Source organism: Ruegeria sp. CDSA020 (assembly GCF_059612345.1).
In genome coordinates this window covers 336,394-392,567 of sequence record NZ_JBXWQK010000003.1, presented here as the reverse complement: position 1 = coordinate 392,567, position 56,174 = coordinate 336,394, and the positions used below count along the sequence as shown (strand labels likewise).

Annotated in this window: 58 protein-coding genes (2 of these 58 only partly in view); 28 read left to right on the top strand and 30 right to left on the bottom strand. The window is 57.5% G+C overall.

Annotation, left to right across the window (positions count from 1 at the left end):
• Positions 1-1,338: the 5' portion of a Trk system potassium transporter TrkA gene (trkA, locus tag AC2FJW_RS07415; protein ID WP_496695617.1), read on the bottom strand. The gene continues 39 nt to the left of window position 1, outside the view; only the first 1,338 of its 1,377 coding nucleotides appear in the window; its start codon is at positions 1,336-1,338; its stop codon lies beyond the left edge, outside the window.
• A 96-nt stretch (positions 1,339-1,434) separates the two neighbouring features.
• On the opposite strand from trkA, the gene AC2FJW_RS07410 reads away from it, so the two are divergent.
• A complete protein-coding gene (locus tag AC2FJW_RS07410) occupies positions 1,435-1,914 on the top strand; it encodes a hypothetical protein (protein WP_496749666.1) in 480 nt (159 codons plus the stop codon).
• A gap of 11 nt (positions 1,915-1,925) precedes the next feature.
• Here AC2FJW_RS07410 and ntrX read toward each other — a convergent pair whose 3' ends face one another.
• From ntrX to dusB, 5 genes are all read right to left on the bottom strand, one after another.
• A complete protein-coding gene (gene ntrX, locus AC2FJW_RS07405) occupies positions 1,926-3,335 on the bottom strand; it encodes a nitrogen assimilation response regulator NtrX (RefSeq protein WP_496749665.1) in 1,410 nt (469 codons plus the stop codon).
• A complete protein-coding gene (locus tag AC2FJW_RS07400; protein WP_281972011.1) occupies positions 3,332-5,620 on the bottom strand; it encodes a sensor histidine kinase NtrY-like in 2,289 nt (762 codons plus the stop codon). Before AC2FJW_RS07400 ends, ntrX begins: the two co-directional genes overlap by 4 nt.
• A gap of 99 nt (positions 5,621-5,719) precedes the next feature.
• Positions 5,720-7,087, bottom strand: a complete 1,368-nt coding sequence (locus AC2FJW_RS07395) for a response regulator (protein WP_496749663.1) — start codon at positions 7,085-7,087, stop codon at positions 5,720-5,722.
• 42 nt (positions 7,088-7,129) lie between these two features.
• Positions 7,130-8,197: a two-component system sensor histidine kinase NtrB gene (locus tag AC2FJW_RS07390; protein WP_496749662.1), complete on the bottom strand. Its 1,068-nt coding sequence runs from the start codon at positions 8,195-8,197 to the stop codon at positions 7,130-7,132.
• A complete protein-coding gene (gene dusB / locus AC2FJW_RS07385) occupies positions 8,194-9,177 on the bottom strand; it encodes a tRNA dihydrouridine synthase DusB (RefSeq protein ID WP_496749660.1) in 984 nt (327 codons plus the stop codon). Before dusB ends, AC2FJW_RS07390 begins: the two co-directional genes overlap by 4 nt.
• 184 nt (positions 9,178-9,361) lie before the next feature.
• On the opposite strand from dusB, the gene AC2FJW_RS07380 reads away from it, so the two are divergent.
• From AC2FJW_RS07380 to AC2FJW_RS07355, 6 genes are all read left to right on the top strand, one after another.
• A complete protein-coding gene (locus AC2FJW_RS07380; protein WP_496695624.1) occupies positions 9,362-10,492 on the top strand; it encodes a bifunctional 2-C-methyl-D-erythritol 4-phosphate cytidylyltransferase/2-C-methyl-D-erythritol 2,4-cyclodiphosphate synthase in 1,131 nt (376 codons plus the stop codon).
• Entirely contained in the window at positions 10,489-10,986 is a 498-nt protein-coding gene (locus AC2FJW_RS07375) for a phosphatidylglycerophosphatase A family protein (RefSeq protein WP_496700462.1), read from the top strand. The genes AC2FJW_RS07380 and AC2FJW_RS07375 overlap by 4 nt, the downstream gene beginning before the upstream one ends.
• Positions 10,983-11,462 carry a CinA family protein gene (locus AC2FJW_RS07370; RefSeq protein ID WP_282021914.1) on the top strand — a complete coding sequence of 160 codons (480 nt, stop codon included), beginning with the start codon at positions 10,983-10,985 and terminating at the stop codon, positions 11,460-11,462. The genes AC2FJW_RS07375 and AC2FJW_RS07370 overlap by 4 nt, the downstream gene beginning before the upstream one ends.
• 148 nt (positions 11,463-11,610) lie before the next feature.
• Positions 11,611-12,792, top strand: coding sequence for an ammonium transporter (locus AC2FJW_RS07365; RefSeq protein ID WP_496693457.1), 1,182 nt, complete (start codon positions 11,611-11,613; stop codon positions 12,790-12,792).
• Between the two features lie 127 nt (positions 12,793-12,919).
• Positions 12,920-13,600 carry an orotate phosphoribosyltransferase gene (locus AC2FJW_RS07360; RefSeq protein WP_496695630.1) on the top strand — a complete coding sequence of 227 codons (681 nt, stop codon included), beginning with the start codon at positions 12,920-12,922 and terminating at the stop codon, positions 13,598-13,600.
• Positions 13,601-13,825: 225 nt separating this feature from the next.
• Positions 13,826-15,316: a replicative DNA helicase gene (locus tag AC2FJW_RS07355; protein ID WP_142633499.1), complete on the top strand. Its 1,491-nt coding sequence runs from the start codon at positions 13,826-13,828 to the stop codon at positions 15,314-15,316.
• Between the two features lie 3 nt (positions 15,317-15,319).
• Here the strand turns inward: AC2FJW_RS07355 and AC2FJW_RS07350 are convergent, their stop codons facing one another.
• On the bottom strand, positions 15,320-15,862 hold the full coding sequence (locus tag AC2FJW_RS07350; RefSeq protein WP_496749658.1) for a GNAT family N-acetyltransferase: 543 nt from the start codon (positions 15,860-15,862) through the stop codon (positions 15,320-15,322).
• A 232-nt stretch (positions 15,863-16,094) separates the two neighbouring features.
• Between AC2FJW_RS07350 and alr the strand changes: the two genes are divergently transcribed.
• Genes alr through AC2FJW_RS07335 form a run of 3 tightly spaced genes read left to right on the top strand, consistent with a single transcriptional unit; the run spans position 16,095 to position 18,651 of the window.
• A complete protein-coding gene (alr, locus tag AC2FJW_RS07345) occupies positions 16,095-17,129 on the top strand; it encodes an alanine racemase (RefSeq protein WP_496701162.1) in 1,035 nt (344 codons plus the stop codon).
• On the top strand, positions 17,126-17,908 hold the full coding sequence (locus AC2FJW_RS07340; protein WP_142633494.1) for an MlaE family ABC transporter permease: 783 nt from the start codon (positions 17,126-17,128) through the stop codon (positions 17,906-17,908). The genes alr and AC2FJW_RS07340 overlap by 4 nt, the downstream gene beginning before the upstream one ends.
• Positions 17,905-18,651 carry an ABC transporter ATP-binding protein gene (locus tag AC2FJW_RS07335; RefSeq protein WP_282021912.1) on the top strand — a complete coding sequence of 249 codons (747 nt, stop codon included), beginning with the start codon at positions 17,905-17,907 and terminating at the stop codon, positions 18,649-18,651. The genes AC2FJW_RS07340 and AC2FJW_RS07335 overlap by 4 nt, the downstream gene beginning before the upstream one ends.
• Here the strand turns inward: AC2FJW_RS07335 and AC2FJW_RS07330 are convergent.
• The gene (locus AC2FJW_RS07330) at positions 18,648-19,058 is read right to left on the bottom strand and encodes a hypothetical protein (RefSeq protein WP_281994537.1); all 411 of its coding nucleotides are present in this window, start codon (positions 19,056-19,058) and stop codon (positions 18,648-18,650) included. The genes AC2FJW_RS07335 and AC2FJW_RS07330 overlap by 4 nt on opposite strands.
• A gap of 119 nt (positions 19,059-19,177) precedes the next feature.
• On the opposite strand from AC2FJW_RS07330, the gene AC2FJW_RS07325 reads away from it, so the two are divergent.
• From AC2FJW_RS07325 to AC2FJW_RS07295, 7 genes are all read left to right on the top strand, one after another.
• A complete protein-coding gene (locus AC2FJW_RS07325) occupies positions 19,178-19,630 on the top strand; it encodes a paraquat-inducible protein A (protein WP_142633488.1) in 453 nt (150 codons plus the stop codon).
• A gap of 148 nt (positions 19,631-19,778) precedes the next feature.
• Positions 19,779-20,558, top strand: a complete 780-nt coding sequence (locus AC2FJW_RS07320) for a DNA repair protein (protein WP_496749656.1) — start codon at positions 19,779-19,781, stop codon at positions 20,556-20,558.
• Positions 20,559-20,679: 121 nt separating this feature from the next.
• Positions 20,680-22,041: a DNA repair protein RadA gene (gene radA, locus AC2FJW_RS07315; protein ID WP_142633484.1), complete on the top strand. Its 1,362-nt coding sequence runs from the start codon at positions 20,680-20,682 to the stop codon at positions 22,039-22,041.
• Positions 22,042-22,082: 41 nt separating this feature from the next.
• Positions 22,083-22,688, top strand: coding sequence for a CvpA family protein (locus AC2FJW_RS07310; RefSeq protein ID WP_142633482.1), 606 nt, complete (start codon positions 22,083-22,085; stop codon positions 22,686-22,688).
• Between the two features lie 616 nt (positions 22,689-23,304).
• Complete coding sequence (gene purF, locus AC2FJW_RS07305) at positions 23,305-24,828, top strand: amidophosphoribosyltransferase (RefSeq protein WP_281994533.1); 1,524 nt, start codon at positions 23,305-23,307, stop codon at positions 24,826-24,828.
• 252 nt (positions 24,829-25,080) lie between these two features.
• Entirely contained in the window at positions 25,081-25,329 is a 249-nt protein-coding gene (locus AC2FJW_RS07300) for a hypothetical protein (protein WP_496691143.1), read from the top strand.
• A 42-nt stretch (positions 25,330-25,371) separates the two neighbouring features.
• On the top strand, positions 25,372-26,016 hold the full coding sequence (locus AC2FJW_RS07295; RefSeq protein ID WP_496749654.1) for an SDR family NAD(P)-dependent oxidoreductase: 645 nt from the start codon (positions 25,372-25,374) through the stop codon (positions 26,014-26,016).
• 60 nt (positions 26,017-26,076) lie between these two features.
• Here the strand turns inward: AC2FJW_RS07295 and AC2FJW_RS07290 are convergent, their stop codons facing one another.
• The 4 genes from AC2FJW_RS07290 to AC2FJW_RS07275 all read right to left on the bottom strand — a co-directional run bounded on the left by AC2FJW_RS07290 (position 26,077) and on the right by AC2FJW_RS07275 (position 28,630).
• Complete coding sequence (locus AC2FJW_RS07290) at positions 26,077-26,919, bottom strand: ATP-binding protein (RefSeq protein ID WP_496731754.1); 843 nt, start codon at positions 26,917-26,919, stop codon at positions 26,077-26,079.
• A 116-nt stretch (positions 26,920-27,035) separates the two neighbouring features.
• Positions 27,036-27,953: a twin-arginine translocase subunit TatC gene (tatC, locus tag AC2FJW_RS07285; protein ID WP_142633471.1), complete on the bottom strand. Its 918-nt coding sequence runs from the start codon at positions 27,951-27,953 to the stop codon at positions 27,036-27,038.
• Positions 27,950-28,408 (bottom strand): Sec-independent protein translocase protein TatB, encoded by a 459-nt coding sequence (gene tatB, locus AC2FJW_RS07280; RefSeq protein ID WP_496749652.1) that lies wholly within the window; start codon positions 28,406-28,408, stop codon positions 27,950-27,952. The genes tatC and tatB overlap by 4 nt, the downstream gene beginning before the upstream one ends.
• A 6-nt stretch (positions 28,409-28,414) precedes the next feature.
• On the bottom strand, positions 28,415-28,630 hold the full coding sequence (locus AC2FJW_RS07275) for a twin-arginine translocase TatA/TatE family subunit (protein WP_142633467.1): 216 nt from the start codon (positions 28,628-28,630) through the stop codon (positions 28,415-28,417).
• Positions 28,631-28,849: 219 nt separating this feature from the next.
• Here AC2FJW_RS07275 and AC2FJW_RS07270 point away from each other — a divergent pair, with 219 nt between their 5' ends.
• Both AC2FJW_RS07270 and AC2FJW_RS07265 read left to right on the top strand, forming a co-directional pair.
• On the top strand, positions 28,850-29,155 hold the full coding sequence (locus AC2FJW_RS07270; protein ID WP_142633465.1) for a hypothetical protein: 306 nt from the start codon (positions 28,850-28,852) through the stop codon (positions 29,153-29,155).
• A gap of 21 nt (positions 29,156-29,176) precedes the next feature.
• The gene (locus AC2FJW_RS07265; RefSeq protein ID WP_496749650.1) at positions 29,177-29,848 is read left to right on the top strand and encodes a helix-turn-helix transcriptional regulator; all 672 of its coding nucleotides are present in this window, start codon (positions 29,177-29,179) and stop codon (positions 29,846-29,848) included.
• Positions 29,849-29,895: 47 nt separating this feature from the next.
• On the opposite strand, the gene AC2FJW_RS07260 is transcribed toward AC2FJW_RS07265, so the two are convergent.
• The 8 genes from AC2FJW_RS07260 to AC2FJW_RS07225 form a co-directional block, all read right to left on the bottom strand.
• Positions 29,896-31,047 carry a peptidoglycan DD-metalloendopeptidase family protein gene (locus AC2FJW_RS07260; RefSeq protein WP_496712948.1) on the bottom strand — a complete coding sequence of 384 codons (1,152 nt, stop codon included), beginning with the start codon at positions 31,045-31,047 and terminating at the stop codon, positions 29,896-29,898.
• Between the two features lie 63 nt (positions 31,048-31,110).
• Complete coding sequence (locus AC2FJW_RS07255) at positions 31,111-31,761, bottom strand: protein-L-isoaspartate(D-aspartate) O-methyltransferase (protein WP_142633458.1); 651 nt, start codon at positions 31,759-31,761, stop codon at positions 31,111-31,113.
• Positions 31,758-32,540, bottom strand: a complete 783-nt coding sequence (gene surE / locus AC2FJW_RS07250) for a 5'/3'-nucleotidase SurE (protein WP_496688290.1) — start codon at positions 32,538-32,540, stop codon at positions 31,758-31,760. Before surE ends, AC2FJW_RS07255 begins: the two co-directional genes overlap by 4 nt.
• Before the next feature lie 121 nt (positions 32,541-32,661).
• Positions 32,662-33,747, bottom strand: coding sequence for an ABC transporter ATP-binding protein (locus AC2FJW_RS07245; protein WP_496749649.1), 1,086 nt, complete (start codon positions 33,745-33,747; stop codon positions 32,662-32,664).
• 80 nt (positions 33,748-33,827) lie between these two features.
• On the bottom strand, positions 33,828-34,874 hold the full coding sequence (locus tag AC2FJW_RS07240; protein ID WP_496749647.1) for a methyltransferase domain-containing protein: 1,047 nt from the start codon (positions 34,872-34,874) through the stop codon (positions 33,828-33,830).
• Between the two features lie 90 nt (positions 34,875-34,964).
• Complete coding sequence (locus AC2FJW_RS07235; RefSeq protein WP_496749646.1) at positions 34,965-36,077, bottom strand: DNA alkylation repair protein; 1,113 nt, start codon at positions 36,075-36,077, stop codon at positions 34,965-34,967.
• Between the two features lie 2 nt (positions 36,078-36,079).
• Positions 36,080-36,859: an SDR family oxidoreductase gene (locus AC2FJW_RS07230; RefSeq protein ID WP_496688658.1), complete on the bottom strand. Its 780-nt coding sequence runs from the start codon at positions 36,857-36,859 to the stop codon at positions 36,080-36,082.
• Positions 36,860-36,933: 74 nt separating this feature from the next.
• Positions 36,934-37,296, bottom strand: a complete 363-nt coding sequence (locus tag AC2FJW_RS07225; protein WP_142633450.1) for a nuclear transport factor 2 family protein — start codon at positions 37,294-37,296, stop codon at positions 36,934-36,936.
• A 109-nt stretch (positions 37,297-37,405) separates the two neighbouring features.
• On the opposite strand from AC2FJW_RS07225, the gene AC2FJW_RS07220 reads away from it, so the two are divergent.
• From AC2FJW_RS07220 to AC2FJW_RS07210, 3 genes are all read left to right on the top strand, one after another.
• Positions 37,406-39,013 carry a peptide chain release factor 3 gene (locus AC2FJW_RS07220; protein WP_281994525.1) on the top strand — a complete coding sequence of 536 codons (1,608 nt, stop codon included), beginning with the start codon at positions 37,406-37,408 and terminating at the stop codon, positions 39,011-39,013.
• 18 nt (positions 39,014-39,031) lie between these two features.
• Positions 39,032-39,973 carry a glycosyltransferase family 2 protein gene (locus AC2FJW_RS07215; RefSeq protein ID WP_496749645.1) on the top strand — a complete coding sequence of 314 codons (942 nt, stop codon included), beginning with the start codon at positions 39,032-39,034 and terminating at the stop codon, positions 39,971-39,973.
• A gap of 184 nt (positions 39,974-40,157) precedes the next feature.
• The gene (locus AC2FJW_RS07210) at positions 40,158-41,531 is read left to right on the top strand and encodes a DEAD/DEAH box helicase (RefSeq protein ID WP_496749643.1); all 1,374 of its coding nucleotides are present in this window, start codon (positions 40,158-40,160) and stop codon (positions 41,529-41,531) included.
• On the opposite strand, the gene AC2FJW_RS07205 is transcribed toward AC2FJW_RS07210, so the two are convergent.
• Genes AC2FJW_RS07205 through AC2FJW_RS07195 form a run of 3 tightly spaced genes read right to left on the bottom strand, consistent with a single transcriptional unit; the run spans position 41,528 to position 43,532 of the window.
• A complete protein-coding gene (locus AC2FJW_RS07205; protein ID WP_496749641.1) occupies positions 41,528-42,430 on the bottom strand; it encodes an EamA family transporter in 903 nt (300 codons plus the stop codon). The two genes, AC2FJW_RS07210 and AC2FJW_RS07205, sit on opposite strands and share 4 nt — an antisense overlap.
• A 21-nt stretch (positions 42,431-42,451) precedes the next feature.
• Positions 42,452-43,336: a fatty acid desaturase gene (locus AC2FJW_RS07200; protein ID WP_496749640.1), complete on the bottom strand. Its 885-nt coding sequence runs from the start codon at positions 43,334-43,336 to the stop codon at positions 42,452-42,454.
• Positions 43,329-43,532 carry a DUF2061 domain-containing protein gene (locus AC2FJW_RS07195; protein ID WP_142635106.1) on the bottom strand — a complete coding sequence of 68 codons (204 nt, stop codon included), beginning with the start codon at positions 43,530-43,532 and terminating at the stop codon, positions 43,329-43,331. The genes AC2FJW_RS07200 and AC2FJW_RS07195 overlap by 8 nt, the downstream gene beginning before the upstream one ends.
• A 107-nt stretch (positions 43,533-43,639) precedes the next feature.
• Here AC2FJW_RS07195 and AC2FJW_RS07190 point away from each other — a divergent pair, with 107 nt between their 5' ends.
• Both AC2FJW_RS07190 and AC2FJW_RS07185 read left to right on the top strand, forming a co-directional pair.
• Positions 43,640-44,509 carry a helix-turn-helix domain-containing protein gene (locus AC2FJW_RS07190; RefSeq protein WP_496749638.1) on the top strand — a complete coding sequence of 290 codons (870 nt, stop codon included), beginning with the start codon at positions 43,640-43,642 and terminating at the stop codon, positions 44,507-44,509.
• A gap of 79 nt (positions 44,510-44,588) precedes the next feature.
• Positions 44,589-44,771, top strand: coding sequence for a hypothetical protein (locus AC2FJW_RS07185; RefSeq protein ID WP_142633436.1), 183 nt, complete (start codon positions 44,589-44,591; stop codon positions 44,769-44,771).
• 1 nt (position 44,772) lies between these two features.
• Here the strand turns inward: AC2FJW_RS07185 and AC2FJW_RS07180 are convergent, their stop codons facing one another.
• The 4 genes from AC2FJW_RS07180 to bcoG are packed head-to-tail and all read right to left on the bottom strand — an operon-like array spanning position 44,773 to position 48,470.
• Complete coding sequence (locus AC2FJW_RS07180; RefSeq protein ID WP_496749636.1) at positions 44,773-45,531, bottom strand: SDR family oxidoreductase; 759 nt, start codon at positions 45,529-45,531, stop codon at positions 44,773-44,775.
• Positions 45,528-46,994, bottom strand: a complete 1,467-nt coding sequence (locus AC2FJW_RS07175; protein ID WP_496749635.1) for a carnitine 3-dehydrogenase — start codon at positions 46,992-46,994, stop codon at positions 45,528-45,530. Before AC2FJW_RS07175 ends, AC2FJW_RS07180 begins: the two co-directional genes overlap by 4 nt.
• Positions 46,994-47,548, bottom strand: a complete 555-nt coding sequence (locus tag AC2FJW_RS07170) for a lipocalin/fatty acid-binding family protein (RefSeq protein ID WP_496749634.1) — start codon at positions 47,546-47,548, stop codon at positions 46,994-46,996. Before AC2FJW_RS07170 ends, AC2FJW_RS07175 begins: the two co-directional genes overlap by 1 nt.
• A 7-nt stretch (positions 47,549-47,555) precedes the next feature.
• Positions 47,556-48,470 (bottom strand): 3-dehydrocarnitine:acetyl-CoA trimethylamine transferase BcoG, encoded by a 915-nt coding sequence (gene bcoG / locus AC2FJW_RS07165; protein WP_281994518.1) that lies wholly within the window; start codon positions 48,468-48,470, stop codon positions 47,556-47,558.
• Positions 48,471-48,601: 131 nt separating this feature from the next.
• Between bcoG and AC2FJW_RS07160 the strand changes: the two genes are divergently transcribed.
• Entirely contained in the window at positions 48,602-49,588 is a 987-nt protein-coding gene (locus tag AC2FJW_RS07160) for a GlxA family transcriptional regulator (protein ID WP_496749632.1), read from the top strand.
• A 70-nt stretch (positions 49,589-49,658) separates the two neighbouring features.
• On the opposite strand, the gene AC2FJW_RS07155 is transcribed toward AC2FJW_RS07160, so the two are convergent.
• From AC2FJW_RS07155 to AC2FJW_RS07145, 3 genes are read right to left on the bottom strand one after another with little or no spacing between them, the layout of a single operon-like run.
• Positions 49,659-50,705, bottom strand: coding sequence for an aldo/keto reductase (locus tag AC2FJW_RS07155; protein ID WP_496749631.1), 1,047 nt, complete (start codon positions 50,703-50,705; stop codon positions 49,659-49,661).
• Between the two features lie 29 nt (positions 50,706-50,734).
• Positions 50,735-51,193 (bottom strand): DNA polymerase III subunit chi, encoded by a 459-nt coding sequence (locus AC2FJW_RS07150; protein WP_142633423.1) that lies wholly within the window; start codon positions 51,191-51,193, stop codon positions 50,735-50,737.
• A gap of 4 nt (positions 51,194-51,197) precedes the next feature.
• Complete coding sequence (locus AC2FJW_RS07145) at positions 51,198-52,664, bottom strand: leucyl aminopeptidase (RefSeq protein WP_271947431.1); 1,467 nt, start codon at positions 52,662-52,664, stop codon at positions 51,198-51,200.
• A 246-nt stretch (positions 52,665-52,910) separates the two neighbouring features.
• On the opposite strand from AC2FJW_RS07145, the gene lptG reads away from it, so the two are divergent.
• The 3 genes in view from lptG to AC2FJW_RS07130 are tightly spaced (each overlapping or abutting the next) and all read left to right on the top strand, a layout consistent with a single transcriptional unit that may run on beyond the window.
• The gene (gene lptG / locus AC2FJW_RS07140) at positions 52,911-54,011 is read left to right on the top strand and encodes an LPS export ABC transporter permease LptG (protein WP_496749629.1); all 1,101 of its coding nucleotides are present in this window, start codon (positions 52,911-52,913) and stop codon (positions 54,009-54,011) included.
• On the top strand, positions 54,011-56,173 hold the full coding sequence (locus AC2FJW_RS07135; protein WP_496749627.1) for an LPS-assembly protein LptD: 2,163 nt from the start codon (positions 54,011-54,013) through the stop codon (positions 56,171-56,173). Before lptG ends, AC2FJW_RS07135 begins: the two co-directional genes overlap by 1 nt.
• Positions 56,164-56,174, top strand: partial view of a peptidylprolyl isomerase gene (locus AC2FJW_RS07130; protein WP_496749626.1) — the 5' end (the start) only. It continues 1,243 nt past the right edge of the window; the window shows 11 of its 1,254 coding nt (coding positions 1-11); the start codon lies at positions 56,164-56,166; its stop codon lies beyond the right edge, outside the window. Before AC2FJW_RS07135 ends, AC2FJW_RS07130 begins: the two co-directional genes overlap by 10 nt.

Here is a 56,174-nt window from a genome sequence, read left to right as displayed (position 1 = left end):
CTCGGGGACGTCTTTGGCCAAGGCAAAAATCGCCACCACATCCTTTTCTTCAATCCTGAGACTACCGGTGGGGCGCAACATCTCATCGCCTTTGCGTACGGCACCAACCAGAACACCTTCGGGGAAATCAATGTCGCGCAGCTTTTGCCCGGCCATAGGAGAGGTTGAAAGTACTTCGGCCTCGATCACTTCGGCCTCTGCATCTCCGATGGAGTAGACCTGCCGCACGCGTCCGTGCCGAATATGGCGCAGAATCGAACTGACGGTGGTGGCGCGGGGGTTGATATAGGCGTCGATACCCAGCGGCCCCATCAGGGCAACCATGCTGGGATCATTGATCAGTGCAATCGCCAGAGCACAGCCTTCGGCCTTGGCACGCACGGCAACCAACATATTTACACGGTCATCATCCGTGACGGCCAACATTGCATCCGCGCGTTCGATGCCAGCTTCGCGCAGCAGCGCCGCGTCCAGACCATCACCGTGAAGGACAATCGTTCGCTCAAGCGCTTCGGCTGCCACTTCCGCACAGTGGCGGTCTCGTTCAATTATCTTGGCACGCACGCGGCTTTCACGTTCTTCCAATGTCCGAGCAACTTCAAGACCGACATTACCACCGCCGACAATCACCACCCGGTCCTGCCGTTTTTGCGCCTTGCCGAAAACCTCCATCGTGCGGTCCACGTCTTTGACATTGCTAAAGACATAGCATTCGTCACCGACAAACAGCTGGTCCTCGGATTCCGGGGCAAACAGCGTACCCTCGCGCCGGACACCCACCACAATAGAGCTGAGCGTCGAAAACAGATCGGTCAGTTGCCGCAATGGCGTGTTCACGATCGGGCAATCCTCGGCGATGCGAATGCCAAGCAACTGCGCTTTGCCATCCATGAACATCTCGGTGTCAAAGGCGGATGGGGCAGACAACCGGCGCATCGCCGCTGCGGCAACCTCGCGCTCGGGGCTGATCACCACATCAATCGGCAGGTGATCGCGGCGATACAGATCCGAATGAATCGCCTCGAGATAGGATTTCGACCGAAGCCGGGCGATTTTGCGCTGAATGGAGAAAACCGAATGTGCCATCTGACAGGTGACCATGTTCACCTCGTCCGAATGGGTGGCAGCAATAATCATATCCGCATCGCGCGCGCCCGCTCGGTTCAGAACATCCGGATAGCTTGCAAATCCCGCAATCCCCTGAACATCCAAGGTTTCGGTCGCCCGTCGCACCAGATCAGGATTGTTGTCAACCACAGTAACGTCGTTCAACTCGCCCGAAAGATGCCGTGCAATCTGCCAGCCAACCTGACCCGCACCGCAAATGATGACCTTCATGCTATTGGCCCTTCTGCCTGAAATCTTTGAATGACAGATGCCCCCCAGACGGTCAATTAGTTTGTAACACAAGCAAAGCTGAGGCAAGGTAAGCGTATGAAAACAATAGCTCTCACGATTTCTTTGACTCTGTTGCTAACTGCGTGTGGGCCGCTTTCCCTGTATTATCAAGAGGGCGAGACAGTTTCGCAAATGCAGTCGGAAACGACTGGATGTCAGGTTCAGTCCCTCAAAGACGCCCCCGTTGCCAATCAGGTGCGACAAGGGGCACCAACTTATTGGCCAGGTCGCACCTACTGCGATGGTCGGGGAAGGTGTCATCGCACCGGAGGCTGGTGGCAGCCCGGTCAGATCTATACGGTCGATGTTAACAAAGGGCTGCGCAACAAGCTGGAAGCACAATGCATGGCGCAGAAAGGCTATCGCCCGGTCAGCCTTGCGCCTTGCAAGCAGGGCGTAAAGTCGCGTGTTGCTGCGGTCCCAACAACACAGCTGCCACCGCTCAGCACAGATTCATGTTTCGTCAAATTCGACAACGGAACGTTCCAGATCATTACCCCAGGTCAGGCAGGGTAAAGGCCGGCGGATCACTCCGCCGGTTCAGCCTCGTCCAGTTGCGCGATCCGCGCCCCCGATTTGTTCGAGGTCACTACGCCCAGAGATTTCAGCTTACGATGAAGCGCGCTGCGTTCCATGCCGACAAAGCTGGCGGTACGGCTGATATTGCCCCCGAACCGGTTGATCTGGGTCAGCAGATATTCACGCTCGAACGCCTCGCGAGCTTCGCGCAACGGCAAGGTCGCCAATGCCCCGGACAGAACGACGCGTCCCGATTCATCAGCTTTTTCTTCTTCGTTTGGAAGCTCACGCGCTTCGATCGGGCCCGTACCGTCACCCAGAATGAGTACCCGTTCGATCAGGTTCTTAAGCTGACGCACATTGCCCGGCCAGGTCATGGTCTGCAGCAACGCGACAGCTTCGTCTGAAATCTCGCGCACCGGCAGGCCCTGGGATTCATTGCACATTTCAATAAAAAACTCGGCAAGAACCGGAATATCCTCGCGCCGATCTTCTAGCGAAGGCACCGAAATAGGCACAACATTCAGACGATGGTAAAGTTCTTCCCGAAAACGATCAGCGGCGATTTCTGCATCAAGGTCGCGATTGGTCGAAGAGATCACCCGCAGGTCGACCCGAACCTTGTCGGAACCTCCAACCCGTTGAAACTGTTGATCAACCAGAACCCGCAGGATTTTTGACTGGGTTCCCATGGGCATATCTGCCACTTCATCAAAGTAGACGACGCCACCATGGGCCTCTTCCAAAAGGCCTGCCTCAACCCCGCGTTCGGTGGTTTCACGGCCGAACAGTACCTCTTCAACGCGCTCCGGCTCGATCCCGGCGCAGTTCACGGTCACAAAGGGCGCATTTGCCCGGTTCGATTCTGCATGGATATAGCGCGCGGCGATTTCCTTGCCTGAACCGGCAGGGCCTGTCAGCATCACACGCCCGTTGGACTTGGTCACCTTGTCCAGTTGGCTCTGCATTGCCCGGAACGAGGCCGATTTGCCGATCATATCCGAGCTTGTGACCTCTTTCCGCTTTAGCGAGGCGTTTTCGCGGCGCAGGCGCGAGGTTTCCATCGCGCGGCGGATCACAACCATCAGCTGGTCGATGTTAAAGGGCTTTTCAATAAAGTCATACGCCCCCTGCTTGATCGCTGCGACAGCGATTTCGATATTCCCGTGGCCCGAAATGATCACCACCGGAATGTCTGGGTTGTCGCGCTTTACAGTCTTCAGGATATCAATCCCGTCCATCCGGCTGTCTTTCAGCCAGATATCCAGGATCAAAAGCCCCGGGGGTTCGGAATTGATGGCTGCCATACACTCGTCCGAGTTGCCAGCCAGCCGAGTAGAATAGCCTTCGTCCTCGAGAATATCGGACACAAGCTCGCGAATATCACGCTCGTCATCTACAATCAGAATGTCGCTCATCTTTGGCCTGCTTTCAGTTTGTTTGTATCAATTGCCTGCTTTTTCGGCGCTGAATTTGAGGAAATATTGCTCCCGGGCAAACGGATCACGGCCATTGCGCCAAAATGGTCCTGTCCGTCAAATACGGGGGCGTCCTCAAGTGTCAGCACCCCGCCATGTTCTTCGATAATCTTTTTGACGATCGGCAGCCCCAACCCGGTGCCCTCGTCGCGTGTGGTCACGTAAGGCTCAAACAGCCGCGCACGATCTTCGGGCAAGCCGATACCGTTGTCGGCAATGGTGATTACCGTGCCCGCATCGTCGCCGATCACAGTAACCTTGATCTGAGGCTTGAGGTTCTCAGGTGCCCCTTTTTGTTTCAGCGTTTCAATCGCTTCGCCTGCATTCTTGATCAGGTTGGTCAGCGCCTGATTCAGCATTGTTGCGTCTACATCACCTGAAATCGGCTGATCTGGAAGCATCGCTTCGATTTCGACATCCGGCTGACCGGCTTGCTGCAAAAGAACAGCCTCGCGCACCAACCCCACCAGATTCTCTTCGTGCCGATCCGGTTCCGGCATGCGCGCAAACTTTGAAAATTCATCCACGATCCGCCGCAGGTCATTCGTCTGGCGAACGATCACATCAGTCATGGATACAAGGATATCGCAATCATCCTCATCCAGTTTGGACGAAAACTTTCGTTTGATCCGCTCGGCGCTCAGCTGGATCGGGGTCAAGGGGTTCTTGATCTCATGTGCGATGCGGCGCGCCACATCACCCCAGGCTGCCATTCGCTGTGCACTGACCAGATCGGTCACGTCGTCAAAGGCAACCACATATCCTTCAAGCCCGCCATCTTCGCCGCGGCGGATCGCCATGCGGACCAACAGGTTTTCCAAATGGCCTTTTCGCGTGACTTTGATTTCACCCTGCACAGCCTCTTGCCCGCTGTCCTTGAGGCTTTCGAACAAAGGCATGAATTCGGGCACCGCAATGCCAATGGCAAGATGTTCCTCTCCACGGGACCAATCCAACAGGCGTTCAGCGGATCGATTCACAAACGTCACGCAACCATCGGGGTCGACACCAACAACACCGGATGTGACCGAGGTCAAAACCGAATCGAACAGCCGACGCCGGCGTTCGATCTGCCGTGTGTTCTCCAAAAGGGTATCGCGCTGCCCTTTCAACTGTCGGGTCATCTGATTGAAATAACGGCCCAGCATCGCAATTTCGTCATCGGTGGCTTCTTCGATAACCTGAACGCCCAGATCGCCTGCCCCGACACGCTGCGCAGCGGTGGTCAGGCGTCCAACCGGGCGCGAGAGACGCTCGGCGAACCACATTCCCAGCGACACTGCAGCCAGGATCAGGATCACGGCAAAGCCCAGATAAAGCAGGCCGAATTCAAACAATACCCGTCCGCGTTCACTTTCAAGCTGTTGATAGAACTGAACTGTTTCCTTGGTATCGTCCAGCAGCGTCAGCAACTGCCCGTCCACTTCCCGGCTGACATAGAGATACCGATCAAGATAAGCCTTCAAAGGCACAAGCGCCCGAAATTCACTGTTTTGCCAATCGGCAATGATCAGCAATTCATTCTCAGTCGCCTGGGCCATCTGTTCAGAGGTCGGCTTTTCGAAGTTGAACAGATAAGAGCGATCCCCCCGGGATCGGATTTCGCCATTTCCATCAATGACATAGGCCTCACGCAGACCGCGCTGGATTTGCGCCTGCCCTTGCGCCAGAACCTCTCGCAGTTCAGCATCGGAAATATAGAAATCACGCGTCCGGGCATTGTCCAGAAAAAGCGCTAATACGACGGCGTCCTGAGTCAGGCCCTCTCGGTGTTCCTGTTCATAAGCTTCCGCAGCAGTAAGCGAGGATCCGACAACCTGCCTTACGCGGTCGGAAAACCAGCCCTCAAGACCAATATTCACCGTCAGACCGGCAAAGATTGCAACCGTGACAGTCGGCACCAGAGCCAACAGCGTGAAAGCTCCGATCAGTCGCAGGTGCAAACGGGACCCCGCGGATTTGGCCCGGCGCGCTGCAATCAGGTTGCCTACCTGACCCAGCACCAGCGCCGCAACCACGAGAACATAGACCAGATCCGCAAGTAGGATCAGGCGCAATGAGGGCGCGGTTGCCCCCAGATCGAATGGACCAATGACCAGATAGGTGGTCAAAGCCAGCACCGGGCCCAGCAAAACCAGACCCAAAGTTCCAAAATTGCGCAGCCTTCGGGATTTTCGCCACCGATTGACTGATAAAATCAGCCCGCTCTGTGCTCGGGTTGCCACCGTCTGCCCTCATCCTGATGTGCCGCTTGCGCGACTTACCGCCATATGTCGTGGTCGTTGCCCGGTCGAAACCCGGATGCCACGCTTTGTGTGGCGATATTACATCAGTTTGCGCCGCCGTGTCACCTGAATATCGAGCTCTGTTATCTTTTTGCGCAGCGTATTCCGGTTAATCCCTAGAAGATCAGCACATTTTGCCTGATTTCCCCCGGTCGCATCCAGGGCCAGTTCAATCAAAGGCGCCTCAACCTCACGCAAAATACGCTGATACAGACCCGGAGGTGGCAACATATTTCCATGTAGATCGAAATAGCGGCGCAGGTGGCGTTGGACCGAAGCCGAGAGCTTTTCGCGTTCTCCATTGCCTAGCACCGGCTCGGCTTCGGGTTGGCTGCCCAGCACCGACTCGACCTCGGTTTTGGAGATTTCATCGGCGCGGCTGGTCAGGCTCAAACGACGGACCGCATTTTCAAGCTGCCGTACATTTCCGGGCCAGGAATAGCGCCGTACCAGCTCGACCGCATCCGGACTGAACCAGCGTTTCGCGCCATGTTCGCGTTCTTCACGCGCCAGAAAATGATCGGCAAGCAAGGTGATATCATCGACCCTTTCGCGAAGGGCCGGAACATGCACTGTCGCACCGCAAAGGCGATAATACAGGTCTTGCCGGACGCGCCCGTTCTCCATGGCTTCGGTCAGGTCCGATTGGCTCGTAGCCATGAACCGAGGAACATGATCGCCTGGAGTGTCCATCATCCGAACGAGACGCGCCTGTAATTCGTCATCAATATCCGCGATCTCGTCGATAAGCAGCGTACCGCCCCGCACCCGTGCCATGACGCGCGCCGGGCCTTCAAGATCCCGCAGGTCGGCGGCAGTGGCCGTTACAAATGGCAGCGTCCTGCGATCGGAAAAATCATGTATCGCTTTGGCGATCAACGACTTGCCCGTTCCACTCTCGCCCGAAATCATGACCGACAGATCGGTATTCATCACCCGCGCCACCAAGCGATACAGCGCCTGCATCACTGGTGTCCGCCCCACCAGAGGCAGCTCTTCCGGACGCTCTTGGGACGTGTTACCGGCATCTGACGGCGTGCGCTGTTTCTGTTCCAGCGCGCGCGCGGTACGCTTCATCAAATCCGGCAGGTCGAAGGGTTTCGGCAGATAGTCATAAGCTTCCGCCTCGGCTGCCTGGATAGCCGTCATGATCGTGTTTTGCGCCGAAATTACGATTACCGGTAATCCCGGTCGGTCCTGTGCGATTTTTGGCAACATCTCGAGCCCATTGCCATCCGGCATAACTACATCGGATATGACCACGTCACCTTTGCCCTCGGCTACCCAACGCATCAAAGTGGTCAACGACGAGGTTGCATGCACCTTACACCCAGCGCGTGTCAGGGCCTGTGTCAGAACGGTCCGAATTGTGCGGTCGTCATCTGCAACCAGTACTGTTCCATCCATCAGGTGCTTTCCTTATTCTTGCTCTTTCCGGCGATTCATTCACTATTTCGCGTCACGCGGCGCGCGCCTCAGAGAGATGCGAAATTCCGTTCGTCCCGGAACCGACTCAGCCGAAATCCAGCCGTCGTGGTCCGAAATGATCTTGCTGACCAGCGCCAGCCCCAGGCCGGTGCCGTTTTCCTTGCCCGACACAAACGGGTCGAATATCTCGCCCCGAATCTTCTCCGGCAGACCGGGGCCGTCATCGGTCACTTCGATTTGCAGTGGCAGAGAATGACCTGACCCGTCGCTGCGTCGCAGGCGGAAAGAATGTTCAAAATACGTCCTTAAACGTATAGTTCCCCCTTTAGGGTCAGCGGCTTCCGAGGCATTCTTTAACAAATTCAAGATGACCTGCAGAAACTGATCCGGGTCGCCATAAGCAAGTGGCAACGACGGGTCGTAATCCTCGATGATCGTCATATGGGCACCGAAACCCAACAGGGCCGACCGCCGTGCCCGATCCAGCACGTCATGTATGTTGACCGGTTTGAAATCGGGCTCAGAGAGATTTCCGAATTGTTCAACCTGCTCCAACAGTTTTACGATACGGCGACTCTCTTCGACAATAAGATCTGTTAATTCAATGTCTTGCTGCGAGATATTCATGCTGAGAAGCTGCGCCGCGCCGGTAATTCCTGCCAGAGGGTTCTTAATTTCATGCGCAAGCATCTCGGCCATGCCGATCGCCGATTGCGCAGCGGATTTCACCGTGTTTCCACGGGTCATACGCCCAGCAAGTTCACGCGGCGTGATGATCATGATCATTGACCCCGGATGTCCGACAAGCGGCGCGATCTGAAGCGCACATTGCAACGGCGCGCGACTGCCTGATCCCACATCCACATCGTTCACAAATAGTGGCGTACCTTGCTGACGCGCTCTCAGAAACGCTTCTTCTAAGGGAGCGTCCACGGCAATCTGATCCCAGACGGGATGCCCGATAACGGATTTGCGCGAGGCGTTCAGGAACCCTTCACCGGCGGAGTTTATGTCTGCGATCCGGTCACCTGCATCTATGACAAAGGCAGGAACGGGTAGCGAGGTCCAGATGCTGTGATCCGAGGTCATGCCGCCACCTCTGCATCACTGCCAAGTGCAACACTCAGCAGGTGCATCACCTCATCCGTGTTGCGCGATGTCAGCACCGCCCGGCGCAACGGGGCCGGTGTTCCAGCCTCATCCATATACCAGCCGAGATGCTTGCGAGCGACGCGCAGGCCCAGATCCAAACCATAAAACCCCAGCATGGCCTGATAATGGGCACGAACCATGTCGGTCAGATCACTACCAGTGGGAATGATTGGCGCCTCTGCCCCGTATAGCTCATGCCCCATCTGCGCCAGAAGCCACGGTTTACCCTGCGCCCCGCGCCCAACCATAACCCCATCGGCGGCGGACTGATCCAGCGCTATGCGTGCAGCGCCAGAATCAACAATGTCACCATTCGCAATCACCGGAATCGAGACCGCTTCTTTGACCGCCCGGATTGCGCTCCAATTGGCATGCCCTTTGTAGAACTGGCAACGTGTGCGACCGTGGATCGTTACCATTTGTATTCCCGCATCCTGCGCCCGCCTTGCCACATCGGGCGCGTTCAGCAATTTGTCATCCCATCCCAGCCGGGTTTTCAGCGTCACGGGCACGTCCACGGCGCTGACAACGGCGTCGATCAATGTCAGCGCGTGGTCAGGCGTCTTCAGTAGGGCCGAGCCCGAATATCCATTTGTCACCTTCTTAGCCGGGCAGCCCATATTGATATCAATCACGCGCGCACCCCGATCAGCGACCTGGCGGGCCGCCTCGGCCATCCAATACGCCTCGCGTCCGGCAAGCTGGACAGCAGTGTTTTCCACATCCGCAGACAGCTCGGCCCGTTCGCGCACACCGGGTTTGGCCTGCACCATTTCCTGGCTAGCCACCATTTCGCTGACCACCATACCGGCACCAAAGCGCGTCACCAGATCGCGAAACGGACGATCAGTGATTCCGGCCATGGGCGCCAGTAGTACGGGCGGGTTCAAATCTTTGTCGGCAAGTCGCAGAGTCAACGTGCTTAATCCTTGAGCAGTTGCAGCTTTGATATCGAATTGAGTGCATATGAACAACAAAACCGCCATGAACAAGCATGCAAAATCATCGTTTGCCTATTTTTTAAGCAGATGAAACCGAGTGATTGCCTCTGCTTTCACCGCACCCTAAACATTGCCCTTAACTTGTCGGAGAGCACGACACATGACGACTGCAGCTATCATTGTCGCCGCAGGACGCGGTCAACGCGCCGGAGGCGGCACGCCAAAACAGTGGCGCCATCTGGCAGGTCGTCGGGTGGCCGACTGGACCATCGACCGATTCCGCGGGCAAGTCGATCACATCGTCCTTGTGCTTTCGAAAGAGGATGCCCCCGCCTGGGAAGAATTTAAAAGCGCCGATCTGATCCTCGCGGAAGGCGGGTCAGACAGAGCAGGATCAGTGCGCAGCGGGTTGTCGGCGTTGAACGGGATGAATGTGACCCGCGTCTTGATCCACGATGTCGCACGTCCTTGTGTCAGCACCGAGATCATTGATGCCGTTCTGGCCGCTCTGGACAATTTCCCCGGTGCAGCACCTGGCCTTGCGGTGACGGACGCCTTGTGGACAGCAAGCGACACTATGGTCACAGGCACTCAGGATCGATCCGGGTTGCATGCAGCGCAAACCCCGCAAGGCTTTCACTATGACGCAATCGTCGCTGCTCACACCGCGCATCCCGGAGGTTCCGCGGATGACGTGGAAGTCGCGCGCGCCGCCGGGCTGGACGTCTGCATCGTGCCGGGCGATACGGACAACCTGAAAATCACCCGACCCGAGGATTTTGCCAGGGCGGAACGCATATTGGGAACGGATATGGATGTAAGGCTGGGGAACGGCTACGACGTGCATCGTTTTGGTGACGGGGATCACGTAATCCTGTGCGGTATCAAAGTTCCGCATAACCGATCGCTTCAGGGGCATTCTGATGCGGATGTCGGTATGCACGCAGTCACCGATGCGATTTACGGAGCATTGGCACAAGGGGATATCGGACAGCACTTTCCGCCCTCAGATCCCCAATGGAAAGGCGCGGCAAGCGAAATATTCCTGCGCCACGCGGTCGAGTTGGCCGGGCAGATGGGATATCGTATCTCGAATGTCGACTGCACGCTGGTCTGCGAATACCCCAAGGTCGGGCCTCACGCCGCGGCCATGCGGGCAGAGATGGCGAAGATCATGGAATTGCGCCAGGATCAGATTTCGGTCAAGGCCACAACCTCCGAGCGTTTGGGCTTTACCGGGCGTGGTGAAGGAATTGCTTCTATTGCAACAGCTTGTTTGGTGAAATCATGACCGTTGCACAACTGATTGGCACTGTTTGTGGCGTCGGATATCTGCGACCCGCCCCCGGCACCTGGGGGTCTTTGGTTGCCCTGCCCTTGGTATGGGTTCTGCATACTCTGGGCGGTTTCCCCTTACTGGCGGTCGCGACAGTCGCAGTGTTTTTCGGCGGTCTGTGGGCCACGCGGGTGATGACCGCCGGGCAGGAAGACCACGACCCGTCCGAGATCGTGATCGACGAAGTTGCCGGTCAGTTCCTGGCGCTTTGGGCGATATCCTATCCCAGTTGGGCGCACGGGATCGACATTACGGCGCTGTGGCCAGGCTGGGTAACTGGGTTTGTACTGTTCCGCCTGTTCGACATCCTGAAACCTGGCCCTGTGGGTTGGGCCGACCGGCGCGGTGATCCGATGGGCGTTATGCTGGACGATGTGATTGCCGGGGTATTCGCTGCCATAGGCATCGTGTTGGCCGCCGGGTTCAGCCACGGAGTTCTGGGGTTGTGACCGTTTCCGACCTGCTAGAGAGCGCCAAAGCGAAAGGAGTGATGATCACCACCGCCGAAAGCTGCACTGGCGGGATGGTCGCTGCGGCTCTGACCGACATCCCCGGCAGCTCTGCGGTCGTTGAGCGCGGTTTTGTGACCTACACAAATACTGCCAAACAGCAAATGTTGGGTGTCCGCAAGGAATCATTGGATGCCCATGGCGCGGTTTCTGAACAGGTCGCGCGCGAAATGGCCGAGGGTGCCTTGCGGAATTCACAGGCGCAACTGGCAGTGTCGGTTACCGGCATTGCAGGCCCGGGCGGATCCGAGTTTAAACCCGAAGGCCGGGTATGTTTTGGTGTGGCCGGTGACGGCATCCCACCCATGACAGAAACCGTCGAATTCGGCGCATTGGGCCGCGATCGGGTGCGCCGCGCTGCGCGGGATCACGCGCTGGCACTGCTGTCAAAGGCGCTTTTCAGCACTGCCCAATAATCGGGCATGCTCGACAATTTGACGCCCAATTAATCAACTCTTCAAAAAAGGCCCCTGAAATAGGCTGCTCTTTTGGGCTCTGCCTCTTTTTTCCCCAGTCGCAATCCGCTTCAAGCCCCGCCACGCATTCTGAAAAGGAGAGTGGCTGATGAATGGAGCCGATACCGCCTGGATCATAGTAGCAACCGCACTGGTCCTGTTCATGACACTTCCGGGCCTGGCCCTCTTCTATGGCGGCCTTGTACGCGCCCGCAACGTGCTGAGCGTGTTCATGCACTGCTTTAGCATCGCCTGCTTGATGAGCATTCTCTGGCTGGTCGCAGGATATTCCATCGCCTTCGGCCCCGGTGAAAGCGGGATTTGGGGTGGGTTGGGCAAGGCCTTTCTAAATGGTGTTGATGCCGACAGCCTGGCCGGCACCCTGCCCGAAATTCTGTTCTTTGCCTTCCAGATGACCTTTGCCATTATCACCCCCGCCCTGATCGTCGGCGCCTATGTCGAGCGGGTTGGCTTTGGCTTTGTTCTGACCTTCTCTGCCCTGTGGATGCTGCTGTGTTATGCGCCCGTGGTCCATTGGATATGGGGCGGCGGAATGCTGAGCGATGGCGGCATTTTTGGCGAGATTGGTGTGCGAGATTTCGCCGGTGGCATCGTGGTGCATGAAACGGCAGGTCTGGCCGCATTGATCATTGCCGTTGTACTCGGCCCGCGCCGCAATCGCACGACGCCTCCGCATAATCCGGGCTATGTCATGATCGGCGCCGCAATGCTGTGGGTCGGATGGTTTGGGTTCAACGGCGGCTCGCAACTGGCGGCAGATGGTGGTGCGGCGATGGCGATGACCGTGACGCATCTTTCGGCGGCCACTGCATCCCTGACCTGGGCCTTGTGGGAGAAAATTCGCTTTGGCAAAGCCTCGATGGTGGGTCTTGTGACCGGAACCATCGCCGGTCTCGCTTCGATTACCCCAGCATCGGGTTTCGTCGGCCCGGTTCAGGCGCTGATCATCGGCGGCGTCGCAGGTATCCTGTGTCAGGAAGCGGTCTATGTCATGCGCAACATTTTGAAAATCGACGACACGCTGGACGTGTTTGCGGTGCATGGCGTTGGCGGCATCTTTGGCACGATCATGATCGCCTTGTTCGGTCTGGGAACCTGGACCGCGCAGCTTGGCGGGCTGGCAATCGTGGGCGTCTTTACCGCTGTGGTGACCTTTGTGTTGATCAAGCTTGTCTCAGCCGTCACGCCGCTGCGTGTGGATGCCGAGACTGAGACCAATGGCCTTGACTTGTCGGTGCATGGCGAACGTGCCTACGACATGTCAAGCTAATCACCAAGTCATTGTGAAAGCATACAGCGGGCCCCATTCGGGCCCGCTTTTCTTTTGCCTGCCCTCTCGACTCTGACGGCAGCAGCAGGCTATCAGCCCCGAAGGTTTTCAGCTCAGAGGTCCCGCCATGATCCCCAGTTCCTTTCCCGACAGCACCGAAATCGCCCGTCTGACCGCGCGGATGCTACTGGAAATCAAGGCTGTTCACTTCAATTCGCGCGAGCCATTCACATTGGCCAGCGGACTGCCCAGCCCGACCTATATCGACTGCCGAAAGCTGATCTCGTACCCGCGCATCCGGTCTACTCTGATGGATTTCCTGACCGTTACAGTGATGCGGGATGCGGGCTTTGAAGCGTTCGACAATATCGCTGGCGGCGAAACTGCGGGCATTCCCTTTGCCGCGATGGTCGCTGAACGCATGGCCCTGCCGATGACATATGTGCGTAAAAAGCCCAAAGGCTATGGACGAAATGCGCGGATCGAAGGCGCGATGAGCGAGGGAGAACGCGTGTTGCTGGTCGAGGATTTGACCACCGATGGCGGATCCAAGCTGTCCTTCGTCGATGCGATCCGCGAAACCGGCGCGACCTGCGGGCATACCGCGGTGATTTTCTATTATGGGATCTTCCCAGAAACCGAGAAAACTCTGGGTGATCATGGGGTGAAACTGCATTCGCTGTGCACCTGGTGGGATGTTCTGGCCGAGGCCAAAGCGCAGAAAGCCTTTGATACGGAAACACTTGACGGTGTCGAAGCCTTCCTGAACGACCCGCGCGGCTGGCAAGAGACCAACAAACCTTCCTAAACCTGTTGTGGATGGATTGGGGATAAGCGCCAAAGAATCGGCTGAGCATATACGATATCTGGTGACTTTTCCCCGCTTTCCTACATAATAGGCCAAGCACACCACATCGTCCAAACTGTCTGGAAAGTTATCCCTAGGCCTTACCCCCAGTTAGCCACAGGTATTTCCAGATAGCTTGCAGAGGCGTTTCGCGTATAGAACCTCGGGACGGGCAGCGGGGACAAAATGAACGAGATAAGCAGCATCGAGCAGGCAGCGGCACAGATCCAAAACGCCGATACCATGCCGCATTCTATTGAGGCTGAACAACAGCTTCTGGGTGCGATCCTGACCAATAACGACCTGTATGACAGGGTCGCCTCGATCATCGGGGCCGAGCATTTCTATGACCCGGTCCACGCGCGTATTTACGAGGTCGCCGCGACCCGTATCGCCAAGAACGCGCTGGCCTCGCCCGTCACGCTGAAATCTTTCATGGCCGAGGATGAAGGCCTGAAGGAACTGGGCGGTCCGGCCTATCTGGTCAAGCTGGCCGGGGCCTCGATCAGCGCCTTTGCGGTGCATGACTATGCCCAGATGATCTATGATCTTGCCATCCGGCGCGAGTTGATCCGACTTGGCCGCGATATCTCGGACAAGGCGGCGCGGGTCGATGTGGCGAGCGAGCCCAAAGAACAGATCGTTGAGGCTGAACAGCAGTTGTATCAGCTGTCTGAACAAGGCCAGACAGAACAGGGGTTTCAATCCTTCCTCAAGGCGGTCACCGAGGCTGTCAACGTCACCAACGAGGCCTATCAGCGCGGTGGTGGAATGGCCGGGATTTCCACCGGTCTGACCGATTTGGATAAACAGTTGGGTGGCTTGCACCCGTCCGACCTGATCATTCTGGCCGGGCGTCCGTCGATGGGGAAAACCTCATTGGCGACAAACGTGGCGTTCAACGTGGCCAAAGCGTACAAGCGCGGGCTGAAACCCGACGGCACCGAAGGCGCGATTGACGGCGGCGTTGTCGGGTTCTTCTCATTGGAAATGAGTGCCGAGCAGTTGGCGGGCCGGGTTCTGGCCGAAGCCTCGGAAATCTCGAGCCACAAGATCCGCCAGGGTGACATGACCGAGGGTGAGTTTCGCCGCTTTGTTGATGCAGCCAAGGAGTTGGAAGCCTGCCCGCTGTTCATTGACGACACCCCGGCCCTGCCGATCTCGCAGCTTGCCGCCCGTGCGCGGCGGTTGAAACGGACCCACGGTCTGGACCTGCTGGTGATCGACTATCTGCAGCTGTGCCGCGGCATGGCCGAAAACCGCGTCAACGAGATTGCCGAGATCTCGATGGGCATGAAAGCTATCGCCAAGGAACTGAACATCCCCGTGATCGCGCTGTCTCAGCTGTCGCGTCAGGTTGAAAACCGCGACGACAAGCGCCCACAACTGTCAGACCTGCGGGAATCGGGCTCGATCGAACAGGATGCCGACGTGGTGATGTTCGTGTTCCGCGAGGAATACTACAAAGAACGGGAAAAGCCCGGCGATCATGAGTTGGAGAAGATGGAAGAGTGGAAGCAGGCCATGGAACGCCTGCACGCCAAGGCAGAAGTTATCGTTGGCAAACAGCGCCACGGCCCCATCGGTACGGTCGAGCTGTCCTTCGAAGCACAGTTCACCCGCTTCGGGAACCTCGTCAAACCCTGGCAGCAGGACGGTCAGATCGAAGGCTACTGACCGTCACCAAAGGTCGGGTCGGTCAAACGCGCTGACACAGCGTGACGGCCCCACTATCGGATCAGCCTGTGAACCAGACAGAGATTGCCCTAGCCATCCGATCGGCTGGCTAAGCGGCATTGGCGGCTGCGCGAATGCCTCAGAAATGGGCAGGAAACCGGTTTTGCCGTAATATGACGGATCTCCGTAGGTTATTGCAAAATCGACGCCTTGGGCCCGCAGTTGGTCCAGACCAAAGGTGATCAGCTTCTGCCCGACCCCACCCTGTTGCCGATCCGTCCGCACGGCCACGGGCGACATCAGAAACACCCGTCGCGGATCCTGATCAAAGGTCAGGCGCGAGAACATGATACATCCCAGAAGATCGCCCCCATCAGTCGCAACACATCCCTGCAGATCCTGATCGGGCTCGGTTTTTAGCAATTCCCTGATCAAAGATTGTATGGCCCGTCCTTCCTCGGCCCCCTCTGAAGCAGAGAACACATCATAAAAGAAATCAGGCAACCTACTGCTCTGGTTTTTGTACCCAAACGAGAGTTCAATCATGTTTTCATCCCAACAGGCCCCCTTGGGCATTAGTGAACGATCACCTTGACCCGATCATGGTTGACCACGATGTGCGCACAATAGTGATTTGTTGCCCTCAGATGATCAATACGCAGATTTACGCTGTTTCAACCCGCTTCCCGGCCTCAAGGTGCCGTTATGCGCAACGTACAGGTCAATTATCGCTGCGACCCCCCTTGACCTGACGCGATCCAATGTCATGAACAGACGCATGAGTACTGCACGCTTAACGATCAATCTTTATACGCTGGCCAGCAACTGGCAGGCGCTTGATGCAAAGACGTCCTGTGAAACGGGTGCCGTGGTCAAGGCCGACGCCTATGGCCTGGGCGCTGGTCCTGTCTCTGCCGCACTTGCTGAAGAAGGTGTCAGAAATTTCTTTGTCGCGGCCGCCGAAGAAGGCGCCGCCGTGCGCGAGGCTGTCGGGCCCGACGCAACGATAAGTGTTTTTTCCGGGCATATGGAAGGCGACAGCGACCTACTGCTCCAACACAATTTGACGCCATTGCTGAATTCGTCCGAACAGTTCCGCCGCCATCGTCAAGCCTTGCCTGAACACGCCTTTGGAATCCAGTTGGATACCGGCATGAATCGCTTGGGGATTGAGCCTGCGGACTGGGCCGCGTTGCGCACCGAGATTGAGCCACTTAACCCCTCGCTGGTGATGTCGCATCTCGCCTGTGCGGATGAACCTGACAACCCGATGAATCGCCACCAACTGCGGGTGTTCCACGAATTGACTGATGGAAGTGCGGCCCCCAGATCGCTTGCGGCCACCGGCGGTATCCTTCTGGGCAGCGATTATCACTTCGACCTTTGCCGTCCCGGTATCGGGATGTATGGCGGACAACCCTTTGCCGATGCGAAACCCGTCGTCACCGTCGACCTTCCGGTCATTCAGGTGCGCGAGGTCGAGCCCGGCGAAAGTGTGGGGTACGGCAATAGCTGGGTCGCGCGGCGCAAATCCCGTATCGCCACGGTTGCGGCCGGGTATGCGGACGGGCTTCACCGCGCTATCGGAGGCGGCATTGATGCCTTTGTGGCGGACAGGCCCTGCCCTGTCGTTGGCCGGATCTCAATGGATCTGATCACCATCGACGTAACGGATCTGCCCGAGGATCCGGAACGCCTGCGTATTCTCAACGGCCACCAGACAGTGGATGATCTGGCCGAGGCCGCCGGCACCATCGGGTATGAAATTCTGACATCTCTAGGCGCGCGCTACTCTCGGGGCTATATCGAATGAACCCTCTTTCAATGCTGGGCGGGTTGGGACGTACAGCCCTGTCTTTGCTTGCAAATTTCGGCAAGGTCGCTCTGTTCTTTGTAGACGCGATTTCACATATTTTCCGCCCCCCCTATTATCCGCGCGAATTTGCGGTCGCTCTGATGAATATCGGCTGGATGTCCCTGCCGGTGGTCGGCCTGACGGCGATATTTACCGGCGGTGCATTGGCGCTTCAGATCTATGCAGGTGGTGCGCGTTTCAATGCCGAAGCTGTGGTGCCACAAATCGTAGCGATTGGCATGGTGCGCGAGCTTGGGCCTGTTCTGGGTGGCCTGATGATTGCAGCGCGGGTCACATCGTCCATCGCTGCGGAAATTGCGACCATGAAAGTGACCGAGCAGATCGACGCGCTGGTAACTTTGTCCACCCACCCGATGAAGTACCTCACCGCTCCACGGGTGCTGGCCGCCGTTATTACCGTGCCGATTCTTGTTGCTGTTGGCGATGTGATCGGCATTGCAGGCGGATATATCGTGGCGACCCAAAGCCTGGGCTTCAACGCCGCGGCCTACCTGCAAAACACCATGAATTTCCTCGAATTTCATGACATCGTCTCCTCGCTTACCAAGGGCGCGGCATTTGGCCTGATCACGGCGACCATGGGCTGTTACTATGGCATGAATTCGGGCCGGGGCGCGCAGGGCGTTGGCGCTGCGACCAAATCCTCGGTCGAAGCCGCCGCAATCATGATTCTGGCTGCAAACTTCGTTCTGACAGGGGTGTTCTTCTCGATATGATCCGGATGGAGAATGTACATAAAGCCTTTGGGTCCAATCAGGTCCTCAAAGGCGTCAATATCGAGATCCCGAAGGGCACCTCGATGGTCATCATCGGCGGGTCGGGCACCGGCAAATCGGTGGCGCTGAAATGCGTTCTTGGCCTGATCAAACCTGATAGCGGCACGGTCTATGTAGACGGTAAAGACGCCACCAAAGGCGACCGCGATGCCTTTCTGGCCCGGTTCGGAATGCTGTTTCAGGGCGGAGCGCTGTTCGACTCGCTGCCCGTCTGGCAAAACGTCGCCTTCCGCCTGCTGCGCGGTTCGCTCAAACGTCCCGTGGACGAGGCGCGCGAGATCGCCATCGAGAAACTGCGCCGCGTGGGTCTGAAAGCGGATGTGGCCGATCGTTTCCCGGCCGAACTGTCGGGCGGTATGCAAAAACGCGTAGGCTTGGCCCGCGCCATCGCCGCCGAGCCCGAGATCATTTTCTTCGATGAGCCCACCACCGGCCTTGATCCCATCATGTCCGGTGTCATCAACGACCTGATCCGCGAGATCGTTACCGAAATGGGCGCCACCGCGATGACCATCACCCACGACATGAGCTCGGTCCGCGCGATTGCCGACAACGTCGCCATGCTGCACGGAGGCGTGATCCAATGGACCGGCCCCGTCGGGCAGATGGACGCCTCGGGTGATCCCTATGTGGAACAGTTCATCAGCGGTAGTGCTGAGGGGCCGATAGAGGCGGTGCGTTAGACAGGCGCACCTTTCCTTTCTTGTTTCAAGTTCTCGTAGGCTTCTTTTACATAATCTAGCCGCAGCAAGTATTTCCCACGCGGGACCACAAAATCTGGCGTCTGAATCCGGGCAAGCGCCAATGTTTGACCCAGATGAGTTCCCGAAAACAGAACGTAATTGGGGTCTTGCCCTGAAAATCGATTGTAAATTTTTCCACCGAACCAACGCGCCCTGCGTTGCGCCTGCAGCGCTTCCTGGAGGCGAAAATGCATTACGCCAAACAACTGTTCGCGATCAAATGGCATAATGTCTGCAGCGACACTTCCCGCTGAAAGAACCCCCGCGAGGCCAACAGTTATAGCCTCGCTGACCCCCTTCTGGGTTGGGGACGGGCCTTCGACAATTTTTATAACAGGTTCAGCCATATAAATTTTTTTCGTAAACAAAGTGATGTGTATCAATAGCGTTTCGGATATCGGTATAGGCACAATACAGACTGAGGTTAAATATTCACCTCATCGAAAAGTTCCGAAGAGTATCTATAATGACCCTCCGCCTCGTCACCCTCTCTCTGCTGATCCTCTACCCCATCGCGTGGTTCGCTCCGCTGATGCGCGCGGGGTTTCTGCCCATCTTCGGCCTCAGCGAAATCAGCGTCATCACCGGGCTCCAGTCCCTTTGGAAGTCCGATATCTTCCTCGCGCTGATCGTCACCGTCTTCGCCCTTTTTGCCCCCTATCTGAAAACCATCGGCACCGCCCTGATCCAATGGGACCTGCTGGATGCGCGCGTTCAACCTGCGCTGAACATCCTCGGCAAGCTGGCGATGGCCGACATTTTCCTGATCGCGCTCTATATCACTCTGGCCAAGGGCATCTCTTACGCGACCATCGAAACCGCCTGGGGGCTTTACCTGTTTACGGCCTGTATTCTGGCCTCAATTGGCTTGGGTATTATTACCGAGATGACATCCAGATCACGAAATCATCAGACCTAATTGATTGAAAACACTTATCTGAGTATCATCTTAATATTTCGAGCAGCCAGTTTCTTGTAGTGATCGGTCCGTAGCGGATCAAAAATTATGTTCAACCTTTGTCCGCTTCGGCCCGATATGTATCGGTTTGAGAAGGAGATCGTCGAACATGACCGCACTCCACACGTTAACATTTCAGTTTCAAAACGCATTTTTACGACTGACATTTTTTCTGATTTGTTCCGCGGCTTTTCTGGCCGTCGCAACCACTATGCTATCCGCCCTGGGCGTACTGCCATGGCTTTCCATGCAAGCCGGACTGGCGAGCGGTACCATCATAGACGCCGGGATCTATGTTCAGATTGGCCTGACCGCTCTGATCCTGATGCTGGCCTTCTACCTTCCTGCGAATGCCCGGATGATGGCCCTGGAAAACGCGCACCGTAAATTTGCGCTGAACATGCACGACATCGCCCATGCCTATCAGCTGGCCCATGCGCAGGACCGCAGCGGGGCATTTATCCTGTCGTCCGAATTTGATGCGGTCAAAGAGCGGATGGCCTTCCTGCGCCAACATCCCAACCTACAATCGCTCGAACCAGAGATTCTGGAGTTGGCCGCGCAAATGAGCCAGATCAGCCAAGAATTGGCCGAAACTTACGGGGATACCCGCATCGCCCGTGCCCGCACATTCCTGCAGCAACGCCAGGAAGAGATCGAACTGTTTCAGCAACGGCTGGAAGAGGCACAAACCATTCAGCACGAGCTGCGCCAGTGGACCCATGATGTTGAAATCGAGGAATCCATCGCTCGTTCTCAGCTAACCCGTCTGCGCGACGAACTTTTCGAACTGTTGCCGGAACTGTCAGCGCAACTGCAGCAGCCCAAGGACGGTGCATCGAAGCCGTCGAGCGTCATAGCTATGTCGCCACCTCGCGCCGCCGAATAGGCGCGACAGCGCCCGCCATGGACGATGGCCCAAATGGGCCTGAGGATATGGCGCGCTACCGGTGGAGATGAAGGCCCACGAGGGCTTGAAGAACCGCCATTCCTCGGGCACCAAGGGCGCCATGGCAAAGACAACTTTTTCATGCTCGGCCTGCGGTGCCACTCATTCACGGTGGTCCGGGCGCTGTGACGGCTGCGGTGAATGGAATTCCATCACGCAAGACGTACCCCTTTCGGCTGGCCCGGCCAAAAAATCCCTCGGTGGTAAGCGCGGCCAGTCTATCACACTCACGGACCTGTCGACCGAGGAAACTCCCCCTCCCCGCACGCTCTGCGGGGTCGAGGAGCTGGATCGCGTGCTGGGAGGCGGACTCGTCCCCGCCTCGGCCTTGCTGGTAGGTGGGGATCCGGGCATCGGCAAATCCACCCTTTTGCTGCAGGCCGCGGCCCGGTTCTCGCGTGCAGGTGTGAAAACCATTTACGTCTCGGGCGAGGAAGCCAGCGCGCAGGTTAGGATGCGCGCGCGCCGGTTAGGGCTTGAAGATGCGCCCGTGCAACTGGCCGCCGAAACCAACCTGCGTAACATCCTCACCACGCTGGAAGCCGAGAAACCCGGTCTGGCAATCATCGACTCAATTCAAACCATGTGGGCCGACAACGTCGACAGCGCACCGGGTTCAGTGTCACAAGTCCGCGCCGCAGCACATGAATTGACCACGTTTGCGAAACGACACGGAGTTTCAATCATCATGGTTGGCCATGTCACTAAAGATGGTCAGATCGCTGGCCCCCGCGTGGTTGAACACATGGTTGATACCGTTCTTTATTTCGAAGGCGAACGCGGGCATCAGTTCCGCATTCTGCGTGCGGTCAAGAACCGGTTTGGTCCAGCCGATGAGATTGGCGTGTTCGAGATGACAGGCAAGGGTCTGGCACAAGTCACAAACCCGTCGGCCCTGTTTCTATCTGAACGCGGCAAGCCCAGCCCTGGATCGGCCGTTTTTGCAGGTATCGAAGGGACACGGCCGGTTCTGGTTGAGCTTCAGGCGCTGGTTGCCCCATCCCCCCACTCTCAGCCTCGCCGAACCGTCGTCGGATGGGATAGCGGACGGCTGGCAATGATCCTTGCCGTGCTCGAAGCCCGTTGCGGCATCCCCTTTGCCGGGCTTGACGTCTATCTCAACGTCGCAGGCGGGCTTAAAATCACCGAGCCAGCCGCGGACCTTGCCGTTGCTGCCGCGCTACTCAGCGCGCGCGAGGACACAGCCCTGCCAACGGACACCGTCGTTTTCGGAGAAATCTCGTTGTCCGGGGCACTTAGACCGGCCCCTCAGACAGAAAACAGGTTGAAAGAAGCCCAAAAACTTGGTTTCACATCCGCCATAGCTCCGGCAGGCGGGAAAACCGGTACTGTGGCAGGTCTGACACTCACCCGGCCCTCTGATTTGGTAGGGTTTGTTGGCGAAACCTTCGGAGCAGGTTAAGGTAACGCCTTGAGGGGCAGAAAAAATTACGGGCGAGGGCCATGGAAGGTTTTACAATAATTGACGGGGTAGTTGCCCTGATCATCGTTATATCGGGTCTGCTGGCCTATTCCCGTGGCCTGTTGCGGGAAATTCTCGCGATCGCGGGATGGGTTGCAGCGGCAGTTTTGGCATTCATTTTCGCACCACAGGCCGTTCCACTGGTCAAAGAAATCCCCGTTGTCGGAGATTTCCTGCGCGACAGTTGTGAATTGTCGGTTATCACCGGGTTCGCTGGCGTGTTTGCCATTGCCCTGATCGTGGTTAGTATATTCACCCCACTGTTCTCATCTCTTGTGCAACGGTCTGCACTGGGCGGCTTGGATCAGGCACTTGGGTTTTTCTTTGGAATCGCGCGCGGCATCCTTTTGGTGGCGATTGCCTTCTTCGTCTATGACACAGTCATGACGGGCCAATCCTACACCATCGTCGACGAAAGCCGGTCAGCCAAAGTGTTCGAACAATTCAGCGACAAAATCGAAGAGCAAAACCCCGAAGCCGCGCTGGGGTGGGTAACATCCCAATATGAAGAACTGGTAGCCAGCTGTGGTGAAAGCGCCGATCCATCCGACGCACCTGCCGCCCCTGAAGCACCTGCAGCGGAATAAAGCAAAAGCCCGGTCAAAGCCGGGCTTTTTCAATTCGGCTTAGACAAACCCTTCTCCGGCGCAAACAGTGCATCTGATGTTTTTCAGCCCAAAGCACCCTTCGCAACGGGACATGACGGGCTTGCCAAAAATGTCCCGACTTTTGATCACTTCACCTGCGCCTCCGCAAATCTGACAGGGTGCGCGCCCCATTCCACGGCATCGGTGGCACCGGCGTTTTACCGGTTCTTGCTTTTTCTGACCTTGATTGTTTTGCCACATGTCTGAAATCCGCTTGGCTTGAAGAAACTATTGTTTCGGATTGTTTCCTCTATGACAGCACAAGCTGCGAAACCTGTCACCTTTTGTTCGGCCATTGTGGCAAATTCCACCTGCGTCAAATCGCAAATGTGATCCTTTGATGACACAGCCTCCGTAAGGCTTTATGTGAAGTCCGAACTGACATGGAATCGGAGCTGCCGATCTTGCTGTATCTGTTTTCTTTCGCGCCTGCCGCTTGCGACCAGGGCGCGTCTGCATCCCAAGATCTATGGGAAGTATCAGGCAAAGACACCGCCATGCTGATGTTCCGAACACCGCCACAACTTAAATCGTCATAGTAATTTGGAGCCCGTACATGTGTGGGATTTTGGGGATCGCAAGCAGAACACATGATGTGTTTGCGGAAATCTATGACGGGCTTCTGATGCTGCAGCACCGGGGTCAGGATGCATCGGGTATCGTCACTTATACCGGAGAGTTCTTCCGCGAAAAGAAAGCCAACGGGCTGGTCAAGGACGTGTTTAACGCTCAGGACGCCGATACCCTGCTTGGAAAGGTCGGCATTGGCCATGTGCGCTATCCGACTGCCGGGTCGCTCAGTGCGGCCGAGGCGCAGCCGTTCTTCGTGAATGCCCCGTATGGCATCTACCTGGTTCATAACGGCAATATCACCAACACTGCCGCACAGCGTGAGAAGGTCACTGGAAAATACAGCCGCCACCTGCGCACAACGTCAGATTCGGAAATTCTGCTGAACGTTCTGGCGGACAAGGTCGCTGACGCAATCAAGGTCAATGGCAACGCCGAGCCCATTCGGAATATCTTTGCCGGTGTGAAGATGACGATGGAACGGGTACAGGGCGCCTATTCGGTGATCTGCCTGATTGCAGGTGTCGGAATGCTGGCCTTCCGCGACCCGCACGGAATTCGCCCGCTCTCGGTGGCCATCCGCGAAACCGAAAGCGGTGGCGACGACTTTGCGTTTGCCTCGGAAGATGTGGCCTTTGGCATCAACGGCTTCAACAAGATGCGCGACCTGCGCCCTGGCGAAGCGATCCTGATCGACCTGGACGGCAACATGCACGAATTCCAGGCGGTTGAAGGAAAGCTGACACCCTGTATCTTTGAATATGTCTATCTCGCGCGTCCGGATTCTCTGTTGGACGGCGTCTCTGTCTATAAAACGCAGATGCGTATGGGGCAGACTCTGGCCAAACAGATCCAGGAATCAGGGCTTGAGATTGATCGGATCATCCCGGTCCCAGACAGCGCCCGCCCGGTCGCGCTTGAGGCAGCCAAGATCACCGGCATCCCCTATCGCGAAGGACTGGTAAAGAACCGCTATGTCGGACGAACGTTCATCATGCCCGGTCAGGCCGAACGTCAGAAATCCGTGCGCCGCAAACTGAATGCGGTTCCGCTGGAGTTTGACGGCCACAATGTTCTGTTGATCGACGATTCCATCGTCCGCGGGAACACGATCAAGAAGATTGTGCAAATGTGCCGCGAGGCTGGAGCCAAGAAGGTCTACATTGCCAGCGCCTCACCGCCGGTGAAATACCCCAATGTCTATGGCATCGACATGCCCACCAAACATGAGCTCATTGCCCATGGCAAAGAGGTCGAAGAAATCCGGCAAGAGCTGGGTGCAGACGCCCTGATCTATCAGCATCTGGACGATCTGATCTGGGCCGCCAAGGAAGGAAATCCAGAAATCGAAGCGTTCGACTGTTCGTGTTTTGACGGAAAATACATCACCGGAAGCGTCAGCAAAGACTATCTGGATACGCTCGAGAGCAGTTCACGCGTTAGTAAGAAACGTGAAGACATGCAGGTGCCCGGCGGATCCTGGAACGCGGCCAAGCTGGCTTCGGGATAAGTTCCCGGCGAATCGGTAGCTCTCTGCCCGGCTCAAGCCTGGCGGTTTCTGACCTGCATCGGTGTAAATTCGCTTAGTTTCCGCGCACAACTTTTTGGCGAAGGAAATGCAATCGCAATGGGTTCACCGACTGCCTTTTGAAAGTGACGGAACGGACAATTCACCGGACCTTTTGTTCCCTTGTTGCGTTTGATAGTCCGCCTCCAACCACTCATCAAAAGGGGTTGGGGCCGCGTGCCGCAACCGCACTCTATGTCAAACAAAACCGTTACAATCGCGGCCACGCAACAGGGCGCGCTTAGCAAGAACTCTGTCACTCTGCTTGGGGTGTTTGGGCCAAAAGCCGATATGCGCGCGCTGATGCGGATGTCTTCTGGCCGGGTCAAAGAGGTCAAGCTGGGCAGCCGTGTGTCTTCAGGTACTATTGTGGCCATTGATGCCGAGGGCATCATGCTGCGACAAAGCGGTCAGACGACGCGCATAGCGATCCCGGGCAGCTAATCCTGTCTTGACGCGCTGCGCGCTTGGGTTCAAACCGCAGTCATGACCGATCAGATTAAAATCGCCCTCATCACCGGGGCCTCACGCGGGCTGGGCGCTGCCCTGGCCGAGGCGCTGGCACCAGAGTACCACATCGTCGCTGTCGCCCGCACCACCGGCGGGTTGGAAGAACTGGACGACCGCATCAAAGCAAAGGGCGGTTCAGCCACCCTGGCCCCTATGGACATTGCCGACCCGAATGCGATGGCCACTCTGTGTCGTGGCATCCATGATCGCTGGGGCAAGGTGGACCTGTGGCTGCATACTGCGGTTCACACTTCGGCCCTGACGCCGACCCATTTCATTGACCCCAAGGAATGGACCAAAGCCATTAACACCAACGCAACCGCCACGTCGGTCCTGATCCCCTATGTTGCGCCTTTGCTGGGTGAGGCCGGCCATGCGGTGTTTTTCGATGATCCGAAGGCGGGCGAGAAATTCTATGGCATCTACGGTGCCACCAAGGCGGTGCAGATGGCTCTGGCCCGTAGCTGGGCGCTGGAAACTGAGCGCACCGGGCCGCGTGTGAGCATCGTGGAACCGGCTGCCATGCCTACTGCCGTGCGTGCCCGGTTTCATCCCGGTGAGGATAGGGAGGCATTGACCAGCACCGCAGATGAAGCGGCGCGCATTCTGGCTCTGTTATAGGAATGGCCCATTGGGCCATGCCTCCGGCGGAGGTATTTTTAGCCAGATGAAGCCGGCGGATTACGCGATGTGAACACCGTTTCTTCCGGCCAGATCGACGAAGAATTGCCATGCCACACGTCCCGAGCGCGCGCCACGTGTGGCCTGCCATTCGATCGCTTCGGCGCGCAGGGTGTCTGCGTCGACCGAGACGCCGTAAGCAGCACAATAGCGGTCGATCATGGCAAGGTATTCGTCCTGATCGCAAGGATGGAAACCCAGCCATAGCCCGAACCGGTCCGACAGTGAGACCTTCTCTTCTACGGCCTCAGACGGGTTGATGGCGCTGGAACGTTCATTTTCGATCATATCCCGCGGCATCAGGTGGCGGCGGTTTGAGGTGGCGTAGAACACCACATTTTCCGGGCGACCTTCGATGCCACCGTCCAGCACTGCCTTGAGCGATTTGTAGTGCTGATCATCGTGGCTGAAGGACAGGTCATCACAGTACAGGATGAACCGATGCGGCGCTGCACGTAGATGGTTCAGCAGACGCGCGACCGAGCCCATATCCTCGCGCTGAAGCTCAACCAGTTTCAGATCGGGATGTTCGTTCTGCAGGGTGCCGTGGACCGCTTTGACAAGGCTGGATTTGCCCATACCGCGCGCGCCCCAGAGCAGCGCATTGTTGGCCTTAAATCCTGCGGCAAAGCGGCGTGTATTGTCCAAAAGTGTATCGCGAGACCGGTTGATACCCACCAAGAGATCCAAATCGACCCGATTGACCTGCTTAACCGGTTCTAGGCGATCGGGTTCGACATGCCAGACAAAAGCCGGAGCTGCCGCAAAATCGGGCGCGGCCAGAGGCGCCGGGGCCATGCGATCCAGCGCGTCGGCGATACGGTTCAGGGCTTGTGTATCCATTGGGGCCTCCGGTCGTGTTTGGAGGGTCTCAAACCATGTTCCGCCCGGCGCGACAAGAGCGGCGCATGAAAAAGGCGCGCCGGGATGGGCGCGCCTGTTCATTGCATGATCGACGTTTATTTGCCGTCTTCTTCGTGGATGATATCGGCATCCGCCTCTTCTTCGTCGTCATAGTAGCCTTCTGCGCGCAGCTCGGCCTCGCGCTTTCTCTCAACTCGGGCGACAAGGAAAATCGACACCTCATAGAGGCCATAGACCACGACAAACAGGATGATCTGAGTGATCACATCCGGCGGTGTCACAAGGGCGGCCAGCACCAGAATGCCCACCATGGCGTATTTGCGGACACTGCCCAAACCTTCGGCGCTGACCAGACCGGCCTTGCCCATTAGGGTCAGCAGAACCGGCAGCTGGAAACACAGGCCAAAGGCCAGGATGAATTTCAGCGTGATATCCAGCGATTCATTCACCTTGCCGAAGAACGTGATCTTCACGCCCTCGGTGGTTTCGGGCACAACCACGATCTCTTCTGGAACATCTCCGGTTGTCGCCGACAACAGATTGGCGAAAATCGAACTGACATCCGCAAAACCCAGGAAGAACTGCATGGCCAGCGGCGTCACTACGAACTGCGCAAAAGATGCCCCCAGCAGGAACATGAACGGCGAGGCGACCAGGAATGGCAGGAAAGCGCCCTTCTCAGACCTGTACAGACCGGGCGCCACAAAGCGCCAGAGTTGATAGGAGATCACCGGGAAGGCCAGCGCAAAACCAAACACCATCGATATCCGGAACAGCGTAAACAGATATTCCTGTGGCGAGGTATATTGCAAAGTCGGAGAAGGATCGCCCAGATCGCGCAGCGTTGCCTCGATTGGTTGGACCAGAAATTGCAGGATCGGTTCCGCGACCGTAAAGGCCAGGACAATGCCTATTACAAAGGCAATGACCGCGCGGATCAGCCGGGTGCGCAGTTCCGCCAGATGCTCGATCAATGGGGCCGAGCTGTCTTCGATCTCGTCTGTGTCGGTCATGATTTGCCTTCGCTTTTCAGCGCGGCTTCGGCCTCTTCAGCCTTGGCCAGCGCGTCGGCGGCTTCTTTCGCCTTCCGCTCGGCCGCAGCGCGTGCGGTCGAGGCCTGGATCTTCTTGGCCTGTTCGGCCCGTTCGGCGGCCAGCTTACCGGTCTCGCTATCGGGGTCAAACTTGGTGGGGTCGATACTTTTGGCCAGGTCCTGCGCGGCTTCTTTCACACCATCCATGGCGCTGCCTACAGGGTTGGTGGCCGCGTTGAGACCTTTTTTGATGTCATTCACACCGGCCTGATCCGCCGCCTCGTTCATGGCACTGCTGAATTCGCGCGCCATGCCACGGGCCTTGCCGACAAAACGACCGACATTACGGAACAAAACCGGCAGATCCTTTGGCCCCACAACGATCAGGGCAACGACGCCGATGACCAGAAGCTCGGTCCAGCCCAGATCAAACATACCGGATCAGACCTTGTCTTTGTCGGTCTCGGGCGTGACGTCTTTGGCCAGCTCGGATGCGTCCTGATCCAGTTCCTCTGCGCCTTCTTTGACGCCCTTCTTGAATGACGTAATGCCTTTGCCCACTTCGCCCATCAACGAGCTGATTTTGCCACGGCCGAATAGCACCAGAACCACAACTGCGATCAGCAGAATGCCGGGAAGGCCAATATTGTTGAGCATCTCTCTTCTCCTATAACGTCGGCGCCGTACGCCGGAAATGTGATCTGGGTCCGTGTCTACGCCCGCTGGCCCGCCTGCAAAAGTGAGTTGGTTCAAATCTGCGTTCAAATTTGATCCGATCCGATGTTTTTTACGGCCTCGGATTGATCAACTGACAGGTTTGTGTCAGTTGATAGGGGCTAGGTAGGCGGTATCGAAACCTGGTCAACGGAGATTCACATGACCCATGTTGCAGAAATCGTCACCTTCACCCTCGCCAACGGGACAACCCCGGAAGAGTTTGTAAAACTCAGCCAAGCGTCCGAAGCCTTTGTACGCGCAGCTCCGGGGTTTGCCCATCGTCAACTCAGTCAAGGCGAAGACGGGCGCTGGACTGACTACGTGATCTGGACCGATATGAAGGCCGCACAGGACGCAGCTGCGCAGTTCCCGCAGCAGGGTTTTGCGCCCGCACTGATCGCAGCGATCAACCCCGAAGGCATGCAGATGCGCCACGAGAACGTGCTATGGAACATGACCGCATAACCCCGGTCAGAGCGGCGTGTCATGCGCCGCAGTGACCGGCTGTTCGATATCATCCAGATCCTGCGCGACGGTAAACTGCACCGCGCGCAGGACATTGCGGACCGGCTTGAGGTGTCGGTCCGCACGATCTATCGCGACATGGATACGCTGGCCGCCTCGGGCGTTCCGGTCGAAGGTGAGCGCGGCGTGGGCTATATGGTGCGTGAGCAGATCACCCTGCCCCCGCTGAATCTGACCCCGGCCGAACTGGAAGCGCTGAACCTTGGCATGGCAATCGTGGCCGAGGCCGCCGACCCCGACTTGAAAACCGCCGCCGAGTCTTTGGCTGAAAAGATCGACGCCGTGCTGCCGACACAGGTGATTTCCGAGGCTGACAGCTGGAAATTTGCGGTATACCCCTTTGCCGATGCCGCACGCGGGCTGGCGCATATGGCCCCGATCCGCGCCGCCATCAAATCACGACAAAAATTACGTCTGAGTTACCGCAGGATCGACGGCGTGCTGACCGAGCGCACCATTCGGCCATTGCATATGGAGTATTGGGGACGAGTCTGGACGCTGACTTCCTGGTGTGAACTCCGCGATGGTTTCCGGGTCTTCCGAATTGACCTGATCGAAACCGTCCAGCCCCTGCCCGAGATTTTTGCTGACGAGCCGGGAAAGCGTCTGAGCGATTACGACGCATACGCTTAACCCTGCCGTCATCGGGTTGGGATTATCCCTGCCAAAGGGCCACTAGATCATTTCAGATAGGGCTCTGGGTCGACGGATTCGAAGCCTTTGCGCACTTCGAAATGGACATAGGCGTTGTCCCCGCTCCGCAGCGAGGCAATCTTCTGCCCTCGTCGCACGCGATCCCCTTTCTTGACCGTGATATCTGCCACATTGGCATAGACGGTCAGCAGATCACTGTTGTGTTTAACAACGATGATCGGAACCTGATCTGCATCAGCAGTGATCGCCGCAACAGTTCCCGCCTCTGCCGCCATTACAGGCGATCCTGCAGCCGCTGCGATGTCGATCCCCTCGTTCTTTCCCTTTTGATAGGTGCGGATAATCGTACCGTTCACAGGAAGCCCAAGCGCCGAATTGCTTTGGTTTGTTGGTGCCTCGGCGGTCACATCAGGTGCCGGAGTGGCCGGGGAAATGGTTTCGTCAGGCAAGGGCTGCGTAGCACTGGGCGGCGTCGGTGTCGGAGACCCCTGACCGGGCTGAGTCACATTCGTTGCAGGCACAGCAGCTTTGCGCGGTGCGGATTGGCTTTTCACCGGGATCAGAAGGAACTGGCCTTCGCGGACGGTAAAATCGGAATCCAATCCATTCCAGTCTGACAGCGCCTCAACGGGAACGTCATAGAGGCGTGAAATTGTAAATGCCGTTTCACCACGTTTCACCTTGTGGCGGATCGGTTCGGGACCGGTTGGTGCCGGTGCCGCCGCAGGTTTTGCGGGCTCAAGCGTTGATGTACGGACCGAGCCATTTGCGGGGACCTCGTCGATTGCCGTACCAGCTATCGTCGCTATATCGACAGAGCTTGCGGAACCGACCGTCTGGGGCAGTGCCACAACTTCGCCCTCGCGCAGGGTATCTGTAGGCATTAGACCATTGAAACGCGCCAGCTCTCCTTCAGGCAAACCAACCCTTGCGGCCAAGTCTCTGACAGTGTCACCGCGGCGAGCAATCGCCACTTGATAGGTCGGATATGTGATGACACCCCTGGCATCCGGTGCGGGTCGGTTGGTCGTCGCCGACTGTGCTGCTTCGGCGGTGGAAAAACCGCCTACCTGTCCGCGAAGATCATAGTCCAGCGGCCCTTCGCACCCAGCCAGGATTGCAAGGCTAGCCACTCCTAACGCACAGCGGCGCATTGCTGATTTGGAAACTGCTCTCATTTTATTGTCCTCGACACCTGCCCCTGTTCATCGGGGTTCCGGCGCATTTTGCAGAATATTCCTTTAAGCTCCATCCTTCCCAAGCCCTTCTAACAAGGGCACAAAACGGACAGGCAACAATTCGTCATAGTCCAAACCGGATTCGGTGCGTCGGACCCTGATCAACGTCTGGACCGTATCCGACTGCCCCACCGGCAAGACCATGATACCGCCGATTTTGAGCTGCGCCAAGAGCGGCCCGGGAGGGTCCTCGGCAGCTGCAGTCACGATGATACGATCAAACGGGGCTTGCTCGGGCAAACCAAACGAACCATCCGACAACATTGCCGTCACATTTGTCAGCCCCAAATCACGGAACAACTGGCCGGTTTCGCGCACAAGTCGCTTATGACGCTCGACCGTGTATACCCGGCGTGCCAGTTTCGACAGGATCGCGGCCTGATAGCCCGATCCGGTCCCGATCTCGAGCACGGTATCACGCGGACGTACTTCCAGCGCCTGCGTCATCAGCCCAACGACAGACGGTTGGCTGATCGTCTGGCCGCACGCAATCGGCAGCGGCGTATCCTCATAGGCGCGTTCTGCAAACAGGCCTTTGACAAATCTGCCGCGATCTATCTGCTCCATTGCTGCCAGCACACGTGCATCCGTCACCCCGCGCGAACGCAGGGCAAACAGGAACTGCATGGTTGTTTCAGGGTCCAGTCCGCTCATTCGATCGACTTTAACGCTTCCAACGCGTCATGCGCCGTCAGATCCGCACGCATTGGTGTGACCGAGATATAGCCTGCCAGATTGACGGCAGCATCCGTCCCAGGTGCAGTCGGGTTGTGTTGATACCCGCCCTTGATCCACAGAAACCGCCGCCCCGAAGGTGAGCTGTGCGGCTCGACCGAGAAATGTGTGTCACGCCGATAACCCTGAGGGGCGATCCGGGTGCCCAGTACTTCATCCGCAGGCACTGGGGGGAAATTGACGTTGTAAAACAAACGGTAATCGCCTTGTTCTGCCGGCGTCGCGCCCAGTATCTTACGAACCAGTTCGGCACCAAATCGGGTCGCGGATTCGAACGGATCATCCAGCCCCAAATTGCGCGGACCGAAATATTGAGACAGGGCAATAGCCGGAACCCCCTGCAGGGCCGCCTCCATCGCGCCCCCGACTGTGCCAGAATACAGCGTATTCTCGGCCGAGTTGTTCCCACGATTCACACCAGATAATACCAGGTCGGGTGGCGCGTCCTTCATCACATCGTGTAAACCGGCCAAGACACAATCAGCTGGTGATCCTTCCGCAGCAAAACGGCGTTCTCCCAGCTTGGCAACCATCATCGGGTGCGTGTAGCTGATGCAATGCCCCACGCCGGATTGCTCGAAAGCGGGCGCAACGACCCAGACTTCACCGCCCGGTCCGGCCAGATCGGCAGCAATCGCCTCGAGCGCGATAAGTCCCGGCGCATTGATACCGTCATCATTGGTTAGAAGAATACGCATATGCCCCATCCACCGCAGCGTTTTTTCCTTGATAGACCCAGCCCCGCACTGCGGCAAGCAACCCGCAGGTGCAATCTGAGGCTTTCACGCACCACTTGCGCCTAAACTGCAGTTTTAGACCCTATTTGGGGAATACAAAGCACCGATCGCGGCGAATGGTAAGCCACATGACCCGCCCCGCTTGCGGGACAAACACGTTGGGAACGGTCGCTTTCAAGATTGAATCATCATAGTCCATACGGAATTCAATCAAGCTTTCGTTGCCCAGAAAACGCGCCCGTTCGACCACACCACGCGCGGCTACCCCGTCCGTCGGTGTCGGCAGTGGACCTTTGCCATTGCGATCAAAATCCAGACGGACGTGCTGAGGCCGAAATACAATTTCAACATTCGTCCCATCCGGCACACCCGGAGCAAGAAACTGACCAAATGGGGTATCGGCCAATGCTCCGTTAACTTGCGCGCCTAACACATTTATATCGCTAAAGAATGCAACTGCAGCTTTGTCCGCAGGACGGGTGTAGACGTTGTAAGGCGCACCCTGTTGAACGATTCTGCCACGGCGCATCAGGGCGATCTCATCGGCCATACGCATTGCCTCTTCGGGTTCATGGGTAACCAACAGCACAGCGGCGTCCTCTTCCTTGAGGATCGCCAGAGTTTCGTCCCGAATTCCATCGCGTAACCGGTTATCGAGACCCGAAAACGGCTCATCCATCAACATGATCCGGGGGCGTGGGGCCAATGCGCGCGCCAGGGCCACCCGCTGTTGCTCACCGCCCGACAAGTGATGTGGAAAGCTGTCTGCGAAACGCATCAGTTCGACTTTGGCCAGCAACTCATCCACGCGTGCGCGTTTTTCATCTTTGCTACCCTTCAGGCCAAAGGCAACATTGTCAGCTACGCTAAGATGCGGGAACAGGGCAAAGTCCTGAAACATCAGGCCAATCTCGCGCCGCTCAGGCGGGACACGGAACACCGTATCGCAGATCAGCTTGCCATCGACATAGATCTGGCCTGTCTCTTGCATCTCGACACCGGCAATCATCCGCAGCGTCGTCGACTTGCCGCATCCTGACGGCCCCAACAGGCATGTCACCTGCCCCGCTTGCACGGTCAGCGAGACGTCATCAACCACCACCCGACCTTCGTACCGGGCGACCAGATTGCGAATTTCCAGACGCGGAGGAGTTGCGTTTACTGTCACCGATGGACCCCGTAGCCTTACCCGATCAAATCAATCGGGCTTGGGCGGGGATAGCAACCCCTCCCTTTGGGTGCAAGGGATCAGCAGCAGCCGCCCGTTTCGGCCTGCCCGGTCGCCTCAAATGGGCTTTCACCACCGCAGCCTTCGAAGATGCCGTAATGAGTTGAGAAATCACCGAGGAACTCGAAATGCCGCGCAAACCGCGTGTCTTTGAGCATCATCCATGTGTTGCCGCACACCGGAAACACCTTACCCGTCGCGATTGCGTGGTGGTCATCCAGCTCAAACATGTGCGCCGCATTGGGGACAGTGCCCTTATAGATCACGGCCTGACCATAATCTTCACAGGCGGGTTCCAACGCAGGTAACTTGAACAGACGATAGGTGGCTGACAGGAATTTGAGCGGTGCCACGCGGTCCTCAAGAACCGGATTTTCGATGGTCAAGGGGCGGTGCGTGACTCGACGCGGGTCGCCGAAACCGGCTTTGCGAGACATCGACAGAAAGTCATTCCAGTACAGCGCACCGGACAGACACTCGCCATACAGAACCTCATCCTCGGCCATTGCCTGCGGTACGCGACGATCCGCATAAACGTCCGAGAAATACATCTCTCCGCCGTCCTTAAGCAGGCGATGCGCGCCGCGCAGAACGGCCTCCTTATCGGTGGCCAGGTTGATCACGCAGTTCGAAACGATGATATCGAAAGACCCCGCCTTTAAGTCCAGTTCATCCAGCTTTTCGATGTAGCCGTGATGAAATTCCACGTTGCTTTGGGCATATCCAAAGGTTTCGGCGTGATATTCCTGATGCGCACGAGCGACATCCAGCTGCTCGGGCGTCATATCCACGCCGACAACGCGCCCTTTCTCACCTACCATAGCAGACAGGGCGTATACATCCCGACCCGCGCCACAGCCTAGATCGAGGATGCTCATCCCCTCAAGATCCAGCGGCGCGATCAGACCGCATCCATAATACCGGGTCAGTACTTCATCGTGAATATTTGCGAGAATCCTCTTCAGATGATCCGGCATATCGTCGGGCGTACAGCACGCATTGGTCTGCAGGTCCGCGCTGCTTTGCAGGACCTCGCCATAGTAGTTCTGCACCGATTCATGTTTCATCGCTGTCATCCCCTCGCCTGACTGTTGCTCAGCTAACGCAGCGCCGCACGCCGTGCAATCAAAAGCCGAGCATTCTGACGAAAGGTTGAGCTAGCCCAGTAGCTCAAAATCCAGATCCGCGCGCACCCGGCCGTTCACCTGAATCTCCAGACGATGTGCGCCGGGAACAAGCTTGAACGTGGTCGCATCGCCTTTGAGCTTGTGCTTTTTGCTCAAGGTCAGCTTTCCATCGCGCAACGCGGCCTGTTTCAGCTTGTGCACTTTGGCGGAGGTTTTTCCGCCAGGTCTTTGGAAATAAATGATATAATCGACCAGAACCGGTTGGCTCGCCTCACCAGCCAATGAAACGTCAAACTCAAGCGCGCCGCCAATCTTTGCGGGCCCGTTTACCGTGACCGAGACCTGTATGTCGGCATCAGGGTCATATCCCAGCATCTTCATCGCGCGCGGGTGCCCGGCCTTAACCAGACCGCGCAGGGTATGAGAGGTCATCCACCGCAACTCGTCCGCGTCCTGACGCTGTGAGACAGACCAATCCTGCAGGCGGTCCAGCACCATATCCGGGTCTTTTTTGGAGATGTCGTTCAGATGGTTGGCCACCGACCGCGTCACATAGCGCGTTTGATCCTCATGCAGCCGATCCAGCAGAGGCAGCGGGTCGGTTAATTCCAACCCCACCGCCTGGCCCCATGGCAAACGCGGGCGGGTTCCTTCGGACACCAGACGCCGCACGTGATAGCTGTCATGTCCGCACCAATCCTCCAGCCGCTCCATGACATGTTCGGGGTGACGATTGAGAAAGGGGCGAATGGCCCATTCCATCGAAAACCTCTGCGTCAGTTCAGCCAGCACGTCCAGCGCGAGGTCGGGGTGATCAAGGCCGACATTCACGACCCAATCCCCCAGCGGCGCAAAGATGAAATCGCCAAAATCGTCGTCGGTCTTGTTCGGATTCAGCGGCGGCGGCAAGGCCCGTAAAAGGGTCGGAGCGACAGTTGGCAGCTCACCCGGAACCTGTTGCTGCAGGCAATCGGCGATCCACGCCATCCGCTCTTTCAACTCAAGCTCGAGAAGGCGTGACATCACCTGCGTTTGAAACGCCTGTGCATCGAACCCTGGATCAGCATCGGCAAAAAGCCCCGCCAGATAACGGGTTTTTTCCGCATTAAACAGCTGATCCTTCAGTGAAAATCCTTGCGCCATGGTCACATCGTCAGATTGGTCGCGCCACCATCCAACAGGATGTTCTGCCCGACGATAAAGCCCGCATGCTGCGAACACAGAAACGCGCAGGTTGCCCCGAACTCCTGCCGCGAGCCATAGCGGCGCGTGGGGATGGTTGCCTCACGCTGCGCGCGTGCCTCGTCAACGGAAATGCCTTGCTGCGCAGCCACACCACCGTCCAGAGAATCCGCTCGATCCGTCGCATGTATCCCCGGCAACAGGTTATTGATTGTCACACCATGCGGCGCGACCTGCCTGGACGTTCCGGCCACATAACCGGTTAGCCCGGTCCGTGCCGCATTAGACAGGCCAAGAACGGCAATCGGCGCCCGTACGGATTGCGAGGTGATGTTCACCACCCGGCCCCAGCCCTTATCCATCATGCCGGGCAACAGGGCCTTCATGAAGGCAATCGGGGTCAGCATGTTGGCATCCAACGCCTTGATGAAGTCCTCGCGCTGCCAATCCGACCACAGGCCCGGAGGCGGACCGCCAGCATTTGTCACAAGAATATCAACGCCCTGCGCGGCAGCAATCACTTGCGCCTGCCCCTCCTCCGAGGTCACATCACACGCAACACTCTGCACATCGACACCAAATTCCGAGCGCAAACGCGCGGCTTCAGCCTCTAACGCGTCGGCCCCTCGCGCGTTCATCACCAGATTCACACCAGCCGCCGCCAGAGCCTCGGCGCAGCCCAGACCCAAACCTTTACTGCTGGCACAGACCAGCGCGCGCTTTCCACCTATTCCCAGATCCATCTGTTCCTCCCCATCTGTGATTATCCGCATGTCTTTCACCCAGCAGACAGGGAAGACAGATTGATGACAAGGGGTTAGTAGAAGAACTCTTCCCGGACGATCTTGCCATCCGCGACGTGATACAGCGCAACTTCGCGCATATCGAAGCTCTCACCGCTTTCCTTGAACTTGCCCTGCACCTCAAAGATCACGGCAAAACGGTCTTCGCCATGCACCATCGGGTCACTGACGTTTCCGCCCGTCACTTCGGTCGAACTCTCCCACCAATCGTGCTTGCCACGGATCGCGTCGCGCCCATGCGCCTCGCGTCCCATACCGGATGCATCGACGGCCTCAACCGAAACGGCATCTGCCGCATACAGCTTGTCCAGATTGGCCTTGGCCCTGTTTTCCCGGCATCCCGCCACCAGCTCATCGGCGATTTCTTTCAAATTCATTGATCCTCTCCATTATTTGTTCACTATATGTTCTTATTGCCACAGGCAGACGATTCGAACCAGCCTCTTTGTCTTGCTTCGGCAGAATTCCCCGCCTATACGCGCGACTATGCTTGATACCGCCACGAACCAACCCACCTTGCCGCCCGAGATCGCCCGGCGCCGGACATTTGCCATCATCTCGCACCCGGATGCGGGCAAGACGACCCTGACGGAAAAGTTCCTGCTGTATGGCGGCGCCATCCAGATGGCCGGTCAGGTACGCGCCAAGGGTGAGGCACGGCGGACACGTTCGGATTTCATGCAGATGGAGAAGGATCGCGGGATCTCGGTCTCGGCCTCGGCCATGTCCTTCGACTATGGAAACTTCCGGTTCAATCTGGTGGACACGCCCGGCCACAGCGATTTCTCGGAAGATACTTATCGCACTCTGACCGCGGTGGACGCGGCCGTGATGGTGATCGACGGCGCGAAAGGTGTGGAAAGCCAGACCCAGAAACTGTTTGAGGTCTGCCGCCTGCGCGACCTGCCGATCCTGACCTTCTGTAACAAGATGGACCGCGAAAGCCGCGATACGTTCGAGATCATCGACGAAATTCAGGAAATGCTGGCCATCGACGTCACGCCCGCTGCCTGGCCGATTGGAGTAGGCCGCGACTTTATCGGCTGTTACGACATGCTGCGCGACCGGCTGGAGCTGATGGACCGCGCTGACCGTAATAAAGTGGCCGAAAGCATCCAGATCAACGGGTTGGACGACCCCAAGCTGGCCGAACATGTGCCCGAGCACCTGCTTGAGAAGCTGCTGGAAGAGGTTGAGATGGCACGCGAATTGCTGCCCGCGCTTGACCCCCAAGCGGTATTGGAAGGCCACATGACCCCGATCTGGTTCGGCTCGGCGATCAATTCGTTCGGCGTCAAGGAACTGATGGAAGGCATCGGCGCCTATGGCCCACAGCCGCAGGTACAGTCCGCGGAACCCCGTCAGATCGCGCCAGAAGAAAAGAAAGTCTCTGGGTTCGTCTTCAAGGTTCAGGCCAATATGGACCCCAAGCACCGCGACCGGGTGGCATTTGTGCGCATGGCCTCGGGCCATTTCAAACGCGGCATGAAGCTGACCCATGTTCGATCGAAAAAGCCGATGGCAATCTCGAACCCTGTGCTGTTTCTTGCATCCGACCGGGAACTGGCCGAAGAGGCCTGGGCCGGAGACATCATCGGCATCCCAAACCACGGCCAGCTGCGCATCGGCGACACGCTGACCGAGGGCGAAGCGATCCGGGTAACCGGCATCCCCTCCTTTGCGCCGGAACTGTTGCAAACCGTGCGACCGGGCGACCCGATGAAAGCCAAGCACCTGGAAAAGGCGCTGATGCAATTCGCCGAAGAAGGCGCGGCCAAGGTGTTCAAACCGTCCATCGGATCGGGCTTTATCGTCGGCGTCGTTGGCGCGCTGCAATTCGAGGTTCTGGCCAGCCGGATTGAGATGGAATACGGCCTGCCGGTACGGTTCGAGGCGTCTCAGTTCACTTCCGCCCGCTGGGTCAGTGGTGAAAAGGTTGAGGTCGAGAAATTCGTCAATGCCAACAAGCAGCACATCGCTCATGATCATGACGGCGACATCGTCTATTTGACTCGCCTGCAGTGGGACATCGACCGGGTCGTGCGGGACTATCCCGACCTGAACCTGACCGCCACCAAAGAGATGATGGCGTGACAGGGTCACGAGCTTCATATGCCGGATAATGTCCCAAGCTGGGGCATTGTATCGACGATCCGGGGCTCGGCCCCGGACATACTTCGGTTTGCGGCCTATCACCTCGATCTCGGGGCCGACCGGATGTATCTGTATCTGGACGAGCCTTGCCCGGCTGCGTTCAACGCCCTGAACCGCCACCCACGGATCGAAATACGCAACTGCGACGAAGGGTACTGGGCGAACCGAAAGCGCGAGCGGCCCGACAAACATCAGGTCCGGCAAACCGCAAATGCCAGCTTTACTTACAGAAAGGCTGAGGTCGACTGGCTCGCCCATATTGATCTGGACGAGTTCCTCTGGCCGCAATCCGACCTTGGCGCGATATTAGCGGAGATTCCGCAACATATCCCAGCGGTGCGCGTTCGTCCGATCGAGCCCGTAGGCGGAACCGAAGACCTGTACAAAGCCTATATCCCCGCTGGTCAGGGCCGTGATGGGATCGTTCAGGCACTTTATCCGAATTTTGGCGGATTTGTTCTTGCTGGATTCCTCAGCCATGTTCAGGGTAAACTGTTTGTTCGCAAAGGCTTACCGAAGATCAATTTCCGGATTCACAATCTGTTTCAGGATGGCGAAATCCTCCCGACCAAGGTCGAGCTGCCCCACGTTGATCTATGCCACCGTCATGCACCTGACTGGGATCATTGGCTAGCCCATTATCGGTTCCGGTTCGAAAAGGGCTCGTATCAGCCAGGCATGTCACCCAATGTTCCGCGCGAACAAGGCGGGATGAACATGAATGAATTGCTGAGCTGGATCGAAGAAGAAGATGGGGCTCACGGCCTGCGGGCTTTCTATGATGAAATCAGTGGCGCCGACCAAGAAGTTCGCACCCGCCTCGAAAAGTTTGGGCTGATTAAGCACCGTCCGTTGGATTTGGATGGAAAAGTCGCGAAACATTTCCCCGGAAGTACCTGAATTGTTGCGATAAATCCGCATGGTCAGCCGGTGTTGCAGCGTAAAAGTGACTTCATTTGACCCTGCCCCGTGATTTTGTTATGTCCCGCCAAGCCGAAATGCACAAAACATCGCATGGCCATCCGGGCCCGGCACATTCTTTACGCGCGGGCCAGGTTTTAGTGTCCGCAACAACCGGACATACATGACAAAGTTTAACGAACTGAACCTGAACCCGAAGGTCCTCAAAGCCATTGAGGAAGCCGGATACGAAACGCCAACACCGATCCAGGAAGGCGCGATCCCACCCGCGCTTGAGGGCAAGGACGTTCTGGGTATCGCCCAGACCGGTACAGGCAAAACCGCCAGCTTCACGCTACCGATGATCACATTGCTGGCCCGTGGCCGCGCACGTGCGCGCATGCCGCGGTCGCTGGTGCTGTGCCCGACGCGGGAACTGGCCGCGCAGGTGGCCGAGAATTTCGACACCTATGCCAAAAATGTAAAGCTGACCAAAGCGCTGTTGATCGGCGGCGTCAGCTTTAAGGAACAAGATGCGCTGATCGACCGTGGCGTCGACGTTCTGATCGCCACACCAGGTCGCCTGCTGGATCATTTCGAACGCGGCAAACTGTTGTTGACCGGCGTCCAGATCATGGTGGTGGATGAGGCCGACCGAATGCTGGATATGGGCTTTATCCCCGATATCGAACGCATTTTTTCGCTGACGCCATTCACACGCCAAACGCTGTTCTTCTCAGCCACCATGGCGCCCGAGATTGAGCGGATCACCGATACATTCCTGTCGGCCCCAACCCGGATCGAAGTTGCCCGTCAGGCAACGGCCTCGGAAACCATCGAGCAAAGTGTGGTCATGTTCAAAGGTGGTCGCCGTGACCGCGAGGCCAGCGCCAAGCGCCAAGTCCTGCGTTCGCTGATCGACTCCGAGGGCGAAAAATGCACCAACGCGATCATCTTCTGCAATCGTAAGACCGATGTGGATATCTGTGCGAAATCGCTGAAGAAATACGGCTATGATGCTGCCGCGATCCATGGCGATCTCGATCAGTCACAACGGACGAAAACACTGGACGGTTTCCGTGACGGAACACTACGTCTGCTTGTCGCCTCGGACGTTGCCGCGCGCGGATTGGATGTGCCCTCGGTCAGTCATGTGATCAATTTCGACGTCCCCGGCCACCCCGAGGATTATGTGCACCGGATCGGTCGTACAGGTCGCGCCGGACGCGAAGGCAAAGCGATCACTATCTGTTCGGGTCGCGATGAAAAAGCACTGGCCGCGATCGAGAAGCTGATTCAAAAAGAAATTCCTCGCTTGGACAATCCGGTAAAGGAAGAGCCGAAACCCGAGAGGCCAAAGCCCGAGAAAAAGGCCCGGCCAACAGAAGCCCGACCAACAGAGGCCCCCAAACGCGACAATAAAAGAGAAGATCGCAAGAAGGATAAAGAAGTCAGAGGCCGTGGACGGCGCGCTGACAACGGTCCTTCAGTCGTGGGAATGGGCGATCACTTGCCCAGCTTTATCGCGCTCAGCTTCGACGAACGCCGCACGGGTTAAATAGACAAAACCAGCGCCAGAATTGATGCGCCCAATAACGTCATCCCGGCGATCTCGCGCCGGGTGATGGTTTCGCGGAAAAACAAGATCGACGCGAACAGGCTGAGGATCAGCTCGACCTGCCCCAGAGCCTTGACGTAGGCGGCGTTTTGCAAGGTGAATGCCAAGAACCAGCAGAACGATCCGCACAGGCTGGTCAGTCCGACAAATACGCCTGTTCGGCGTGTCTGCCACACGGCGCGCAGCTCGGCCCTGTCTCGCCACAACAGCCACAGGCCCATGCTGACGAACTGGAGCGAGACAACGACTGCCAGCGTCACAAGTGCCCGAAACCACGCATCAATCTCGCCCAATTCAAGCGAGGCACCCCGATAACTGACCGAGGAAAACGCAAACAGCACACCTGATCCCAGGCCCAGCCGCGAGGCCCGGTTCGTCAGGTGTCGCCACCACGCCCCGTCTCCTCCGGGACTTTTCGACAGCAGCAACACAGCCGTCAGCCCCAGAACGATCGCCCCAAGCGCCCAGGACGAGACCTGATCGCCCAGGACCAGAAATCCAACGATGGCGGTCTGGATCACTTCGGTTTTCTTAAAAGTTATGCCGACAGCAAAATTGCGCTGTTTGAACAAGGCGACGACACAGATCGTGGCAAGGATCTGAGCCGTTCCTCCAATGGTGGCAAACACCCAGAACCGGGCGGTCAGCGGCGGCAAGGAATACCCCGTCAACTGCAGCGCCGCGATCAGAGCGATTAGAACCAGCGGGATTGAATAGGCAAACCGGGCGAATGTCGCCCCGGCGGCCGTCAGCTTTACACTGCTCAGCGATTTTTGCAGCATGAACCGCACCGTCTGAAACGTTGCGGCGGCGATAGTGACAGGTATCCAGAGGCTCATGCCGCCTTTTGTGGCCGCAAATCAACCCTTTGGCCAGAGCGGATGCGCCACCGGGTCTTTTACCTTCCAGAAATACGCCCGGAAAACATCGGCATATGAAGGGTATACATAGGCCCTATTCGTGGCCAGATAGCCCTCTTTACCCTGCTGGTAGATCTTCGGAAGTTGATACCAGGGGGTACGCGGGTTCAGATGATGAACTACATGTAAATTGTTGTTCAAAAACAGAAAAGACAGTATCCCGCGATCTTCGATGATAACGGTTCTTGCCCCCACATCTTCATGCGCACGGTGTTCCAGAAAAGTGCGTATTTTGACAAGGCCAAGCCCCAAATACGCGGACAGGAAATAGGCCCAGACCGGCATGGGCGACAAGGTCACGATCCAGATAACCGCAACCACGCCTGCCATATGCAAAGCCCATGCGCGCAATATGTCCCATTCGCCACGCGCGGCCCCTCGCAACTCGTCCCTGACAAAGGCAACCTGTCCGATTGCTGGGCCCAAAACGATCCGCCCCAGCAGAGTATTGTTCACCGATAACAACCGCCTGTGCCAATGACCTAGCCCCGACCAAACTTTTGGGTCCAGATAGTTTGATTCAGGATCATCATAGGGATCGGTCAGCGTTGCATCCCGATGATGCGCCAAATGCAGGTCCCGAAACCGCTGATATGGGATGAATAAGGTCAAGGGCAGCGCCATCAGCGCCTCGTTTAGCCATCTGGCGCGAAAAGGATGCCCATGCAGCGCCTCATGCGTTAATGATGAATGTAACGCGGCCACCGCGCCCATCACTGGAACCGCCAACCAGATGGGCAGGAAGAAGATCACGGCCAACCAGGCAGCATAACAGGCGAGCATCAGCGCAAAAGTGCCCCATTCCGGACCCGGACGCTCAGACATTGCGCCCCCACGAAATGCCCGCCCAGACCCTCTCATAAACCACATAGAGTGTCAGCCCGATCGCCGTGTTTACTACGGCCAGAGTTCCGCCAATCGCGGCGGACCCTGTCGCAACCAGCCCAACCACCGACATGATGATCAGGCCCATCACGTTCCACAAAACCGCCTTCACGACCGATCTGCGTCGTGTTTCCATTCCGTCACCCATAATATTGTTATGGCTTAAGAAATACGGCCCGCCGCTTAGGTTGAACATTCTGAATATGATTAACAAAACTCATCAAACGTGATATTTATCACCACATGCAGGATAAAATAGACAAACGCGACCGCGCCGCTCAATTCCGTTTGCGCCTGGCCCGCGCAATGGAAGAACGCCAAATCAGCCGAAGCGCCCTCGCGCGACAGATCGGTGTTGACCGCTCAACCGTATCGCAACTGTTGACTGATCACGGGGCACGGTTGCCGAATGCCCATGTTGTCGGAAGCTGCGCGACGGCATTGGGTGTTTCGGCGGACTGGTTGCTGAGCCTGTCTGACCGGCCGGAAAGCGCGGCCGAGTTGCTGGCTTTGTCGCTGAGCATGACTGAGGCCCCCCGCGCCCTGGTAGATGAGCGCATATTCGAGTGGCACCAAGAGGCAGCGGGTTACAAAATCAGATATGTTCCTGCGACCTTGCCCGACATGCTCAAGACCCGCACCGTTCTGGAATGGGAATACGCACCGCATCTGGGGCGCACGGCAGATCAGGCCATAGGTGCGTCCGAAGATCGACTGACCTGGATGCGCAGCGCCCAGTCCGATTACGAGATCGCAATGCCAATGTACGAAATCGACAGCTTTTCGCATGCAACCGGCTATTATCAAGGCCTTAGCCTTCGCAAGCGGCTGGATCAGATTGACCACCTTTTGGAGTTGTGTGAACAGCTCTACCCACGGCTGCGTATCTATTTGTTCGATGCCAAACGGCTATATTCGGCTCCCGTAACGATTTTCGGTCCCCTTCTTTGCGTGTTTTACGCAGGAAGCCATTACATGGCCTTTCGCGATCGCGACCGGATTGAAATTTTCAGCCGCCATTTCGACACTCTGGTTCGCGAGGCGGTCGTGACCGCACGGGACTTTCCAGAGCACCTGCAACAGCTCAGAGCAGCGATTTCCCGCGACATGTGATGCATCCCCGTACAACCTGTGGTATCGTCGCCGGGCGCGAACTTTCGGGCATTCCGACCACAGACGGAGGACCACAGGAATGGACGCACTGAAAACAGCCCAATATGCACGGGCTTTATACACGGCGCACGGTGACCAGGCCGAGGCAGAAGCCGCAATGAAAATGCGCGAATGCGAGGCTGCCGGAAACGCTCAGCAAGCCCGCGATTGGCAAGCCGTTCGTCAGACCATCCGCCAGATCCGAGGCCCCAACCAGGGCTAGCTTACAACTTCGGGTCAGGATTAACCGTGTGGCCATCCACCGCGATCACCTGGCCCGACACCAATCGCGCTGCGCCAGAGGACAGAAAGACAGCCATATTGGCTATGTCCTGCGCTTCGACGAAACGACCCATGGACGTGCCCGAGGCATAGCCCTGATAGACCTCGTCCCGGCTCATACCTTTGGTCGCCGCCTCGCGTGCCAGAACGCCTTCCATCCTTGGGCCCTCCACCGCGCCGGGACAAATCGCATTGGCGCGGACGCCGTGGGGACCAAGCTCCATCGCCAGTGTTTTCATCAATCCGATCACTGCCCATTTGGCCGCGGCATAGGGCGCACGAAACGGATAGCCGTATTGCCCCGCCGTGGATGAGGTCAGGATGATGCTGCCGGCACCGGCAGATTTCATCATAGGCGCGGCATATTTGGCGGCCAGAAACGCCCCGTCCAGATTGACCGCAACGCACCCCCGCCAGTCCTTGAGGTCAATATCCTCGATAGCGCTGGTTGGCCCGGCAATTCCCGCATTGGCGCAGAGCGAATCCAGACCACCCGCATCAGAAATCGCGGCGAACACGGCATGCATATCACCCTCATCCGACACGTCAGCATGGTGGGCTGTCCAATGATCCGGCACGCCATCTAGCGCCGCCCGATCAATATCTGTGATCCAGACATCATACCCGGCCGCATCAAACGCCTCTGCCATAGCCCGACCAACACCCGAAGCGCCAGCCGTCACCAACACCCGGCAGGTCATGAGGGTTTCCGGATCGCAACCCCGGCCCCTTCGGGATAAGGCAATCCGGCCTGCGCTTCGGCGATGCGGGCCATAGCGGCCTCAATGCTGGGCGATGGCGGGCTGGGGCGGCGTGTTTCCAGGCTGACATGCAGCAAAAAGCTCTCCCCGGTCGCCAGCAGCGTCTCACCGCTATACATGCTGTGGAACACGTGCAGTTTCTTGCCCTGCCCCAACAGCATCTGGGTGCGCACCTCAATCTTTGCGCCGGCATGGACCTCATTCATGTAACGAATGTGGTTTTCCGCGGTGAAATAGCTGCCCCCGGACGAGATATATTCCATATCGCAACCGATGATCTCCATGAACCGGTCGGTGGCGTCGGCAAAAGCCTCAAGATACTTTGCTTCGTTCATATGGCCGTTGTAATCGGTCCAATCCAAAGGCACGGCACGGGACAGAGTCAGGATCGGTTGGCTCAGATCCGCTTGCTCCAATGATGGCAGCGCACCCGGTTTCAGCAGAGCATCATGCTGGTTCAGCACCGCCCCCGCGCCCCAGTTCTGCGCCTTGAGCGCCCGCATCATGCCCACAAGGTTGTTGTCGCGGATACGCTCCAGCTCGCGGATCGAATGCATGCCGGATTGCGCATCTGACTGATCTGCAATCAGATCGACAAGCTCGTCAGTGAATTCGGGCACATCCATCAGCTTGGTCCAGGGCCATTTCAGTGCCGGGCCGAACTGCGCCATAAAATGCCGCATCCCAGCCTCGCCGCCGGCGACACGATAGGTTTCGAACAGACCCATCTGCCCCCAACGGATGCCAAACCCCATACGGATCGCCTCGTCGATTTCCTCGGTCGTGGCGACGCCGTCCTTGACAAGCCACAGCGCCTCGCGCCAGACGGCCTCAAGGAACCGATCAGCGATATGTGCGTCGATCTCTTTCTTGACGTGCAGCGGGAAGAATCCGACCGATTTCAGGACCTCTTGCGCCCGTTCGATCATCTCGGGCGGGTTCGCGCCAGTTGGCACCAATTCGATCAGCGGCAGCAGGTATACCGGGTTGAACGGATGCGTCACCACGATCTGTTCGGGGCGCAGCGCGCCCTCCTGTAACTCTGACGGCTTGAACCCGCTGGTCGAGGACCCGATGATCGCACCCGGATCACAAGCCTCTTGCAAGCCCTTGTAAACTTTCAGCTTCAGGTCCAGGCGTTCCGGCACGCTCTCCTGAATCCAAGCAGCACCCTGCACTGCATCGGCCATATCATCATGGAATGACAACGCACCTTCAGGAGGCAACGGGACGTCGCTCAGCCCCGGCAGCGAGCGGCGCGCATTGTCCAGAACTTCTCCGATTTTACGCTCGGCTTCCGGGTCCGGGTCGAATACCCGAACGTTCCAACCGTTCAGCAGGAACCGCGCGGCCCATCCGCCGCCGATAACTCCGCCGCCAATGATTGCTGCTGTTTTTGTCATCACTTCACTACTTTCAACTCTTGAGGGTCAAACCCATTTTCGCTCAGTACGTCACGCGCAATCGTCAGTTGATTTTGTGTGATCGTTAAATCTCTGCTCAGTACAACTGCAAACGACCTATCTGTGCGGGCCAATACAACCATCTGCTCCCCGTCACCCACGTAGATGATGTGAAACTTTGTGGGGCTTGCGGCAGTGATGTCATATTCAAGTGCAGACTCGGATCGCCGGGTAGGCACGCTCAGGTGGTTTTCAAAGCAATCACTTGCTCCTGCGATGTACCCAAAACATTCGGTCCGGTCCGGGTCACGCAATTGATAGCTAGGGTATGGCTGTCCCTCAAGCCTCACAAAAAGCCGTTGCGTGTTCTTGCTTTTGCGTCTGAGCGCAGCCACTTCGAAATACGCCTCGTCAAAGATCGACCAATTCACCGCTTCGACAGGTTGAATAGCAAATTGACGCGCTCGAAAGCCTTCATTTCCGACCAAGCCACACGCTGGAACCAATCCAACGAGCAAACATCCGACTACCCATGAAATAACTCGGCGGAACATGGCCCGCCTAGCTTTTCGGCGCCCGCTTCACCAACCCAAGCTTCTCGCGGACCTCCTGCGGCCCGATCACCCGCGCGCCCATATTCTCGATGATGCTGCCCGCGCGTTCTACCAGTTGCCAATTCTCGGCCAGCACGCCTTTGTCCAGCCACAGGTTGTCCTCCAGCCCGACGCGCACGTTGCCGCCCGCCAGAACCGCAGCGGCCACATAGGCCATCTCATTCCGGCCCAATGAGAACGCGCTGAAGGTCCAGTCATCCGGCACGTTGTTCACCATCGCCATGAAGGTGTTCAGATCATCCGGCGCACCCCATGGAACGCCCATGCACAGCTGAACCAGAGCGTTCGGTTCCAGAACGCCTTCTTTCACCAACTGCTTGGCGAACCACAGATGACCGGTATCAAAGGCCTCAATCTCGGGCTTTACCCCCAGATCGGTCATCATCTGGCCCATCGCGCGCAACGCACCCGGCGTGTTGGTCATCACATAATCGGCCTCGGCAAAATTCATGGTGCCGCAGTCGAGGGTGCAGATTTCCGGCAGGCATTCGGCCACATGGGCCACACGCTCGGTCGCGCCAACCAAATCAGTTCCCGCCTCGGCCAGCGGCAGCGGGTTTTCGATACCGCCAAACACCATGTCGCCACCCATGCCAGCAGTCAGGTTCAGCACGGCGTCGACCTCGGCATCGCGAATGCGATCTGTGACCTCACGATACAGTGCCAGATCACGCGAAGGCGCTCCGGTCTCAGGGTCGCGCACATGGCAATGCACCACCGCCGCCCCTGCCTTGGCTGCAGCTATCGCGCTGTCGGCGATCTGCTTTGGCGAACGCGGCACATGCGGGCTGCGATCCTGCGTCCCACCCGAGCCTGTGACGGCGCACGTAATGAAGACTTCGCGGTTCATTTCCAAAGGCATGGCGTTCTCCCCAGCTTATACCCGGTTAACCCTGAGTTTTCCCCAGGCTTCTCCACGGATTCCGATTTGCTTTCGCCCCCGAGTTTGGCGCAGCTTTGGTCAAACACTTGTCAGAATGCGAATCGAACTTGATGAAATCCGCAAAAAACATATTGCAGCCCGAACATCGTGCCCTGAAAACGGCTGTGCTGGTACTGGACGAATGCAACACGCTCAGCTTTGCGTCGGCCGTTGATCCAATGCGCGCCGCCAATCGGTTGGCGGATCGTCCGGCCTTTGACTGGGATTATGTGACAGCCACCGCTGAACCCGCCATGCTGACCAGTGCGCTTTCGGTTCCGGGTGTACCTTTGGCCCGGCTGCAATCCTGCGATCTGATGATTGTAGTTGCCGGGTTCCAACTGGCCCGCCATGCCACACCCAGCCTGCTGGCCGGCCTACGCCGCATCGCCAAGACCGGCACCACAATGGCAGGTATTGATGGCGGTCCCTGGCTGCTGGCCGAGGCAGGCCTGCTGAACGGCCACGCCGCCACCACCCATTGGGAAGATTTGGAGAACTTCTCTGCCCGCTTCCCCGAAGTGGACGTGCGCCCTGACCGGTTTACCGTTTCTGAAGGCCGCCTGACCTCGGGCGGGGCGATCCCAGCGGTCGAGATGATGCTGCATATCATCGCCGCCCGCCATGGCGCCGGATTTGCCGCCCGCGTCTCGGGTCTGTTCCTCTATGACGGTGCGCCTGATCCCACAAAACCACAAAGCCGCACCGGGGCGCCGCATCGCCACACAGCTTTGACCGCCAAAGCCAATACGCTGATGCAATCCGCACTGGACGACCCTATGCCATTGGCAGATATCGCCGAAACCCTGGGCACCAGTTCACGCACCCTGCAACAGCAGTTCCGACTGCGCCTGAACACCACGCCACAGGACCATTACCTGCAGCTCCGACTGGCCGAGGCACGCAGATTGGTGACGGACACCGATATGTCACTGATGGATGTGGCCCTGGCGACGGGTTTCGCCTCGCAATCCAGCTTTGCCCGCGCCTTTCGCACAGCGCACGGCCTTTCGGCCCGGGACCTACGGCAAGACAGGACACAACCCACACATCACTAAGCGGATCCGCTTTATCTGATTGAAAATACCGCGGGGGAGGCTCCGCCTGCGGAGACGAGGGCAGCGCCCCCTAGAACGGCATCGGATGCGCGCGATGCGCGTCGGTGATTTCAGTCAGAATTTCCCCGGAAAGGCGAAGTTCCTTACCGTCGAGAATATGCCCAAGCTGCGCCACCGTTGTCGCGCCGAAAATGGCCGACATCATGAAGGGCCGCGTCCGACACCAGGCCAGCGCCATATGGACCGGGTCCAGATCGTGGCGGTCCGCGATCTCTAGATAGGCCGCAACCGCCTCAAATGCCCGTCTGCGATGACGTCCTCCCACCTCAGGCACCAATGACATCCGCGAACCCTCGGGCACCATGCCGTTTTGGTATTTCCCGGTCAAAAATCCGGCGGCAAGCGGTGAAAAGGCCATCAGCCCCACATCCTCGTGCGCGCTCAGCTCGGCCATATCGGTGTCGAAATGCCGGCACATCAAAGAATACTCGTTCTGAACAGATGCCACGCGGGGCGTGCCGGTGGCTTCGGCGATCCGCAACCACTGAGCGGTGCCCCAGGCGCTTTCGTTCGAAAGGCCAAACGCTCGGATATTTCCTTTGTTGACCTGTTCCTTCAGGGCAACAAGGCACTCGTGCATATTGTCCAGAACCTCATCGGTATTGTGCCCCGAAGGCGCATAGGTCCAGTTTTGCCGGAACATATAGCTTCCGCGGTTCGGCCAGTGAAACTGATAAAGGTCGATGCAATCCGTTTGCAGGCGGCGCAAGGAACCTTCGACCGCCTCGGGGATTGTCTGCGGTGAAATCGGTGCGCCATCGCGCGCATGTGCGAACCCTGCCCCAGAGTGCTTGGTTGCCAGAACATAGTCACCACGCCGTGACGGGTTGGCGGCGTTCCAGTTGCCCAGAATTTCTTCGGTCCGGCCCACCGTCTCTTTCGAGATGGGATTCACCGGATACATCTCGGCGGCATCGACGAAATTAATGCCCCCATCAAGTGCCATGTCCATCTGAGTATGCGCGTCGGCCTCGGATGTCTGCGTACCAAATGTCATCGTACCCAGACACAGGTCTGTCACCATGATTCCAGTCCGGCCCAGGGGCTTCATTTCCATCGCTCATTCTCCTGAAATCTGCGGAGGCCCTATGCCTCGGCCTTTTTTTCCCACCGGCCCGATTCCTCGGACCAATATTGCGCCGAACAGCCCGCCCCGGTCAGTGTTTTCCATTGCCCGCGGGCATGTTGGAGAGCCTGATCATCATTCCCATCGAACAGGATGCACACGCGTTCCAGCGCGTTCACTTCCTCGGGTTCAACCGTCGCGCCATCGACGGCCATCACGCAAGCCGGATCATTTGCGGCCTCGGCCCCTGTCGTCAGCAATATGGGCTGGTCCCTGTCATGCGGCCCCCCGGTGCGGCCATGTGGCAGGAACCCTTCCTCGGGGCCCTGCCACAGCTTTTCGTCCAACCAATCCATCCGTGCGGGATCAGTTCCCCGCACGGCTATCTTCCACCCGGCCTGCCGCGCCTTGTCCAGCAACACGGGCAAGGTGTTTTCCAGCGGTTGGCGGGTCAGGTGATAGAAATAAACGGCGCCCATTGGATTATTCGAAATTGTCCTGCACGAACCGGCTCAATGCGCGGACACCCCAACCGGTGGCCCCTTTGGGCGCATAGGATGTCTCGGTTGCAATCGAAGCCACCCCAGCAATGTCCAGATGGATCCAGGGGGTTTCGTCCTTCACGAACCGCTGCAGGAACTGCGCGGCAGTGATTGACCCGGCAGGTCGTCCACCGACATTCTTCATATCGGCGATGCGCGATTTCAGCTGCTCGTCATAGGCTTTGCCAAGCGGCATCCGCCATGCGCCCTCATCCTCGGCCCCGGCAGCCTTTAGGAAGGCGTTGCAGAACGTGTCATTGTTCGAAAAGACACCGGCATTCTCATGCCCAAGCCCAATGATGATCGCGCCGGTCAATGTTGCCAGGTCGATCATGCCCACGGGGGCAAACCGCTCTTGCGCGTACCACATCACATCGCACAGGACCAAACGGCCCTCGGCGTCGGTATTGATGACCTCGACCGTGTCGCCCTTCATCGACTTGACGACATCGCCGGGACGCGTGGCATTGCCCGAAGGCATATTCTCTACCAGCCCGACAAGGCCCACGACATTGGCTTTGGCCTTGCGCTTGGCCAGCGCCCGCATGGTGCCGGCGACCACACCTGCACCGCCCATGTCCATGGTCATGTCTTCCATGCCTGCAGCGGGTTTCAAGGAAATGCCGCCGGTGTCGAACACGACGCCCTTACCCACCAGCGCCAGCGGCGCATCATCCTTGTCGCCTCCATTCCACTGCATCACCACAACCTTGGACGGGCTGACCGAGCCCTGCCCGACGCTTAACAAGGTGCGCATACCCAATTCGGCCAGTTTGTCTTCGTCGAGCACTTCGACGTCCAGGCCAAGCGCCTTCATTTCGGACAAACGGTCTGCGAATTCGGTCGTTGTCAGCACATTGGCGGGTTCATTGGTCAGGTCCCGTGTCATCCGAACGCCATCGGCAATCGCATACAGCGGTGCGAATGCGGCTTCGACCTCATCATGTTTCTGATGACTGATTGTTACTGATCCGGCTTCATCCGAATCTCGGGTTTTATGGGCATCGAAATCATAGCTGCGCAAAACGATTCCCAAAGCCAGTTCTTCGGTCCGGGCCTGATTTCCGGCCATGACCAACAAGGGCTGGTGATCAGACAATTTGGCCAGCTTCGCCCCGGCTTTTCGTGCCTCTGCAGCATCGGCACGGCGCGACAGCACGAGAATATCAAGCGCTTCAGCGGCCATTCCGCCTGGCCAGGCAAGAGAGACTACATCGCCGGATTTCACCTTTTCGAACCGGTCGCTTTCGACAAGTCGCGCGACTGCGCCCCGGGTCAGACGGTTGGCGCGGCGTGCGGCTGGGTTCATCTTGCCTTCATCCGAGACAATAATCACGACGCGCCCCTTGGTCTGCGCCATCACGTCCACGTCAAAAGCCTTAAACTGAATTGGAACAAGACTACTCATTGGGAACTCCTGAAAATCTGTTTCCCAAGACCTAGCCCGCGGCGACCGCATTGACCAGATAGCAGTTTTCCCCGCCGGGCATTTGCATTACAGTCGCGGAAAAAGTTCCGGCAGGGTCGGAGAGCGGGAGGGCGAATTGGCAAATCGGGGCAGGCATAGGCCGTTGCGCGCTGGCGCATGTACCGCTGATTCTCTTGACTTCAAGGCCCCCGCTGCAGGCAACGCAGTGATGCCGAGGGCGCATCGGTGATCCTGGATCGATATTTTGCCCGCCGGTTCACCCAGAGCTTTCTGGTCATTGGCTGTATCTTTTTGACGCTGATGATTCTGATCGATCTGATTGAACAGGTACGGCGCTTTGATGAGGTCGATCTGTCATTTGGCCGGCTTTTGTATCTGACCCTATTGAATACGCCCGCCGCCATCGGTGAGATGCTGCCTCTGCTGATCATCCTGTCCACGATTGCGTTGTTCATCGGATTGGCGCGCAGCTCGGAATTGGTGGTGACGCGCTCGATCGGGCGGTCTGGAATTCGCGTCCTGCTTGCACCTGTAACTCTGGCCCTGTTGATCGGAGCCTTGGCAGTTGCGGTGCTTAACCCGTTTGCTGCCGCAACTTCCGAAGAATTCCAACGGCTTTCCGATTCCTACCGTAACCGCACCAACTCAGCTCTTTCGATCAGCAGTGAGGGTTTGTGGTTACGGCAAGCTACAGAAGAGGGCCAATCGGTTGTCCACGCGCGCAGAACGTCAAACGGTGACACCCTGCTGTTGAAGGATGTCACCATAATAACATTCGACGCGATTGGTCAGCCGACACGCCAAATCTCTGCCAAACAGGCCGAGTTGGAAGACGGTTTTTGGGTTTTACAGGATGCCAAGATCTGGCCGCTTATGAACGGCATCAATCCCGAAGCTGGCTCGAAAGAGCATGATCGTCTGGAGATTCCGACCACCCTGACGCGTCAGCGCATTCTGGACAGGTTAGGCAAACAGGATTCGATGTCTGTCTACGATTTGCCCCAGTTGATCCGAGACTTGCGCGAAGCCGGATTTTCGACCAAGCAATACGAGGTCTGGTTTCAGGTCCAACTGGCAAGACCTCTGTTTCTGGTCGCAATGGTCCTGATCGGCGCGGCCTTTACCATGCGACATGTCCGGTTCGGCGGCACAGGGATAGCGGTGCTGACGGCCGTGCTACTGGGCTTCGCCATCTATTTCGTCCGTAATTTCGCGCAAATATTGGGAGAAAACGGTCAGTTGCCTATCTTCGTTGCAGCCTGGGCCCCGCCATTTGCGGCCATCCTTCTTTCTCTTGGCCTGCTGTTGCATGCGGAGGATGGCTGATGCGCAAATTTGCTCTGCTATTGCTCTCGGGTGCGGTTGCATTGTCTTCGCCTTCGGATGTCATGGCCCAGACTTTGCCGGAACAGGATCAAACGACGAACGCGTCCCAGCAAGAGCCACCAGCCTTACTTGTCGCCGACAAGATTTTCATAACCCCAGAGCGTGTGCTGATCGCAGAGGGCAATGTCGAAGCGTTTCAGGGTGACGTCAAAATGACGGCCAGTCGGATTTTGTACGACCGCGAAAGCGGTGAGCTTACACTGGAAGGACCGATCCGGATTGATCAGGGCAATCGAACGACAGTTCTGGCGGATTCCGCAGAACTCGACCGGGGTTTGCTCAACGGCCTTTTGATCGGCGCCCGAATGGTGTTCGACCAACAGGTGCAAATTGCCTCGGTGCAGGCGACACGTGCTGGCGGCAGATACACCCAGTTCAGCAAAGTCTCGGCGACGTCTTGCCATGTCTGCACGGATGGGCGGCCACCGCTCTGGCAAATCCGTGCCCGCAAGGTGACCCATGATCAGTTGGAACGACAGCTCTATTTCGAAGGTGCGCAATTCCGGGTGCTGGATGTGCCGGTCTTCTATTTCCCTTACCTGCGTCTCCCCGACCCAACGCTGGACCGGGCGACTGGTTTTCTGGTCCCATCGGTCCGCACCACCTCGCAGTTGGGCACAGGCATAAAGGTTCCCTATTTCTTCAAGCTTGGAGATCACAAGGACCTCACGCTGACACCTTACCTTTCCGGTAAGACCAGAACTCTGGGCTATCGCTATCGTCAGGCCTTTAAGAACGGACGGATCAAAATCGAAGGCGCGCATACTCGCGATGACCTTCAACGGGACGAGGCGCGCGGATATTTCTTTACCAACGGTTGGTTTGATCTGCCGGACGACTATCGCCTGACCTTCAACATCCGAACTACGTCCGACGATTCCTATCTGGCTGATTACGGCCTGCCCGACTTTGACCGTCTGCGCAGCGAAATTGCCCTGGAAAGGATCAAGCGCGATACCGCTTTCCGGACCAGCCTAAACCACTATAAAACCTTGCGAGATAGCGAGGATCAGGATCAGATTCCTTCTCGAATCTTCGACCTGAACTATCGCAAACGCTTCTTCCCGGCAGCTGTCGGAGGAGAGGTGCGGATGGCTTTCATCGGTCATGCCCATGAAAGAACGAGCAATGAGGACGTTATCGGGCGCGATGTTGCCCGAGCGACCTTCGATACCGAATGGCTGCGCAGCTGGATACTGGGCTGGGGGCTGCGTGCAGATGCCCAAGTAGGCGCGTCAATCGACACGTTCAATATCCGCCACGACAGCGCCTATCCCGATCAGGTGACCCGCACGACCCCGCGCGCCGCACTGACGCTGCGCATGCCAATGACCCGCCGCGAGGCGTCGGGCGCAACCCAGTTGCTGGAACCCATCGCGCAGATCGGGTGGACGCATGTCTCCGACAATGATGTTCCTATCGACGAAAGTACGTTTCAGGAGTTTGACCAGGGTAACCTGCTATCCCTGTCCCGATTCCCTGCCGAGGACAGGCGCGAAGATGGGGTCAGCGGCGTTGTTGGGGTGAATTGGGCGCGTTATGGCTCCAGGGGCTGGCAAGCGCGTGCCACGATCGGTCAGGTCTTTCGTGCGGATGCTGATCCCGACTTTAACCTTACATCGGGCCTTCAGGGCACATCGTCCGATGTGTTGATCGCCGGACAACTTGAAACGCCCAACGGGTGGTCTCTGGCCGGACGAGGTTTGGTGAACGGAGATTTCAGCTTTGCCAAGGCCGAGCTGCGTGCTGCATGGCAAAAGGAAACAACGGCCCTCAGCGGAAGCTATGTCTGGCAAGAACCCGATCCCGCAGAAAATGTCGACGATGAGATTTCTGAGATCTGGTTGCGCGGGCGGTACGACATCGATCAGAACTGGCAAACCCGTGCTCAGGCGCGGTATGACCTGAGCGAATCTGAACCGATCAGATATGGGTTGGGTATCACGTACCGGAACGAGTGTGTTCAGGTTAACATGTCGGTCAGCAGGCGCTATACCTCGTCATCAAGTATTGAGCCTTCGACCGAATTCGGCTTTACCGTAGCTCTGACAGGATATTCTGTCGAAGGTGGCGGCAAACAGTACAAGAGAAGATGCAGTTGAT

Bases quoted from the DNA above. Each gene is read 5' to 3' on its own strand.
- AC2FJW_RS07410 (WP_496749666.1), top strand. From the start codon at position 1,435: ATGAAAACAATAGCTCTCACGATTTCTTTGACTCTGTTGCTAACTGCG.
- ntrX (WP_496749665.1), bottom strand. From the start codon at position 3,335: ATGAGCGACATTCTGATTGTAGATGACGAGCGTGATATTCGCGAGCTT.
- AC2FJW_RS07395 (WP_496749663.1), bottom strand. From the start codon at position 7,087: ATGGATGGAACAGTACTGGTTGCAGATGACGACCGCACAATTCGGACC.
- AC2FJW_RS07390 (WP_496749662.1), bottom strand. From the start codon at position 8,197: ATGACCTCGGATCACAGCATCTGGACCTCGCTACCCGTTCCTGCCTTT.
- AC2FJW_RS07380 (WP_496695624.1), top strand. From the start codon at position 9,362: ATGACGACTGCAGCTATCATTGTCGCCGCAGGACGCGGTCAACGCGCC.
- AC2FJW_RS07375 (WP_496700462.1), top strand. From the start codon at position 10,489: ATGACCGTTGCACAACTGATTGGCACTGTTTGTGGCGTCGGATATCTG.
- AC2FJW_RS07365 (WP_496693457.1), top strand. From the start codon at position 11,611: ATGAATGGAGCCGATACCGCCTGGATCATAGTAGCAACCGCACTGGTC.
- AC2FJW_RS07360 (WP_496695630.1), top strand. From the start codon at position 12,920: ATGATCCCCAGTTCCTTTCCCGACAGCACCGAAATCGCCCGTCTGACC.
- AC2FJW_RS07355 (WP_142633499.1), top strand. From the start codon at position 13,826: ATGAACGAGATAAGCAGCATCGAGCAGGCAGCGGCACAGATCCAAAAC.
- AC2FJW_RS07350 (WP_496749658.1), bottom strand. From the start codon at position 15,862: ATGATTGAACTCTCGTTTGGGTACAAAAACCAGAGCAGTAGGTTGCCT.
- alr (WP_496701162.1), top strand. From the start codon at position 16,095: ATGAGTACTGCACGCTTAACGATCAATCTTTATACGCTGGCCAGCAAC.
- AC2FJW_RS07340 (WP_142633494.1), top strand. From the start codon at position 17,126: ATGAACCCTCTTTCAATGCTGGGCGGGTTGGGACGTACAGCCCTGTCT.
- AC2FJW_RS07335 (WP_282021912.1), top strand. From the start codon at position 17,905: ATGATCCGGATGGAGAATGTACATAAAGCCTTTGGGTCCAATCAGGTC.
- AC2FJW_RS07330 (WP_281994537.1), bottom strand. From the start codon at position 19,058: ATGGCTGAACCTGTTATAAAAATTGTCGAAGGCCCGTCCCCAACCCAG.
- AC2FJW_RS07325 (WP_142633488.1), top strand. From the start codon at position 19,178: ATGACCCTCCGCCTCGTCACCCTCTCTCTGCTGATCCTCTACCCCATC.
- AC2FJW_RS07320 (WP_496749656.1), top strand. From the start codon at position 19,779: ATGACCGCACTCCACACGTTAACATTTCAGTTTCAAAACGCATTTTTA.
- radA (WP_142633484.1), top strand. From the start codon at position 20,680: ATGGCAAAGACAACTTTTTCATGCTCGGCCTGCGGTGCCACTCATTCA.
- AC2FJW_RS07310 (WP_142633482.1), top strand. From the start codon at position 22,083: ATGGAAGGTTTTACAATAATTGACGGGGTAGTTGCCCTGATCATCGTT.
- purF (WP_281994533.1), top strand. From the start codon at position 23,305: ATGTGTGGGATTTTGGGGATCGCAAGCAGAACACATGATGTGTTTGCG.
- AC2FJW_RS07300 (WP_496691143.1), top strand. From the start codon at position 25,081: ATGTCAAACAAAACCGTTACAATCGCGGCCACGCAACAGGGCGCGCTT.
- AC2FJW_RS07295 (WP_496749654.1), top strand. From the start codon at position 25,372: ATGACCGATCAGATTAAAATCGCCCTCATCACCGGGGCCTCACGCGGG.
- AC2FJW_RS07290 (WP_496731754.1), bottom strand. From the start codon at position 26,919: ATGGATACACAAGCCCTGAACCGTATCGCCGACGCGCTGGATCGCATG.
- tatC (WP_142633471.1), bottom strand. From the start codon at position 27,953: ATGACCGACACAGACGAGATCGAAGACAGCTCGGCCCCATTGATCGAG.
- tatB (WP_496749652.1), bottom strand. From the start codon at position 28,408: ATGTTTGATCTGGGCTGGACCGAGCTTCTGGTCATCGGCGTCGTTGCC.
- AC2FJW_RS07275 (WP_142633467.1), bottom strand. From the start codon at position 28,630: ATGCTCAACAATATTGGCCTTCCCGGCATTCTGCTGATCGCAGTTGTG.
- AC2FJW_RS07270 (WP_142633465.1), top strand. From the start codon at position 28,850: ATGACCCATGTTGCAGAAATCGTCACCTTCACCCTCGCCAACGGGACA.
- AC2FJW_RS07265 (WP_496749650.1), top strand. From the start codon at position 29,177: ATGCGCCGCAGTGACCGGCTGTTCGATATCATCCAGATCCTGCGCGAC.
- AC2FJW_RS07260 (WP_496712948.1), bottom strand. From the start codon at position 31,047: ATGAGAGCAGTTTCCAAATCAGCAATGCGCCGCTGTGCGTTAGGAGTG.
- AC2FJW_RS07255 (WP_142633458.1), bottom strand. From the start codon at position 31,761: ATGAGCGGACTGGACCCTGAAACAACCATGCAGTTCCTGTTTGCCCTG.
- surE (WP_496688290.1), bottom strand. From the start codon at position 32,540: ATGCGTATTCTTCTAACCAATGATGACGGTATCAATGCGCCGGGACTT.
- AC2FJW_RS07240 (WP_496749647.1), bottom strand. From the start codon at position 34,874: ATGAAACATGAATCGGTGCAGAACTACTATGGCGAGGTCCTGCAAAGC.
- AC2FJW_RS07235 (WP_496749646.1), bottom strand. From the start codon at position 36,077: ATGGCGCAAGGATTTTCACTGAAGGATCAGCTGTTTAATGCGGAAAAA.
- AC2FJW_RS07230 (WP_496688658.1), bottom strand. From the start codon at position 36,859: ATGGATCTGGGAATAGGTGGAAAGCGCGCGCTGGTCTGTGCCAGCAGT.
- AC2FJW_RS07225 (WP_142633450.1), bottom strand. From the start codon at position 37,296: ATGAATTTGAAAGAAATCGCCGATGAGCTGGTGGCGGGATGCCGGGAA.
- AC2FJW_RS07220 (WP_281994525.1), top strand. From the start codon at position 37,406: ATGCTTGATACCGCCACGAACCAACCCACCTTGCCGCCCGAGATCGCC.
- AC2FJW_RS07215 (WP_496749645.1), top strand. From the start codon at position 39,032: ATGCCGGATAATGTCCCAAGCTGGGGCATTGTATCGACGATCCGGGGC.
- AC2FJW_RS07210 (WP_496749643.1), top strand. From the start codon at position 40,158: ATGACAAAGTTTAACGAACTGAACCTGAACCCGAAGGTCCTCAAAGCC.
- AC2FJW_RS07205 (WP_496749641.1), bottom strand. From the start codon at position 42,430: ATGAGCCTCTGGATACCTGTCACTATCGCCGCCGCAACGTTTCAGACG.
- AC2FJW_RS07200 (WP_496749640.1), bottom strand. From the start codon at position 43,336: ATGTCTGAGCGTCCGGGTCCGGAATGGGGCACTTTTGCGCTGATGCTC.
- AC2FJW_RS07195 (WP_142635106.1), bottom strand. From the start codon at position 43,532: ATGGAAACACGACGCAGATCGGTCGTGAAGGCGGTTTTGTGGAACGTG.
- AC2FJW_RS07190 (WP_496749638.1), top strand. From the start codon at position 43,640: ATGCAGGATAAAATAGACAAACGCGACCGCGCCGCTCAATTCCGTTTG.
- AC2FJW_RS07185 (WP_142633436.1), top strand. From the start codon at position 44,589: ATGGACGCACTGAAAACAGCCCAATATGCACGGGCTTTATACACGGCG.
- AC2FJW_RS07180 (WP_496749636.1), bottom strand. From the start codon at position 45,531: ATGACCTGCCGGGTGTTGGTGACGGCTGGCGCTTCGGGTGTTGGTCGG.
- AC2FJW_RS07175 (WP_496749635.1), bottom strand. From the start codon at position 46,994: ATGACAAAAACAGCAGCAATCATTGGCGGCGGAGTTATCGGCGGCGGA.
- AC2FJW_RS07170 (WP_496749634.1), bottom strand. From the start codon at position 47,548: ATGTTCCGCCGAGTTATTTCATGGGTAGTCGGATGTTTGCTCGTTGGA.
- bcoG (WP_281994518.1), bottom strand. From the start codon at position 48,470: ATGCCTTTGGAAATGAACCGCGAAGTCTTCATTACGTGCGCCGTCACA.
- AC2FJW_RS07160 (WP_496749632.1), top strand. From the start codon at position 48,602: ATGAAATCCGCAAAAAACATATTGCAGCCCGAACATCGTGCCCTGAAA.
- AC2FJW_RS07155 (WP_496749631.1), bottom strand. From the start codon at position 50,705: ATGGAAATGAAGCCCCTGGGCCGGACTGGAATCATGGTGACAGACCTG.
- AC2FJW_RS07150 (WP_142633423.1), bottom strand. From the start codon at position 51,193: ATGGGCGCCGTTTATTTCTATCACCTGACCCGCCAACCGCTGGAAAAC.
- AC2FJW_RS07145 (WP_271947431.1), bottom strand. From the start codon at position 52,664: ATGAGTAGTCTTGTTCCAATTCAGTTTAAGGCTTTTGACGTGGACGTG.
- AC2FJW_RS07135 (WP_496749627.1), top strand. From the start codon at position 54,011: ATGCGCAAATTTGCTCTGCTATTGCTCTCGGGTGCGGTTGCATTGTCT.